43 protein-coding genes and 1 rRNA gene are annotated in these 43,842 nt (G+C 70.4%); 23 read left to right on the forward strand and 21 right to left on the reverse strand.

Annotation, left to right across the window (positions count from 1 at the left end; all coding sequences use genetic code 11):
- Positions 1–90 precede the first annotated feature (90 nt).
- The 8 genes from ABZ823_RS27825 to ABZ823_RS27860 form a co-directional block, all read right to left on the reverse strand.
- Positions 91–348, reverse strand: coding sequence for a DUF3099 domain-containing protein (locus ABZ823_RS27825; protein WP_361665605.1), 258 nt, complete (start codon positions 346–348; stop codon positions 91–93).
- A 122-nt stretch (positions 349–470) separates the two neighbouring features.
- The gene (locus ABZ823_RS27830; protein ID WP_043441578.1) at positions 471–758 is read right to left on the reverse strand and encodes a DUF1416 domain-containing protein; all 288 of its coding nucleotides are present in this window, start codon (positions 756–758) and stop codon (positions 471–473) included.
- Positions 759–791: 33 nt separating this feature from the next.
- Positions 792–1,637 carry a sulfurtransferase gene (locus tag ABZ823_RS27835; protein ID WP_361665606.1) on the reverse strand — a complete coding sequence of 282 codons (846 nt, stop codon included), beginning with the start codon at positions 1,635–1,637 and terminating at the stop codon, positions 792–794.
- A 141-nt stretch (positions 1,638–1,778) separates the two neighbouring features.
- On the reverse strand, positions 1,779–1,859 hold the full coding sequence (locus ABZ823_RS27840; protein ID WP_351335063.1) for an Ms5788A family Cys-rich leader peptide: 81 nt from the start codon (positions 1,857–1,859) through the stop codon (positions 1,779–1,781).
- Between the two features lie 207 nt (positions 1,860–2,066).
- The gene (locus ABZ823_RS27845; protein ID WP_361665607.1) at positions 2,067–2,804 is read right to left on the reverse strand and encodes a DUF2993 domain-containing protein; all 738 of its coding nucleotides are present in this window, start codon (positions 2,802–2,804) and stop codon (positions 2,067–2,069) included.
- Positions 2,805–2,945: 141 nt separating this feature from the next.
- Positions 2,946–4,064, reverse strand: coding sequence for a hypothetical protein (locus ABZ823_RS27850; protein ID WP_361665608.1), 1,119 nt, complete (start codon positions 4,062–4,064; stop codon positions 2,946–2,948).
- A 3-nt stretch (positions 4,065–4,067) separates the two neighbouring features.
- Positions 4,068–4,322 (reverse strand): MoaD/ThiS family protein, encoded by a 255-nt coding sequence (locus ABZ823_RS27855; protein WP_361665609.1) that lies wholly within the window; start codon positions 4,320–4,322, stop codon positions 4,068–4,070.
- A 37-nt stretch (positions 4,323–4,359) separates the two neighbouring features.
- The gene (locus ABZ823_RS27860; protein ID WP_361665610.1) at positions 4,360–5,226 is read right to left on the reverse strand and encodes an alpha/beta fold hydrolase; all 867 of its coding nucleotides are present in this window, start codon (positions 5,224–5,226) and stop codon (positions 4,360–4,362) included.
- A 295-nt stretch (positions 5,227–5,521) separates the two neighbouring features.
- Here ABZ823_RS27860 and ABZ823_RS27865 point away from each other — a divergent pair, with 295 nt between their 5' ends.
- Positions 5,522–6,301, forward strand: coding sequence for a response regulator transcription factor (locus tag ABZ823_RS27865; protein WP_361665611.1), 780 nt, complete (start codon positions 5,522–5,524; stop codon positions 6,299–6,301).
- Positions 6,302–6,351: 50 nt separating this feature from the next.
- Positions 6,352–7,377, forward strand: a complete 1,026-nt coding sequence (locus tag ABZ823_RS27870; RefSeq protein WP_361665612.1) for a LacI family DNA-binding transcriptional regulator — start codon at positions 6,352–6,354, stop codon at positions 7,375–7,377.
- Between the two features lie 271 nt (positions 7,378–7,648).
- Here the strand turns inward: ABZ823_RS27870 and ABZ823_RS27875 are convergent, their stop codons facing one another.
- On the reverse strand, positions 7,649–9,439 hold the full coding sequence (locus ABZ823_RS27875; RefSeq protein ID WP_361665613.1) for a trypsin-like serine protease: 1,791 nt from the start codon (positions 9,437–9,439) through the stop codon (positions 7,649–7,651).
- Positions 9,440–9,861: 422 nt separating this feature from the next.
- Between ABZ823_RS27875 and ABZ823_RS27880 the strand changes: the two genes are divergently transcribed.
- From ABZ823_RS27880 to mshD, 5 genes are all read left to right on the forward strand, one after another.
- The gene (locus ABZ823_RS27880; RefSeq protein ID WP_361665614.1) at positions 9,862–10,965 is read left to right on the forward strand and encodes a trypsin-like peptidase domain-containing protein; all 1,104 of its coding nucleotides are present in this window, start codon (positions 9,862–9,864) and stop codon (positions 10,963–10,965) included.
- A 37-nt stretch (positions 10,966–11,002) separates the two neighbouring features.
- The gene (locus ABZ823_RS27885) at positions 11,003–11,308 is read left to right on the forward strand and encodes a hypothetical protein (protein WP_361665615.1); all 306 of its coding nucleotides are present in this window, start codon (positions 11,003–11,005) and stop codon (positions 11,306–11,308) included.
- Between the two features lie 272 nt (positions 11,309–11,580).
- Positions 11,581–12,312 (forward strand): response regulator transcription factor, encoded by a 732-nt coding sequence (locus ABZ823_RS27890; RefSeq protein ID WP_361665616.1) that lies wholly within the window; start codon positions 11,581–11,583, stop codon positions 12,310–12,312.
- The gene (locus ABZ823_RS27895) at positions 12,309–13,757 is read left to right on the forward strand and encodes a HAMP domain-containing sensor histidine kinase (protein WP_361665617.1); all 1,449 of its coding nucleotides are present in this window, start codon (positions 12,309–12,311) and stop codon (positions 13,755–13,757) included. Before ABZ823_RS27890 ends, ABZ823_RS27895 begins: the two co-directional genes overlap by 4 nt.
- An 84-nt stretch (positions 13,758–13,841) precedes the next feature.
- A complete protein-coding gene (gene mshD / locus ABZ823_RS27900) occupies positions 13,842–14,780 on the forward strand; it encodes a mycothiol synthase (RefSeq protein WP_361665618.1) in 939 nt (312 codons plus the stop codon).
- Positions 14,781–14,918: 138 nt separating this feature from the next.
- Here mshD and ABZ823_RS27905 read toward each other — a convergent pair whose 3' ends face one another.
- Positions 14,919–15,572, reverse strand: coding sequence for a hypothetical protein (locus ABZ823_RS27905; RefSeq protein WP_361665619.1), 654 nt, complete (start codon positions 15,570–15,572; stop codon positions 14,919–14,921).
- On the reverse strand, positions 15,569–16,423 hold the full coding sequence (locus ABZ823_RS27910) for a sigma factor (RefSeq protein ID WP_361665620.1): 855 nt from the start codon (positions 16,421–16,423) through the stop codon (positions 15,569–15,571). Before ABZ823_RS27910 ends, ABZ823_RS27905 begins: the two co-directional genes overlap by 4 nt.
- 607 nt (positions 16,424–17,030) lie before the next feature.
- Here ABZ823_RS27910 and ABZ823_RS27915 point away from each other — a divergent pair.
- From ABZ823_RS27915 to pstB, 7 genes are all read left to right on the forward strand, one after another.
- Positions 17,031–19,310: an RNA degradosome polyphosphate kinase gene (locus tag ABZ823_RS27915; RefSeq protein ID WP_361665621.1), complete on the forward strand. Its 2,280-nt coding sequence runs from the start codon at positions 17,031–17,033 to the stop codon at positions 19,308–19,310.
- Positions 19,291–20,421: a CHAD domain-containing protein gene (locus ABZ823_RS27920; protein ID WP_361665622.1), complete on the forward strand. Its 1,131-nt coding sequence runs from the start codon at positions 19,291–19,293 to the stop codon at positions 20,419–20,421. The genes ABZ823_RS27915 and ABZ823_RS27920 overlap by 20 nt, the downstream gene beginning before the upstream one ends.
- Before the next feature lie 164 nt (positions 20,422–20,585).
- Positions 20,586–21,002 carry an NUDIX hydrolase gene (locus tag ABZ823_RS27925; RefSeq protein WP_361665623.1) on the forward strand — a complete coding sequence of 139 codons (417 nt, stop codon included), beginning with the start codon at positions 20,586–20,588 and terminating at the stop codon, positions 21,000–21,002.
- Between the two features lie 387 nt (positions 21,003–21,389).
- The gene (gene pstS / locus ABZ823_RS27930; RefSeq protein WP_361665624.1) at positions 21,390–22,526 is read left to right on the forward strand and encodes a phosphate ABC transporter substrate-binding protein PstS; all 1,137 of its coding nucleotides are present in this window, start codon (positions 21,390–21,392) and stop codon (positions 22,524–22,526) included.
- A gap of 100 nt (positions 22,527–22,626) precedes the next feature.
- Positions 22,627–23,634: a phosphate ABC transporter permease subunit PstC gene (pstC, locus tag ABZ823_RS27935; protein ID WP_361665625.1), complete on the forward strand. Its 1,008-nt coding sequence runs from the start codon at positions 22,627–22,629 to the stop codon at positions 23,632–23,634.
- Complete coding sequence (pstA, locus tag ABZ823_RS27940) at positions 23,631–24,695, forward strand: phosphate ABC transporter permease PstA (RefSeq protein WP_361665626.1); 1,065 nt, start codon at positions 23,631–23,633, stop codon at positions 24,693–24,695. Before pstC ends, pstA begins: the two co-directional genes overlap by 4 nt.
- Before the next feature lie 63 nt (positions 24,696–24,758).
- The gene (gene pstB, locus ABZ823_RS27945) at positions 24,759–25,535 is read left to right on the forward strand and encodes a phosphate ABC transporter ATP-binding protein PstB (protein WP_361665627.1); all 777 of its coding nucleotides are present in this window, start codon (positions 24,759–24,761) and stop codon (positions 25,533–25,535) included.
- Positions 25,536–25,636: 101 nt separating this feature from the next.
- On the opposite strand, the gene ABZ823_RS27950 is transcribed toward pstB, so the two are convergent.
- The 3 genes from ABZ823_RS27950 to ABZ823_RS27960 form a co-directional block, all read right to left on the reverse strand.
- Positions 25,637–25,837, reverse strand: a complete 201-nt coding sequence (locus ABZ823_RS27950; protein WP_361665628.1) for a DUF5988 family protein — start codon at positions 25,835–25,837, stop codon at positions 25,637–25,639.
- A gap of 170 nt (positions 25,838–26,007) precedes the next feature.
- A complete protein-coding gene (locus ABZ823_RS27955) occupies positions 26,008–27,006 on the reverse strand; it encodes an inorganic phosphate transporter (protein ID WP_361665629.1) in 999 nt (332 codons plus the stop codon).
- A gap of 7 nt (positions 27,007–27,013) precedes the next feature.
- Positions 27,014–27,634, reverse strand: a complete 621-nt coding sequence (locus ABZ823_RS27960; protein ID WP_360984730.1) for a DUF47 family protein — start codon at positions 27,632–27,634, stop codon at positions 27,014–27,016.
- Between the two features lie 279 nt (positions 27,635–27,913).
- Between ABZ823_RS27960 and ABZ823_RS27965 the strand changes: the two genes are divergently transcribed.
- Positions 27,914–28,270 (forward strand): metal-sensitive transcriptional regulator, encoded by a 357-nt coding sequence (locus ABZ823_RS27965; RefSeq protein ID WP_361665630.1) that lies wholly within the window; start codon positions 27,914–27,916, stop codon positions 28,268–28,270.
- A 50-nt stretch (positions 28,271–28,320) separates the two neighbouring features.
- Here the strand turns inward: ABZ823_RS27965 and ABZ823_RS27970 are convergent, their stop codons facing one another.
- The gene (locus tag ABZ823_RS27970) at positions 28,321–28,500 is read right to left on the reverse strand and encodes a hypothetical protein (RefSeq protein ID WP_361665631.1); all 180 of its coding nucleotides are present in this window, start codon (positions 28,498–28,500) and stop codon (positions 28,321–28,323) included.
- A 131-nt stretch (positions 28,501–28,631) separates the two neighbouring features.
- A complete protein-coding gene (locus tag ABZ823_RS27975) occupies positions 28,632–29,474 on the reverse strand; it encodes a hypothetical protein (RefSeq protein WP_361665632.1) in 843 nt (280 codons plus the stop codon).
- A gap of 160 nt (positions 29,475–29,634) precedes the next feature.
- Between ABZ823_RS27975 and ABZ823_RS27980 the strand changes: the two genes are divergently transcribed.
- Together ABZ823_RS27980 and ABZ823_RS27985 are read left to right on the forward strand one after the other, a co-directional pair.
- Positions 29,635–29,793: a hypothetical protein gene (locus ABZ823_RS27980; protein ID WP_361665633.1), complete on the forward strand. Its 159-nt coding sequence runs from the start codon at positions 29,635–29,637 to the stop codon at positions 29,791–29,793.
- Between the two features lie 150 nt (positions 29,794–29,943).
- On the forward strand, positions 29,944–31,503 hold the full coding sequence (locus ABZ823_RS27985) for an FAD-binding oxidoreductase (RefSeq protein WP_361665634.1): 1,560 nt from the start codon (positions 29,944–29,946) through the stop codon (positions 31,501–31,503).
- Between the two features lie 161 nt (positions 31,504–31,664).
- Here the strand turns inward: ABZ823_RS27985 and ABZ823_RS27990 are convergent, their stop codons facing one another.
- From ABZ823_RS27990 to ABZ823_RS28000, 3 genes are all read right to left on the reverse strand, one after another.
- A complete protein-coding gene (locus tag ABZ823_RS27990; RefSeq protein WP_361665635.1) occupies positions 31,665–32,363 on the reverse strand; it encodes a phosphatase PAP2 family protein in 699 nt (232 codons plus the stop codon).
- A 283-nt stretch (positions 32,364–32,646) separates the two neighbouring features.
- The gene (locus ABZ823_RS27995; protein ID WP_361665636.1) at positions 32,647–33,648 is read right to left on the reverse strand and encodes a bifunctional lytic transglycosylase/C40 family peptidase; all 1,002 of its coding nucleotides are present in this window, start codon (positions 33,646–33,648) and stop codon (positions 32,647–32,649) included.
- A 192-nt stretch (positions 33,649–33,840) separates the two neighbouring features.
- On the reverse strand, positions 33,841–34,596 hold the full coding sequence (locus ABZ823_RS28000) for a serine protease (protein ID WP_361665637.1): 756 nt from the start codon (positions 34,594–34,596) through the stop codon (positions 33,841–33,843).
- 817 nt (positions 34,597–35,413) lie between these two features.
- On the opposite strand from ABZ823_RS28000, the gene ABZ823_RS28005 reads away from it, so the two are divergent.
- The 6 genes from ABZ823_RS28005 to ABZ823_RS28030 all read left to right on the forward strand — a co-directional run bounded on the left by ABZ823_RS28005 (position 35,414) and on the right by ABZ823_RS28030 (position 42,736).
- Entirely contained in the window at positions 35,414–35,722 is a 309-nt protein-coding gene (locus ABZ823_RS28005) for a hypothetical protein (protein WP_071364221.1), read from the forward strand.
- 229 nt (positions 35,723–35,951) lie between these two features.
- Complete coding sequence (locus ABZ823_RS28010) at positions 35,952–36,782, forward strand: hypothetical protein (RefSeq protein ID WP_361665638.1); 831 nt, start codon at positions 35,952–35,954, stop codon at positions 36,780–36,782.
- A complete protein-coding gene (locus tag ABZ823_RS28015; protein ID WP_361665639.1) occupies positions 36,772–38,082 on the forward strand; it encodes a hypothetical protein in 1,311 nt (436 codons plus the stop codon). Before ABZ823_RS28010 ends, ABZ823_RS28015 begins: the two co-directional genes overlap by 11 nt.
- Positions 38,079–39,638 (forward strand): SCO6880 family protein, encoded by a 1,560-nt coding sequence (locus tag ABZ823_RS28020; RefSeq protein ID WP_361665640.1) that lies wholly within the window; start codon positions 38,079–38,081, stop codon positions 39,636–39,638. The genes ABZ823_RS28015 and ABZ823_RS28020 overlap by 4 nt, the downstream gene beginning before the upstream one ends.
- Positions 39,639–39,645: 7 nt before the next feature.
- Entirely contained in the window at positions 39,646–41,073 is a 1,428-nt protein-coding gene (locus ABZ823_RS28025; protein WP_361665641.1) for an ATP-binding protein, read from the forward strand.
- Between the two features lie 13 nt (positions 41,074–41,086).
- Complete coding sequence (locus ABZ823_RS28030) at positions 41,087–42,736, forward strand: type VI secretion protein (RefSeq protein WP_361665642.1); 1,650 nt, start codon at positions 41,087–41,089, stop codon at positions 42,734–42,736.
- Positions 42,737–42,740: 4 nt separating this feature from the next.
- Here the strand turns inward: ABZ823_RS28030 and ABZ823_RS28035 are convergent, their stop codons facing one another.
- Complete coding sequence (locus ABZ823_RS28035) at positions 42,741–43,286, reverse strand: GNAT family N-acetyltransferase (protein WP_361665643.1); 546 nt, start codon at positions 43,284–43,286, stop codon at positions 42,741–42,743.
- Between the two features lie 474 nt (positions 43,287–43,760).
- Positions 43,761–43,842, reverse strand: a 5S ribosomal RNA gene (rrf, locus tag ABZ823_RS28040); the annotation flags it as partial.

Consider the following 43,842-nt stretch of genomic DNA (forward strand, 5'->3'; position numbering starts at 1 on the left):
GGCTCGACCAACGCCCAATCGTCGTCACTCAGTTCACGCCTCGCCACACGAAAGTTGTACCAGCATGGTGATCACGACTCCGTACAGGCCCTAGTGCCGTTTCTTGCCGTCCAGCTCGTCCCACCACTCGTCGGACTTCGGGTCCCCGGACGGGTCGTCCCACCAGCGGTCCTCGGGGCCGCGCCGGTTCGCCACCATCGCGGCCACCGGGGGGATCACCATCGCGACCACGCACATCCCCACCGCCGCGGGGACCGACCACAGGCGCACCACTCCCCACGCCAGGACGAACAGCCCGATGCAGGTCCCCATCATGGCGAAGTAGAGATGACGCCGGCGTGCGTACATGTCTCCAGGTTATGCCGGGGCATACCGAAGGGCCGCACCCCGTCCGACAGTGTCCAACCCTCGGGGGATGCGGCCCTTCAGCCGTGCACGTACGGCCCCTCGGACCGTCGTGGAGTGTGCCGTCAGACGGCGATCGCGACCTCCGCGAGACCGCCCTTCTGGGCGACGACCGTACGGTCCGCGGTGGCGCCGGGCACCAGGGCGCGCAGGGTCCAGGTGCCTTCGGCCGCGTAGAAGCGGAACTGTCCGGTCGCCGAGGTCGGGACCTCGGCGGTGAACTCGCCGGTCGAGTCCAGCAGGCGCACGTAACCGACGACGGGCTCGCCGTCGCGGGTCACCTGGCCCTGGATCGTGGTCTCACCGGGCTTGATCGTCGAGGCGTCGGGGCCGCCGGCCTTCGCTCCACACATGGTTCTTCCTTCGGGTAGGTCCGGGGTCCGGGATTACTTGGCGGCGCCCAGCTCGATCGGGACACCGACGAGGGAGCCGTACTCGGTCCAGGAGCCGTCGTAGTTCTTGACGTTCTCCACGCCGAGCAGCTCGTGCAGGACGAACCAGGTCAGCGCGGAGCGCTCACCGATGCGGCAGTAGGCGATGGTGTCCTTGGCGAGGTCGACGTTCTCCTCGGTGTACAGCTCCTTGAGCTCCTCGTCCGACTTGAACGTGCCGTCGTCGTTGGCGTTCTTCGACCACGGGATGTTGCGGGCGCTGGGGACGTGGCCGGGACGCTGCGACTGCTCCTGCGGCAGGTGCGCCGGGGCGAGCAGCTTGCCTGAGAACTCGTCGGGCGAACGGACGTCGACCAGGTTCTCATTGCCGATCGCGGCGACCACATCGTCGCGGAAGGCGCGGATGGAGGTGTCCTGCGGCTTGGCCTTGTACTCGGTGGCCGGGCGCTCGGGCACCTCGGTGCCGTCGACCAGCTCGCGGGCGTCCAGCTCCCACTTCTTGCGACCGCCGTCGAGCAGCTTCACGTTCTCGTGGCCGTACAGCTTGAAGTACCAGTAGGCGTAGGAGGCGAACCAGTTGTTGTTGCCGCCGTAGAGGATCACCGTGTGGTCGTTGGCGATGCCCTTCTCCGACAGGAGCTTCTCGAAGCCGGCCTGGTCGATGAAGTCGCGGCGGACCGGGTCCTGAAGGTCCTTCGTCCAGTCGATGCGGATGGCGTTCTTGATGTGGTTCTTGTCGTACGCGGACGTGTCCTCGTCCACCTCGACGATCGCGAGGGTCGGGTCGTCCAGGTGCTCCTGCAGCCAGTCGGCGTCGACCAGGACGTCGCTGCGGCTCATGCGCTTTCTCCTCCGGGGCAGTTGCGGCGGGTGATGCTGGTGTGAAGGGCGCGAGTACGCGGTCGGGCGGGGGCGTACACGGCGCATGGGTGACCCCGGGTTCGAGCGCGGGGCCGGGCGATACGGGAAGGAGTTCCCGCTTCAGAAGGGGCGACAGAGCATGGCGGCGACGCGGCACAGGTCTACTGCCCGCCGCTTCGTGAGATCCGCCTGTCGCTGCATGGGGTCGATCGTAGGGAGGGATCGCCGGGCATGTCACCGGCATGTCGCATACTGAGATGCGATCGTCCGCATTTCGGGAAAGCGGGACCGCCGCGCCCGCCGCCGGGCGGCTTCCGGCCGCCCGCGCCCACCGTCACATCTGCCGTACGGACGAGCGTGTCTCGCTCTTCGGACACCTCCGCCCTCGGGGCCGGAACCGTCGTCGTCCTACCCCGCCAGCCTGACGTCCGAACCCTTCGCCGTGATCTCCACGCCGTCCTTCGTCGCCCGCACCTGGGCGAGGCGTATGTCGCCGGGCAGCCGGGCGATCCCCTGCCGGAGGTCGGTGACGGCACGGAACCGGTCCTCGAGAAGCTGGGCCCCGGCGAGCTGGGGCAGCCCGTCCGCGTGCACCTGGACGGAGTTGCCCCGGACGGCGAGCGAGCCGAGCACGGGGACGGGCTTCAGCTTCTCGCCGCCGGGCGCCGTGAACTGGAGCGTCACCTTGACCTTGCCGTTGCCGCCGTCCGACAGGCCGATCACCCGGGCCGTCACCCCCAGCCCCACGTCGGCGGGGTCCGCCTTGGCCTTCCTGAGCAGCTCGTCGTAGCCGATCAGTGCGGTGCCCGTGGCGTCGGCCGCGGTGGCGGAGCTGTAGTCGCCGGAGAACCTGACGCCCTTCATATCCGCGTGGAGGTCGTCGATGCGCACCTTCTCGCCGCCGTTGCCGGTGGCCGCCTCGTAGTCCTTGATGCCGATCTCCACGTCGTCCAGCTCGCCGCCGGCGACCTGGGTGAGGAAGGGGAAGCCGTTGATGGACACGTCCGGGGCGGTGGCCAGGTTCTCGGTGGTCTTCAGCTTGTCGGCCACCTTGCCCTCGGCGAAGTGGACCGCCACCCGGTCCACGATGGCGAAGAGCCCGCCCAGGATCACGGCGATGATCAGCAGTATTCGCAGTGCGCGCATGCTCGGTGTTCCCCCACCTCGGCTGTCGTCCACGACAGATCACTGACGACCGGGTGGCCGCCGAGCGCGACTGTAACCCCGCGCTCGGCGGCCACCGCCGGATTGTGGATCATCTGTGACACACGGCAGGGGGAGGGCCTGCTAGCCGAGGGCGTGCCCCAGCACCCAGACCACCGGTGCCGCCGCCGTCAGCGGCAGGGCGACGCCCGCCGTGAAGTGGACGAAGCGGGACGGGTAGTCGTAGGAGGCGGCCCGGTGGCCGACCAGGGCGCAGACGCCCGCGCCGAGGCCCAGGAAGGCACCGGACGAGCCGAGGCCCGTCGCCCCGCCCATCGCGATGCCGGCACCCGCCGCCGCCAGCAGCGCCACGACCACCGAGGCCGCGGTCGGCAGCGGCAGCGCACGCGCCAGGACCGCGGCGGCGACCGCGACGGCCCCCACCGTGACGGCCTCCGGCGCGGCCGCGAGGTGCCCGGCCGCGAGGATCGACAGCGCGGACGAGGCCACCGTCGCCATCAGGCCGTACATCCGGGTGTCGGCATCGGCGTGCGAGCGCAGTTGCAGGACGAGGGACAGCAGCACCCAGACGCCGAGGGTGCCCAGGATCGCTGCGGGTGCGTTCTCCCGGCCGGCCACGAGCAGCGCGACATCCGTGGTGACCGCGCCGAGGAACGCCAGGGCGATGCCCTGCCGGGCGGGCCACATGCCGTTCAGCCGGAACCACCCGGCGGCCGTCACGGCCTGGAGCACCACGAGCGGTACGACGAGGGCGTACGTCCCTAGGGCCGCGGCACCGGCGAGCAGGATCGCGAGTCCCGCGGTAAGCGCGGCGGGCTCGAGCCCGGGCTCGATGATCGGCGAACGGCCCTCGAGCCGGGCGCGCTGGTTGGCCGGGAGGGCCGAGAGGTCGACGGCGGCGGGTTGCGCGGCCGTCGCCGTGGCGGCGTGACCGCCGGTGGCGGGCATGGCGTAGCCGTGGGAGTCGTGGGGGGCCTCCTGCGGCAACGGCTGCCCGTAGGCCTGCCCCTGCCACTGCCCGCTCCACTGCGGCTGCTGCTGGGGTTGCTGCTGTTGCTGCTGTTGCTGTGGTTGCTGCTGTTGCTGCTGCGGATACTGCTGCTGCTGTTGGGGATGCGCGGCCAGGTTCGGGTCGTACCAACCCTGCTGATGTCCCGCCTGCTGGTACCCCTGCTGCTGGTGGCCCTGCTGTCGGTGGGGGTCGTAGCCCGGGTCGTACCCCTCATGGGGCTGGTTGCTCATCGCTCATCCTCCTGCGAACGGCGGGAGCACCTCGACCGTGCCGCCCTCGGCCAGCCGTACCGTCTCATGCGCGCGGGTCCCGACCGGGTCACCGTCGATGAGGAAGGCGCATCGCCGCAGCACACGGACGAGTTCCCCGGGGTGTCGCTCGCGGGCCGCGTCGAGCGCCTCCGCGAGCGTGGTCGCGTCGTACGGCTCCTCGGCGGTCCCGGCCGCGGCCTTGGCGGCGGCCCAGTAGCGCACCGTGCCCTTTGCCATCTGCTTCCTCAACTCCGTCGTGGTGAACACCGTCAGGCTAGCCCGCGCGCGAGACCGCCCACGCCCCGATCCGCGTCATCAGCTCGTCGTCGCTCGCGTGCTCGGCATGGCCCATGCCCGGCTCCAGCCACAGTTCGGCGTGCCCGGGCGCGGCGTTCGCCAGCATCCGCGGGTGGTCGAGGGGAAAGTAGCCGTCCAGGTCGCCGTGCACGATCAGCAGCGGGGTCGGCGCGATCAGCGGGACGGCCTGCACCGGCGAGAGGGGAACCGGGTCCCAGTCGCGGTGGTGGATACGGGTGCGCAGGCCGTAACGGCCCACCAGGCGGCCCTCGGGCCGGGTCACCAGCCAGTGCAGCCGCCGCATGGGGGCCGTACCCCGGTAGTACCAGCGGGCGGGGGCGCTGACGGCCACCACCACGTCGGTGGCCGCGTCCCGCTGGTGCCGCGCCGCATGCCGCAGCACCACCGACCCGCCCATCGAGAAGCCGACGGTGACCACCCGGGAGTGCCCCAGCTCGCGTGCCCAGCGCACCGCGGCCGCCAGGTCGTGCACCTCCCGGTCGCCGACCGTCGAGCGTCCCCCCGACGCCCCGTGCCCGCGGAAGGAGAAGGTGACCACCGCCCCGCGCCCGGCGAGGACGCGGGCGATCCGGCGGACGTGAGGCCGCTCCAGATCACCGGTGAAGCCGTGTGCGACGACGAACACAAGATCCCGCTGATGACCGGCCGATGCACGCCCGGTGGCGTGTACGGCGTCGTATCCGGCGGAGCCCGGATCGTAGGCGGCGTCGATCGCGACCCCGTCAACGGTGCGCAGGAACGTCCTCAAAGGCCCATGACGCGCCGTCTCAGAGTCCGGACGAACCGTGAATCGTGCCGTGTGACCTGCCCGACCAGTGCTCATGTGGGCTATTCTGCTGGGCAGAGGACTCGGGCAGCGTAGCCCCCGGGTCCTTTTGTGCTTTCGGAAGCGTTGTATACGACGTGGGAAACCGCAGGTGTACGGGCCGTCGAACACATAGCGGGTCCCGGGGGTGCGGGATTCGCCAGGTACGAAGCAGTGCCGCATACGTCCTCGAAGGGACCGAGGAGGAACCAGACGTTATGGGCGAGCGAATCCTGCACGAACGTATGACGACCAGGGCATGGGGGCCCTCCCTGCCCGGGCGAAGCCGAGAGCTTGACGAGGGAGGGGCGCGATGAGTTCCCTGCTGCTCCTGACCAACGCTCTTCAGCCGTCGACGGAGGTGCTTCCCGCTCTCGGCCTGCTCCTGCACAACGTGCGAGTGGCTCCGGCGGAAGGCCCCGCCCTGGTCGACACCCCGGGCGCCGACGTCATCCTGATCGACGGACGCCGGGACCTTCCCCAGGTGCGCAGCCTGTGCCAGCTGCTGCGGTCCACCGGCCCCGGCTGCCCCCTGATCCTCGTCGTCACCGAGGGCGGCCTCGCCGCCGTCACCGCGGACTGGGGCATCGACGACGTCCTGCTGGACACCGCGGGACCGGCCGAGGTGGAGGCGCGGCTGCGCCTCGCCATGGGCCGCCAGCAGATCGTCAACGACGACTCCCCCATGGAGATCCGCAACGGCGACCTGTCCGTCGACGAGGCGACCTACAGCGCCAAGCTCAAGGGCCGCGTCCTCGACCTCACCTTCAAGGAGTTCGAGCTCCTGAAGTACCTCGCGCAGCACCCGGGCCGCGTCTTCACCCGCGCCCAGCTGCTCCAGGAGGTCTGGGGCTACGACTACTTCGGCGGTACGCGCACGGTCGACGTCCATGTACGACGGCTGCGCGCCAAGCTCGGCCCGGAGCACGAGTCGCTGATCGGCACCGTCCGGAACGTCGGCTACCGGTTCGTGACCCCGGAGAAGGTGGACCGCGCGGCCGAGGAGGCGAAGGCCAAGGCGAGCCGGCCGAAGCCGGCGGAGGCGGGCGAGACGGCGGCCGTGTCCGCGGCCGAGGTCACGGCTGAGGCATAGAACCGCTTACGGCCTGCCCAGGGGCCGGTCCATCCGCGTAGACTCCGCGCGTGGCCAAGGTGACTCGGGACGATGTGGCGCGGCTGGCGGGGACTTCCACGGCGGTCGTGAGCTACGTCATCAACAACGGACCCCGGCCGGTCGCCCCGGCCACGCGCGAGCGTGTCCTCGCCGCGATCAAGGAGCTGGGGTACCGGCCCGACCGGGTCGCCCAGGCCATGGCGTCGCGCCGCACGGACCTCATAGGCATGATCGTCCCGGATGCGCGCCAGCCCTTCTTCGGCGAGATGACGCACGCTGTCGAGCAGGCCGCCGCCGAGCGCGGAAAGATGGTGCTCGTCGGCAACACCGACTACGTGGCCGAGCGCGAGGTCCACTATCTGCGCGCCTTCCTCGGTATGCGCGTCTCCGGGCTGATCCTGGTCAGCCACGCGCTCAACGACCACGCCGCCGCCGAGATCGACGCGTGGGACGCCCGGGTGGTGCTGCTGCACGAGCGGCCCGAGGCGATCGACGACGTCGCGGTCGTCACCGACGACCTCGGCGGCGCCCAGCTCGCCGTACGCCACCTGCTGGAGCATGGCTACCCCTACGTCGCCTGTATGGGCGGCACCGCGGAGACGCCGGCGGTCGGCGACCCGGTCTCCGACCACGTCGAGGGATGGCGGCGAGCGATGCAGGAGGCCGGGCTCCCGACGGAGGGCCGGCTGTTCGAGGCGCCGTACAACCGTTACGACGCGTACCGGGTGGGCCTGGAGCTGCTGTCCGGGCCGAACCGTCCGCCGGCCATCTTCTGCTCCACCGACGACCAGGCGATCGGCGTGCTGCGCGCGGCGCGCGAGCTGCGCATCGACGTGCCGGGCGAGCTGGCCGTGGCCGGCTTCGACGACGTCAAGGAGGCGGCGCTCACGGATCCGCCGCTGACGACGGTGGCCTCGGACCGGTCGGCGATGGCCCAGGCGGCCGTGGACCTCGTCCTCGACGACGGCCTGCGCGTGGCCGGCTCGCGGCGTGAGCGGGTCAAGCAGTTCCCGTCGCGGCTGGTGGTGCGGCGGTCCTGCGGGTGCGAGGGCTGAGCTGCCCGGCTTCCGTTCCGGCAGAGGGGCGGTCCTGGCGGCGAGAGGGGCTGCCCCAGTGCTGGACGCCCAGAGGGCCGGATTCCGAGAAGGCCGGACCCCGAGAAGGCCGGACCCCGAGAGGGCCAGCTTTCCGCCGTCGGATTCCGCGAGAGGGCGGGTTTCCGCCGCCGGTCGTGTGAGACGGCCGGTGATGCCGTCGGGTGCCGAAAAGGCGACGGCCCGCCGGTGAACCGGCGGGCCGTCGCCCGGGCTGTGCTGCCGAGGATGCTCAGAACAGCAGGTTGTACTGGTTGAAACCGGTGCCGAGGCTGATCCTCGACCCGAACAGGGACGAGGACGCCTTGTTGGTGCCGGGGTAGAGCCACAGCGTGCCGCCGGAGTCGCGGGTGATGACATCGGCGATGCCGTCGCCCGTCACATCGCCGTTGGTCACGTACGAGGTGAAGTTCCAGCCCGTGCGCGCCTTGATCCGAGCGGACCACGGGGTCTTCTCCTGCTGGGTGCCCCGGTACAGCCACAGGGTGCCGTCGCCGGAGCGGACCAGCAGGTCGGCCTTGCCGTCGCCGGACAGGTCGCCCCGGCCGAAGATCTTCACACCCTTCCAGGCGCGGTCGACGACCTTGACCCGGCCGTAGAACTGGCCGTTGCCCTTGCCCGGGTACAGGTACACCGAGCCGTCCGAGTCCACCGCGACCAGGTCGGGGCGGGCGTCACCGGTCATGTCGCCCGGGACGGCGTACGACTTGTAGCCGCCCCACACCGAGCTGATCTGCATCCAGGTGAACTGCTGGGCGGCCTGGTCGAAGTAGCTGCGGTACAGCTTGCCGTCGACCTTGTCGCGGACGATCAGGTCCTGGTAGATGTCGCGGTCCAGGTTGGCCTGGAGGGCCCAGCTGGCGCCCTCCCAGCCGCTGCTGCCGAAGACGCGCGAGGCCAGCGAGGTGCCCTTGCTGTCCTGCTCGAACAGGCCGCCGGACGGAGTGCGGGCCAGCAGGTCGGCGCGGCCGTCGTAGGACAGGTCCGTGTCGTCGATGCGCGGCTGCGCGGCCCAGGTGTACGAGGAGACCTTGGTGAAGACCGGGTAGGCGCCCTTGGCGGTGCAGCCCGCGACGCCCCACGACACCACACCGACGATCTTGCCGCCGACCACGAGCGGGCCGCCGGAGTCGCCGTTGCACGTGCTCTTGGTGCCCTCGTCGCTGCCGGTGGCCGGAGTGCCGGCGCAGATCATCGAGCCCTCGGCGAAGTAGTCCGCGCCGATGACCGACTTCATCGCACTGTCGCAGGTCGCGTCGGCGACCATCGGCAGGCTCACCTTGCGCAGGGTGGCCGACAGGTCGGCGCCGTCGGCACCGGAGGTCAGACCCCATCCGTAGACGGTGGCGTTGGGGGTGGTGCTGGGCTGGTAGAGCGCGCTGTCGTTCGACGCGGCCAGGCGCATCCACTGCTGCTGCAGCGGCTCGTCGAGGGTGAGGACAGCGATGTCGTTCTGAATGGTGTCGGGGTTGTAGCGCGGGTGGTTCCACTGACGCAGGACACCCACCACGGTTCCGCCGTTGAGGTCGGCGGAACCGGACCGCACAACACCGTTCGCGGCCCAGTTCAGGCCCGCGACGCAGTGCGCGGCGGTGAGGACCTTGTTCGGGGCGACCAGGGTGCCGCCGCAGAAGTAGCCCTCGTCGGTGTTGGGGTCGTAGTAGCCGAGCTGGACCATCCAGGGCGCGGAGGCGATCGTCGTCTCCGTGCCGCCGATGATGAACGAGGACGGCTTGCCCGTGCCGGCGGCGGGTGCCTTGGCGGCCGCCCGCTGCGCCTGCTGCTTGTTCACGGCCGCCTGCTTCCTGGCGGCGTTGATCAGTCGCTCGTGCAGTTCCTCGGAAGAGGCGGCCGGCTTCGGGACGCCGGTCCGCTGCTGGGTGACTCCGGGCTTGGGGAGTCCGTCGGCGGCGGCCGCCGACTGGGCCGCCAGGGCGCCGACGCCGGTCAGGGCCAGCGCGAGGGCGGCCGCGGGAAGCGCCACGGTGGGGCGTCTCCAGCGGCCGCGCAGGGCACGTATCACTCAGGGCTCCTGGGTGTGTCGTAGACAAGGGCCCGAGGGAGGCGTACGACGCACCGGCCCGACGCAGCGCGGCGCAAAAGCCGCGCAGTGCAGTCGGGTGAAACCGCGGAGCCCCCCTCCGGTTGCCGTGATCGTAGCCTCGGGCGCCCTTCCGTCACACGGGCTACACAAACCTCAGACAAACGTTCGTTCCCCGCACCCTGTCCCCTCACCTCCCGGACACCTGAAGTTTCCCTGACCTCCATGGCGCCAGGGGTCCCCGGCCTCCTGGGGCCTTCCCGAGCCCCAGCCCTCCAGGGCCTCTGCGGGGCGCGTTCGTCTGGGCCTCTTCGGGGCGCCTTTATATCGGGCATACGAGGTTCTGTCGGGCTTCTCAGCGGCGACTCAGCTGGCTCTCATGATCGCGGGACACTCTCTCTTACATGACCGAGAGCTTCCGCCGCAGCGGCGAGTACGAGTCCCCCCAGGATGACGGGCACCAGTCCGCGTACCCCTGGCAGCAGCACGTCTCTCCCCCTGTGAACCCGGAGTGGCCGCCTCCGCCGGCCTACGAGCCTGCCCGACCGGCCGCACAGCCGTCGGCGACGGCCGCCCCGGGTCATGACGCAGGCGACGGCGGCGGAAGCGCTCCCCTCGACGCCGCCCCCGCGGCGCCCGCCCCGAAGCGGCGCGCCAAGGGGCCGCTCGCCCTCCTCGCCGCCGTGGCGATCGTCGCCGCGGCCATAGGCGGCGGCACGGCGTACGGCATCCAGGAACTCACCGGCAAGAACACGGTCCCCTCCAGCTCGACCAGCACCACCGTCGTGCCCTCCAGCAAGAAGGGCACGGTCGCGGGGGTGGCCGCAGCGGTCAGCCCGAGCATCGTGGAGATCAGCGCCACCTCCAACTCCGGCCAGTCGACCGGCTCGGGCGTGATCATCACGAGCGCCGGCGAGATCATCACCAACAACCACGTCATCTCCGGCGCCTCCTCGATCAAGGTGACCACGAGCGGCGGCAGGTCCTACACCGCCCGGGTCGTCGGCACCGACAGCAAGAAGGACATCGCCCTCATCAAGGTGGAGGGCGCCTCCGGCCTGAGGGCCGCCACGCTCGGCAACTCCGACGGCGTCCAGGTCGGCGACCAGGTCGTGGCGATCGGCTCCCCCGAGGGCCTGACCGGCACGGTCACCAGCGGCATCGTCTCGTCCCTCAACCGCGACGTCACCGTCTCGACCGACGAGGGCCAGGGCCAGGGGAACGGCCGGTGGCCGTTCGAGTTCGGCGGCCGCCAGTTCAACGGCGACACCGGGTCCTCCACCACCACGTACAAGGCGATCCAGACGGACGCGTCCCTCAACCCGGGCAACTCCGGCGGCGCCCTCATCGACATGAACGGCAACATCATCGGCATCAACTCGGCGATGTACTCGGCCGGTTCGGACTCGACCTCGTCGAGCACCGGCAGTGTGGGCCTCGGCTTCGCCATCCCGATCAACACCGTCAAGTCCGACCTGGCGACCCTCCGCTCCGGTTCCCGGAGCTGAGCGGGCGCCCGGTAGGGCGGCTGGTAAGGAGCACGACATGATCAAGCAGGTTCTGCACGAGACGACCGCTCCCATCGGCCCCGCCAGGGTCTCCCTGGCCCTGGCCGTGGCGCACGGACTCCACCGCCCGGCGGCCCCCGCCCCCGAGGCGTACGAACTCCGCACCGTCGTGACCACCGCGGCGCCCGCGCCGAGGACGTACGAGCTGCGCGCCCCGGTCACCCGGGCCCCCGAGGTCCGGGAGGTCGCGGTCCCCCAGCTGATGGGCCTGCGGCGCACCAACGTCGCGCGCCCGCACCGCCGCAAGGTGCCGCTGAACCGGCTCACGGTGGCGCTGAGCTGACCCGCACGCCGTACCTCCCCGGCACCGGCATCCGTCCACCCCGCACGCCGCCCACCCCCACCCCACCCGTCCACCCCACGCGGCCGTACCCGTCGGCGCCGGTACCCCGCCTGGTCCGCAGGCCCGCACGGCGCCGGCGCCGGCCCTGCCCTCCGTACGGCGTACGCCCCCGGCGCCGGCACCGGTCCAGTCCTTTCCGTCCACGCCGGGAAACATGCGAGGCTGAAGACGTTCAGCCACCGTCCCGTCGCACTCCTAGGAACCCCATATCCATGAGCCCCGCCGAAGGCGACCGTGAACCCCAGCGCATTCTGATCGTCGACGACGAGCCGGCGGTCCGCGAAGCACTCCGGCGCAGCCTCGCCTTCGAGGGCTACGACACCGAGGTCGCCGTGGACGGCGCGGACGCGCTGGAGAAGGCGACGGCGTACCAGCCCGACCTGGTCGTCCTGGACATCCAGATGCCGCGGATGGACGGCCTCACCGCCGCCCGCCGGATGCGCGGCGCGGGCACCACCACCCCCATCCTCATGCTCACGGCCCGGGACACGGTCGGCGACCGTGTCACCGGTCTCGACGCCGGGGCCGACGACTACCTGGTCAAGCCCTTCGAACTGGACGAGCTCTTCGCCCGCATCCGCGCCCTGCTCCGCCGCAGCTCCTACGTGGCCACGGCGGTCGGCGCCCCGGAGGACGAGGCACTGACCTTCGCCGACCTCCGCATGGACCTGGCGACGCGCGAGGTCACACGGGGCGGGCGGGCGGTGGAACTGACCCGCACCGAATTCACGCTCCTGGAGATGTTCATGGCACATCCGCGCCAGGTGCTGACCCGGGAGCAGATCCTCAAGGCGGTCTGGGGCTTCGACTTCGAGCCGTCGTCGAACTCCCTCGATGTGTACGTGATGTATCTGCGCCGCAAGACGGAGGCGGGAGGCGAGCCCCGTCTGGTGCACACGGTGCGCGGTGTGGGCTACGTCCTGCGGCAGGGCGGCGCCGAGTGATCAAGCGTTTCCGCTCCCTGCCGCTGCGCTCCCGCCTCGCCCTGCTGGTGGCGGCGGCGGTGGCGTTCGGGGTGGCGGCGGTGTCGGTGAGCTGCTGGTTCATCGTCCAGGGCAAGCTCTACGAGCAGGTGGACCACGACCTGAAGAGCTCCAGCGCGCCGGTCCGGCCGGGCGGTCTGGAACGCGTCCTGGCCGACTGCACGACCACGCCCTCCCCACAGGACGACCGCGGCCCCGAGCTCAGCACCTACTTCACACAGGTGGTCAATGTAGACGGTCAGATCTGCGTCTACCCGAACTCGGTCGGCATGGTCAAACCCACGCGCAACGACATCGAGATCGCCCGGAACCCGACCCACGGCGTCCTGCACAACAGCGTCGACAGCAAGGGCGACCCGGTACGGGTGCTGACCACGCCCCTGCTCAGCGCGGGCCCCGACGGACCGACGCTGTATCCGGGCTACGCCCTGACCTTGGCGTACCCCCTGAAGGACACCGACAAGACGCTCAACGACCTTGCCGTGATCCTCCTCATCGTCTCCGGCCTCGGTGTCGTGGGCGCCGGTGCCGTCGGCCTGGCCGTGGCCCGCGCGGGCCTGCGTCCCGTCGACAAGCTGACGGAGGCGGTCGAGCACATCGCGCGCACCGAGGACCTGACCATCCGGATCCCGGTGGACGAGGCCAGCGAGGACGAGATCGCCCGTCTGTCCCGCTCCTTCAACTCGATGACCTCGGCCCTCGCCAACTCCCGCGAACTACAGCAGCAGCTGATCGCGGACGCGGGCCACGAGCTGCGCACGCCGCTCACCTCCCTGCGGACGAACATCGAACTCCTCAGCCGCAGCGAGGAGACGGGCCGCCCGCTCCCCGCGGAGGACCGCAAGGCGCTGCTCGCCTCGGTGAAGGCCCAGATGACGGAACTGGCCTCGCTGATCGGCGATCTTCAGGAGCTGTCCCGTCCCGAGAAGGGTCTGCACGCCGGCAAGGCCCAGGTGGTGGAGTTGCAGGACACCGTCGAGAACGCCCTGCGCCGCGCCCGGCTGCGCGGCCCCGAGCTGACGATCACGGCGGATCTCAAGCCCTGGTACGTCCGCGCGGAGCCGTCCGCGCTGGAGCGGGCGGTCGTGAACATCCTGGACAACGCCGTGAAGTTCAGCCCCGAGGGCGGCACGATCGAGGTCGCCCTCACGGACGGCGTACTGTCCGTCCGCGACCACGGCCCCGGCATCGCGGCCGAGGAACTCCCGCACGTCTTCGACCGCTTCTGGCGCTCCCCCTCGGCCCGCGCGCTACCCGGCTCCGGCCTGGGCCTGTCCATCGTGGCCCGCTCGGTCCAGCAGGCCGGTGGCGAGGTGTCCCTGCGGCCGGCGGCCGGCGGTGGCACGGTGGCGACGGTACGGCTGCCGGGGGCGCCGACGCCACCGCAGCCCAGTCCGGACGAGTAGGCGGCCTCGGGGCCGAGGGGGCCGGTTCCGCCGTCCCTGGATGCCTCCTCCCCTGCCCCCGGCCCGCCCCTTACCCTCGTATCCATGACCAGCGACGACGCCGCCCGCCCGGCACTGACCCGCTCCATCGAGACCGTCACCGCGCTCTCACCCGCACAGGCCGAGGCCGTGCTAGAGCTGCTCACCGACGCCGCCCGGGTCGACGGGCAACAGGCGGTGTCCGAACAGGGGCGGTTGCAACTGCGTGGTGGCGAGCGCGAGGGCGTCTCCCATCTGCTGCTGATGGCCGGCGAGACGCTCGTCGGGTACGCCCAGCTGGAGGACACCGACCCGGTGGAGGCCCCTGCCGCCGAACTGGTGGTGCACCCCTCGCACCGCGGACACGGGCACGGCCGGGCGCTGGGCGCCGCCCTCCTGGCCGCCTCCGGCAAGCGGCTTCGGGTGTGGGCGCACGGCGGCCACTCGGCGGCCCGGCACCTCGCCCAGGTCCTCGGCCTCACCCTCTTCCGCGAACTGCGCCAGCTGCGGCGCCCGTTGGACCAGATGGAACTGCCCGAGCCGAAGCTGCCCGACGGTGTCACCGTCCGCACCTTCGTGCCCGGCCAGGACGACGCGGCCTGGCTCGCCCTCAACGCGGAGGCCTTCGCCCACCACCCCGAGCAGGGCTCTCTCACCCAGCGCGATCTCGACGACCGCAAGGCCGAGCCGTGGTTCGACCCGCAGGGCTTCTTCCTCGCGGAGCGCGAGGGTGAGCACGGCCCCGAAGTGATCGGCTTCCACTGGACCAAGATCCACGCGGAGGAACAGCTCGGCGAGGTGTACGTCCTCGGTGTCCGCCCCGGCGCCCAGGGCGGCGGCCTCGGCCGCGCCCTCACCACGATCGGCCTGCGGTACCTCACTGCCCAGGGCATGCCGACCGCGATGCTCTACGTCGACGCGGACAACACGGCCGCCCTCGCGGTGTACGAGCGGCTGGGCTTCGCCACTTACGAGACGGATCTGATGTACCGGACGGAGACCTGAGGGCCTCTGGGGTGCTGAGGGACTCTGGAGTGCTGAGGGACTCTGGAGTGCTGAGGGACTCTGGAGTGCTGAGGGCCTTGAGGGAACTGAGGGTCTGAGGGGTCTGAGGGGGATCTGAAGGGGGTCTGAGGGGCTTGCTCAGTGATGGGGCCGGAGCGCCGGCCACCGGTGTCGCCGCAGTGGTTCCGGCAGCAGCCCCGCTCCCGTCGGCAGGGTGAGCGCGAGCATGGCCGCCCACCGCTGATGGGCCGCCGCCCAGCCGGGGGAGTCCGCCGCGACGAACAGGGCCCAGCGCTCGGGGAGCAGCAGCGCCAGCGCCGTCCCGACCGCCAGTGTCAGTGCCACGGCCGAGCCCGGCTGCGGCTCGTCGAACTGGACGGCGACGACCAGTGCGGTGACCGCCGCGAACGGCACCACGGACAGCGCATGCGCCACCGTACGCCGCCAGGGCTCCATGGCCAGGACGTCGAACTGCCCGTCCGTGCCGTGGCGCCGGGACCGCAGGACGGCGACGTTCACACACACGAGGACGGCGACGGACAGGAAGAGAAGGAGGGACTGGGAGTCTCGGTCGACGCTGTGCAGCACCGGATACTCGTCCATACCGTCCCCGGGGAACAGCAGCTTCCACAGCGCGGAACCGATGTACAGCAGGAAGAAGACGAACACCGGGATCTGCAGCATGAGTTCGCGCGCCTCGAAACGGGCGAGCGCGAGGACGGCGGCGGCCGGGTGGCGGCCGGCTCGCACGGGAGAGGTGACCGCGGGGGCCTTGTCGAGGACCGTGCTCATACGGACGCCACCTCCGCGGGCTCACCGTCGAGGACCAGCAAGTAGCTGTCCTCCAGGGTCGGTTCGAGAAGGTCGGCGCCCTTCGGCGGGTCGCCGACATTGCGGAACGTGCCCATACCCGTACGCCATCCGGCGCGGGCGCCCGGGTCGCGTTCCGTACTGCTCCACACCCGGCCCGCGGCCCGTGCGGTCAACTCGGCCGGGGTGCCCTCGAAGCGGACCCGGCCCCGGGCCATCACGATCACGCGGTGGCAGAGCATCGCCACGTCCTCGGTCTGGTGGGTGGACAGCAGCACCGTCCGGCCCTCGCCCGCCTCGGCGATCACCTCCCGGAAGCGCATGCGCTGTTCGGGGTCGAGACCGACGGTCGGTTCGTCGAGGAGCAGCAGGTCCGGGTTGCCGACGAGCGCCGCGGCCAGGGCGACGCGCTGGCGCATACCGCCGGACAACCGCTTGATGCGCCTGCCGCGCACATCCGAGAGATCGACGGCCTCGAGCACCCGCCGCACCTCGCGGTGGCGTCCGGCGTCGTGCCGGTGCCGCAGCCGCGCCAGTGTCTGGCGCAGCCGGCCCCTTGCGCCGTCGCCGCGCAGCGCGTCCACCAGCCGCCGGGCGCCGATGCGCCAGAGCCAGCCGGCCACGTCGCCCTCCTCGCGGTAGCGGGCGGTGCCGTGCCACACCGCCAGGAACGTCTCCTGCACGACGTCGTCCACGACTCCGGGGTCGGCGCAGCGGCCGCGCAGCCGTGCCGTGAGCCACGGCGCATACCGCCGGTACAGCTCCTCGAAGGCCCGACGGTCCCCGTCTGCCGCGGCACGCAGCAGCTCCCCGTCACTTCTCGTTTCCCTCACGCCCCTTCATCGGACGCGCCCCCGCGAACGGTTCACACGTCGGAAAAGAATTTCAGCGAGCCCCGGCCGGCCCCCGAGCAGCCTGCCCCTCACCGGGCAGCCGGTCCGTCGCCGCCCGCCGTCCCAGACCGTCGCCGCCCACCGTCCCCGGCCGCCCGCCGCCCGCTGTCCACCGTCCCCAGACCGTCGCCGCCCACCGTCCCAGGCCGCCCGCCATCCACCGTTCCCGAGGCGTCGCGCCCGTCCTCCCCGACCGTCCAGTTCCCGACCGTCCGCCGCCCCGGCCCGCCCGGCCCGCCCGTGCCGCGCCGCAACGGGAGGGGAAGATGGAGGGGACAGGACCGCGCATACGCCTCGTCCAGCCCCTCGTACGCCGCCACGCCCCCTGCAGACGTCCGCGAGCCTCCCCCCGCTATCCCGCACGTCATGTCGCCGTAACCATCGATTCAGACGGACTTGCGACGCTCAGCCAATGAACGCCGCCGTGCCTGAGCCCTCGCCGCCCCCGCGCAACGGGGCCGGTCCGGAGCGCGGGCGTCCGTCCGCCGGGCCGCCGCCCGCAGTCTCCGACGCGCCCGTCACCCGTTCGGCGCGAAAGAATGGGTTCATGAGCCAGCAAAACGCCCAGGCATCGGCCCACCCCTCCCCCGCCACCCCCCGTGAGGGGGAGCCCTCGGGTCGCGCGAACACGCACATCGAGCAGCCCTCCGTGGGTTCCCTCGCCGCGCACCGCCCGCACACGGTGGCCGCGACGGTCTCCGAACTCGAACCCGACATCGACGCCGACCTGGACACGTACGAGGAGAGCGAGGGTGCCCAGCTCCCGCAGGGCCGCTTCCTCGACCGGGAACGCAGCTGGCTGCAGTTCAACGAGCGCGTACTCGAGCTGGCCGAGGACCCGAACACGCCCCTCCTGGAACGCGCGAAGTTCCTGGCGATCTTCGCCAGCAACCTGGACGAGTTCTTCATGGTCCGGGTGGCGGGCCTGAAGCGCCGTATCGCCACCGGTGTCGCCACCCGGTCGGCATCCGGCCTCCAGCCCCGCGAGGTGCTGGAGATGATCTGGGCCCGCTCCCGCGAGCTCATGGCCCGGCACGCGGCCTGCTTCCACGAGGACGTCGCCCCCGCGCTCGCGGAGGAGGGCATCCACCTGGTCCGCTGGAACGAGCTGACGGACAAGGAGCAGGCGCGCCTGTTCACACTCTTCCGGCACCAGATCTTCCCGGTGCTCACCCCGCTGGCCGTCGACCCCGCGCACCCCTTCCCGTACATCTCGGGACTCTCGCTCAACCTCGCGGTCGTCGTGCGCAACCCGGTCTCCGGCCACCGCCACTTCGCGCGCGTCAAGGTGCCGCCGCTGCTCTCCCGCTTCCTCGAGGCCTCCCCGCAGCGCTATGTCCCCATCGAGGACGTCATCGCCGCGCATCTGGAGGAGCTGTTCCCGGGCATGGAGGTGCTGGAGCACCACGCCTTCCGGGTGACCCGCAACGAGGACCTGGAGGTCGAGGAGGACGACGCCGAGAACCTGCTCCAGGCCCTGGAGAAGGAGCTCATGCGGCGCCGTTTCGGGCCGCCGGTGCGCCTGGAGGTCGAGGAGTCCATCGACCGGTACGTGCTCGACCTGTTGATCCGCGAGCTGAAGATCTCCGAGGCCGAGGTGTATCCGCTGCCGGGTCCCCTGGACCTGACCGGCCTCTTCGGCATCGCCAACCTCGACCGGCCCGAGCTGAAGTACCCGAAGTTCGTCCCCGTCACCCCCCGTGACCTCGCCGAGGTGGAGTCGGCGTCCGCGCCCGACGTCTTCGCGGCGATGCGGGACCGGGACATCCTGCTGCACCACCCGTACGACAGCTTCTCCACCTCCGTGCAGGCGTTCCTCGAGCAGGCGGCCGCCGACCCGGACGTGCTCGCGATCAAGCAGACGCTGTACCGGACCTCGGAGACCTCGCCGATCGTCGACGCGCTCATCGACGCGGCCGAGTCCGGCAAGCAGGTCCTCGTCCTGGTCGAGATCAAGGCCCGCTTCGACGAACAGGCCAACATCAAGTGGGCCCGCAAGCTGGAGGAGGCGGGCTGCCACGTCGTCTACGGACTCGTCGGTCTGAAGACGCACTGCAAGCTGTCCCTGGTCGTACGGCAGGAAGGCGAAACGCTCCGCCGCTACAGCCATGTCGGTACGGGCAACTACCACCCCAAGACCGCACGCCTGTACGAGGACCTGGGGCTGCTCACCGCAGATCCACAGGTCGGCGCGGACCTGTCCGACCTCTTCAACAGGCTCTCGGGCTACTCACGCCGCGAGACCTACCGCCGGCTGCTGGTCGCCCCCAAGTCCCTGCGCGACGGTCTGATCACCCGGATCAACCAGGAGATCCAGCACCACCGGGCCGGTCGGCCCGCGTGCGTCCGCATCAAGGTCAACTCGATGGTGGACGAGGCGATCATCGACGCGCTCTACCGTGCGTCGCAGGCGGGCGTCCCGGTCGATGTGTGGGTGCGCGGTATCTGCGCGCTGCGCCCGGGCGTCGCCGGCCTGTCGGAGAACATACGGGTGCGGTCCATTCTCGGCCGCTTCCTCGAACACTCGCGCGTTTTCGTCTTCGGAAACGGCGGCGAGCCTGAGGTGTGGATCGGCAGCGCCGACATGATGCACCGCAACCTCGACCGTCGCATCGAAGCACTCGTCAGGGTCACCGACCCGGCGCACCGGGCGGCCCTCAGCCGGCTCATCGAGACCGGTATGTCCGACACCACGGCCTCCTGGCACCTGGGCCCGGACGGCGAATGGACCCGGCACGCGACCGACGTGGACGGCCACCCCCTGCGGAACATCCAGGAGATGCTCATAGACGCCCGGAGGCGCCGGCGTGGCACAGCAACACCTTGATCCCCCCACCGACCCCACGGCCGGGCCCTGCGGGGACGCCCTCGCGGGCTATCTGCGGGCCCAGGCGACGGAGTTCCTCCGCGCGCTGCGGCAGCACCGGGAGACGGGCGCCGGTGGAGGCCCCCCCGCTCACGGGGGTCCCGTCGCGCGAGCGAAGTCGAGAGTGGGGGAGGAGTCGAGGCCGGGGGAGAACGGCACGGACGACACCGGCGACGCGGCGCTTGCCCTGCGCCGCTCGGCCCGCCGTATCAGCGGTACGCTCCACACGTTCCGTCCCCTCCTGGACGCGGACTGGTCGGAGGCGATGCGTCCCGAACTCGCCTGGCTCTCGGGCACCCTGGCCCGCGAGCACGCGTACGCGGCCCGGCTCGAACGGCTGCTGCTCGCTGTGCACCGGCTGTCGGGTTCCTCGGTCTTCCCCGAGCAGCCGGGGGCCGTGGCGGAGTCCGGCACCGGCCCGCGCAGCCAGCCCGGCGTCCCGGAGCGCGGCAATCTGACCGTCGGCGCGGCGAAGGCGGGCGCCCTGCTGGAGCGCCAGCTGACGCTGGCCCGGACGCGGGCCCACTCCGCCGCCCTCCAGGCCCTCGGCTCCAGCCGGTTCCACGCGGTGGCGGACAGTGTCGCCGTCCTCGCCAGCGAGGTCCCGCTCACGCCCGCCGCGGCCACCGCCGACCTGCGCCCGATGGCCGCCGCCGCGGAGGAACGGCTGTGCGACGCGGTGGCCGCGCTGCCGCTGATCACCGCGGGCCATCCGTACAACGCGGAGGCCCTGATCCACGGCCTCTCCCCCGACCCGTCCTCGCACCCGCAGGACGGCCCCTGGCATCAGGTCCGGCTGCTGCTGCGCCTGCACCGCTACGCCCTGGAGGTGCTGCACGGGGAGAACGCGCCCGTCGACGTACGGCTGCTGGCGGCGGGCCAGGCCCTGAACCGGCACCGGGACGCCTCGGAGGCCGCCGCGGCCGCCGCGGCGGCGGCGCGCACCCCGCGTATCGCCCCGGCGACGGCGTACGCACTGGGCGTGCTGCACGCCGACCAGCGTCATGAGGTGGAGGCGGCCCGCTTCGCGTTCCAGCAGTCATGGCAGAGGCAGACGGTGGGTACTCCGTAGGCGCCCGGGCGACGGGCGTCCCGGACGCGCGGCGCCAGGCGGCGACAGACGCGACAGGGAGTCGTACGACGGCATGACAGGCACGGCACGGCATGGCGCGACGCACCGTGCCGTGCGGCACGACGGGACGCGTCGCACGGCAGACGAGAGGAGCCGGGGCACCGATGACCGACGACGACACCATCCGCGCGGCGGGCTGTGTCCTGTGGCGCCGCTCTCCCGTCGGCGGCGCCCTGGAGATCTGTCTGGTGCACCGGCCCAAGTACGACGACTGGTCCCACCCGAAGGGCAAGCTCAACCGGGGTGAGGACCCGCTCGCGGGTGCGCTGCGCGAGGTGGAGGAGGAGACGGGGTACGCCGCCGCGCCCGGCGCGCCCCTGCCCACCGCCCGCTACGAGGTGAGCGGCCGCCCCAAGGAAGTCCGTTACTGGGCGGCCGAGGCGGTGCAGGGCTCCTTCACGCCGAACCGCGAGGTCGACCGCATCCTTTGGCTTCCGCCCGCCGCGGCCCGGGCCCGCCTGTCCCAGCCGCGCGACAGGGAACTCGTCGATGCCTTCCTGGACGCGCTTAACCTGACATAACGGTCCAGGTCACCCGAAAAGGGGTGCCGGTCAGTCCATGGACTCCCGCGCCCGCCGGAGGTGCGGGGATCGCATGAGGAACGGGAGACAATCCGCCATTGGCCGAAAGCCGCAGGCCAAGGGACTCCAGGCCCGGGCCGGTCGCCGGAATGCCCCCGTGTCCGAGACGTAAGCGTTCCGTGACCTAACCACACCGACCGCAGGGGTTCACCTTCCGTTCACTCTCGACCATCGGCGGCTTCACCTGTTCTGCCTAATTTCGGCCGTACACGGTGCGAAGCGCGCATGAGGCGTGCAGGCGCACGTGGCAGTCACGACAAGCCCGGACGGGCTTACCACACTTCGCACGCCGCCACGGACGGCGGCTCCTGGAAGGAACTCCCGAAAGTGAAGCTTCAGCGCAAGAACCGGCTTCGCGCCCTTTCTCTCGGTGCTGTCGCCGTCTCCGGCGCCCTGGCCCTGACGGCGTGCGGCTCCGATGACACGGGTAAGAGCACCAACAGCGGCAGCTCGGCCTCGGCGTCCAGCACCTCCTCCATCAAGTGCGACAACGCCAAGGGCCAGCTTCAGGCCTCCGGCTCTTCCGCGCAGAAGAACGCGATCGACGCGTGGGTCAAGCAGTACACCCAGGCGTGCCACGACGTCCAGATCAACTACAACCCGACCGGTTCGGGCGCCGGCGTCACCGCCTTCCTCGGTGGCCAGACCGCGTTCGCCGGCTCGGACTCCGCTCTGAAGCCCGAGCAGACCGCCGAGTCCAAGAAGGTCTGCACCGGCGGCGGCCAGGCCATCGACCTGCCCATGGTCGGCGGCCCGATCGCGGTTGGTTACAACGTGCCGGGCGTGGACAGCCTGGTCCTCGACCCCGCCACGATCGCCAAGATCTTCAACGGCAAGATCACGATGTGGAACGACGCCGCGATCAGCAAGCTGAACCCGGGCGCCAAGCTGCCGGCCCTGAAGATCCAGGCGTTCCACCGCTCCGACGAGTCGGGCACCACGGACAACTTCACCAAGTACCTGATCGCCAGCGCCAAGAGCGACTGGCCCTACTCGGGCGGCAAGGCCTGGCAGGCCAAGGGCGGCCAGTCCGCGCAGGGCTCCGCCGGCCTCGCCCAGCAGGTCAAGCAGACCTCGGGTGCGATCTCGTACTTCGAGCTCTCCTACGCCGCCGACGGCATCAAGACGGTCGACCTGAAGACCGGCGCCTCCACCCCGGCCAAGGCCACCGTCGAGAACGCCACCAAGGCCATCGCGAGCGCCAAGGTCGCCGGCACCGGCAAGGACCTGGCCCTGAAGCTGAACTACCAGCCGACCGAGGCCGGCGCCTACCCGCTGACCCTGGTCACCTACGAGATCGCCTGCGACAAGGGCAACAAGGCCGACACCCTGGCGGCCGTGAAGTCCTTCCTCTCGTACACCGCGTCCGAGGACGGTCAGAACCAGCTGGCCGAGGCCAAGTACGCGCCGATCCCCGCCGAGATCATCTCCAAGGTTCGCGAGACCATCTCGAGCCTGAGCTGACCCGATGTGCGGCCCGCCCCCTCACGGGGCGGGCCGCACCGTCCGGTGCACCGCCGCCTGGAGCCGCCACCCACCACGGCTCCGCAGACCGGAGATCTTGATGGACACCACCACACAGAACACAGAAGCGCCTCCGCCCGCGCGCCAGCCCTCCGTGAGGGAACGTAAGCACGCGAGCCGTGGCGCCACCCGCCCCGGGGACCGGATTTTCCTTGGCCTGTCCCGCGGGTCCGGCATCTTCCTTTTGGTGATCATGGCCGCGATCGCGGTCTTCCTCACCTACCGGGCGAGCCTCGCGATCAGCAAGGACCAGGGCGACTTCCTGACCACCTTCGAGTGGAACACCAACCTGACCCCGCCGGTCTTCGGCATCGCGGTCCTGGCCTTCGGCACGGTCGTCTCCTCGATCATCGCCATGGCCATCGCGGTCCCGGTGGCGGTCGGCATCGCGCTGTTCCTCACGCACTACTCGCCGCGCAGGCTGGCCGGGCCCATCGCCTACGTGATCGACCTGCTCGCCGCCGTGCCCTCCATCGTCTACGGCCTGTGGGGCGCGCTCGTCCTCGTACCGCACATGGACGGCCTGTTCGGCTGGCTGGACGAGTACCTCGGCTGGACCGGCATCTTCTCCTGGCAGGGCGGCGCCCCGCGCTCCCTGCTCACCGTCGGCATCCTGCTCGCGATCATGATCCTGCCGATCATCACCAACGTGAGCCGCGAGGTCTTCCGGCAGGTCCCGCAGATGCACGAGGAGGCGGCCCTGGCCCTCGGCGCCACGCGCTGGGAGGTCATCCGCATGGCCGTGCTGCCGTTCGGCCGCTCCGGTGTGATCTCCGCGTCGATGCTCGGCCTCGGCCGTGCGCTCGGCGAGACGATGGCCGTCGCCACGGTCCTCTCCCCGACCTTCGACATCCAGACCAGCCTCCTGGACCCGGGCGGCGGCACCTTCGCCCAGAACATCGCCAGCAAGTTCGGCGAGGCCACCGACCAGGGCCGTGACGCCCTCATCGCCTCCGGTCTGGTCCTCTTCGTCATCACCCTGCTGGTCAACGGCGCGGCCCGCGTGATCATCGCCCGCCGCAAGGAGTACTCGGGGGCCAACGCATGAGCACCGCAGCCGTCAGCGACAAGCGTCGGAGCACCCTGCGCGGTGCGAGCCTGCCGAAGTGGTCGCCCTGGGCGATCGCCGCGGGCTCGGTCGCCGTGGGACTGGGCATCAGCCTGGCCGCCGGCCTCGACAGCAGCATCCAGTGGGCCCTGATCGCCGCGGTCCTGTTCGTCCTCGGCACCTACACCATCGCCGCACGCGTCGAGGGCCGCCGACAGGCCAAGGACCGGGTCGCGACCAGCCTCGTCTGGCTCTGCTTCCTACTTGCGGTCATTCCGCTGGCCTCCCTCATCTGGGAGACCCTCAAGCGCGGCGTGAAGGTCTTCGACCTCTACTTCCTCACCCACTCGATGGGCGTGGTGGCCGACACCGAGACCGGCGGCGGTATCTACCACGCGATCGTCGGCACCCTGGAGCAGGTCGGTCTCGCCACCGTCATCGCCGTGCCGGTCGGTGTGCTCACCGCCGTCTACCTCGTCGAGTACGGGCGCGGCCGGCTCGCCCGCGCCGTCACCTTCTTCGTCGACGTCATGACGGGTATCCCGTCGATCGTCGCCGGTCTGTTCGTCCTCAGCTTCTGGATCCTCATCCTCAAGATGGGCTACTCCGGCTTCGCCGGTTCCCTGGCCCTCGCGATCCTGATGATGCCCGTGGTGGTCCGCTCCACGGAGGAGATGCTCAAGCTCGTCCCGAACGAGCTGCGCGAGGCGTCCCTCGCGCTGGGTGTCCCCAAGTGGCGCACCATCCTCAAGGTGGTGCTGCCGACCTCGATCGGCGGTATCACGACGGGCGTGATGCTCGCCATCGCGCGCATCACCGGTGAGACCGCGCCGATCCTGCTGCTGGTGTGGGGTACCAACTTCATCAACAGCAACCCGTTCTCGGACCCGCAGGCCTCGCTGCCGCTGTACATCTACCAGCAGTACGCGAACAGCGCCGGCTCCGGCGCGGCCTACGACCGGGCCTGGGCGGCGGCACTCGCCCTCATCGCCTTCGTGATGATCCTCAACCTGCTGGCCCGCGGCATCGCCCGCTGGAAGGCCCCGAAGACCGGTCGCTAAGGCGACGATTTCCGGCTCCGCCGGTCGGGGCCCTCAGCGACTGATACTGGAAGTGAAGTAGTCATGGCCAAGCGAATCGACGTAAGCGGTCTTTCCGCCTACTACGGCTCCCACAAGGCGATCGAGGACATCTCGATGTCCATCGAGCCGCAATCGGTGACGGCGTTCATCGGTCCCTCCGGCTGCGGCAAGTCGACGTTCCTGCGCACGCTCAACCGCATGCACGAGGTGACGGCGGGCGGACGCGTCGAGGGCAAGGTGCTCCTCGACAACGAGGACCTGTACGGCGCCGGGGTCGACCCGGTCTCCGTCCGTCGCGAGGTGGGCATGGTCTTCCAGCGCCCGAACCCCTTCCCCACGATGTCGATCTTCGACAACGTGGCGGCGGGTCTGCGACTGAACGGCAGCTTCAAGAAGTCGGAACTGAACGACGTCGTGGAGAAGTCGCTCAGGGGCGCGAACCTCTGGAACGAGGTCAAGGACCGCCTGAACAAGCCGGGCTCCGGCCTGTCCGGCGGTCAGCAGCAGCGTCTGTGCATCGCCCGCGCGATCGCGGTGGAACCGAGGGTCCTGCTGATGGACGAGCCCTGCTCGGCCCTGGACCCGATCTCCACCCTCGCGATCGAGGACCTGATCGGCGAGCTGAAGGAGCGCTTCACGATCGTCATCGTGACGCACAACATGCAGCAGGCGGCGCGTGTCTCCGACCGCACGGCGTTCTTCAACCTGGCGGCCGTGGGCCAGCCGGGCAGGCTGATCGAGATCGACGAGACGGAGCGGATCTTCTCCAACCCGTCGGTCCAGGCGACGGAGGACTACATCTCGGGTCGCTTCGGCTGATCCGGAACCCGGTCCGAAGACCCCTCGCGGTGCTGCATGGCGGTGCCGCCGCGAGGTAGAAGCGGGCCCGCCCCTGGCTCCCGGGGGCGGGCCCGCTCGCCTTATTCGGCGACTTCCGTGCGTTCCCACCACTGGTAGACGGTGACCTGGCCCTCCTGGCTGCTCTCGTGTCGCGACGTCATCTTGTAGTGCTCGTATCCGCCGCGGTGCGGAATCTTCAGCTCTTTGCCGGGGGGAACGATCGGCACGAGCCTGCCTGCGAGATCGTCCGGCCCGCCTTCGAGAAGTGCCTTCGTAGTCATAGGTCCAGTGTTGCCGCGCCCCCGGGCGCCGCATCTCGAAAGCGGAACCCGGGACGGGGGCACAGACAAACCACCCCGTCTCGCGCCGGCCGCTTCGGTTGGGCCTCGCCGGGCGCGGGAGGGGGTGGAGAAAGGTTTCTGCGAGGCCCCGCAGGGCCTCGGCCCCATGGTTACAGGAACGCCAGGTTGATCAACCAGAAGGCGCACGCCGCGACGGCCGCCGCCGCCGGCATCGTTATGAACCAGCCCAGCACGATGTTCTTGGCGATGCCCCATCGCACGGCGTTCACCCGCTTCGTCGCGCCCACGCCCATGATCGCCGACGTTATGACGTGCGTCGTCGAGATCGGCGCCCTGAACAGATACGCCGTCGCGAACATGATCGAGGCGCCCGTGGTCTCCGCCGCGAAACCCTGCGGCGGGTCCAGTTCGATGATCTTGCGGCCGAGCGTGCGCATGATGCGCCACCCGCCCGCGTACGTCCCCAGCGACAGCATCGCCGCGGAGACGAGCTTCACCCACACCGGGATCGGGTCGCCGTAGTTCTCGACGTCGCCGATGACCAGCGCCATCACCACGACACCCATGGTCTTCTGCGCGTCCTGGAGGCCGTGGCCGAGCGCCATGCCGGCCGCCGAGACGGTCTGCGCTATGCGGAAGCCCCGCTTCGCCTTGTGCGGATTGGCCCGGCGGAAGATCCACATGATCGCCGTCATGACCAGGTAGCCGACGATCAGGCCCACCACCGGGGACAGGAACATGGGCGTGACGATCTTGTCCAGGACCCCGGACCAGTACACCCGCGTACCGCCCGCGAGAGCCGCGCCCACCAGCCCGCCGAAGAGGGCGTGCGACGAGGACGACGGCAGGCCGAAGTACCACGTGACCAGGTTCCAGACGATGGCGCCGAGCAGTGCCGCGAAGAGGACCCCCATCCCCTCGCCGCCGCTGGGCGTCTGGATCAGGCCCTCACTCACCGTCTTCGCCACCCCGCTGCCGAGGAAGGCACCGGCGAGGTTCATCACCGCCGCCATCGCCAGCGCGGCCCGGGGCGTCAGCGCACGCGTCGAGACGGAGGTGGCGATGGCGTTCGCCGAGTCGTGGAAGCCGTTGGTATACGCGAAGAACAGTGCGATCAGGATGGTCAGGATCAGAGCAAAGGTGTCCATGGACGCCTCAGGACTCCTTGACCGCGATGGTCTCCACGGTGTTGGCCACGTGTTCGAACGCGTCCGCCGCTTCCTCCAGCACATCCACGATCTGCTTGAGCTTCAGGACCTCGATCGCGTCGTACTTGCCGTTGAACAGGTGGGCGAGCAGTTTGCGGTGGATCTGGTCCGCCTGGTTCTCCAGGCGGTTCACCTCGATCCAGTACTCGGTGAGGTTCTCCAGCGTGCGCAGGTTCGGCATCGCCTCGGCCGTCAGCTCGGCCGCCCTGGCCAGCACCTCGATCTGCTGCTCGACGCCCTTCGGCAGTTCCTCGACGTTGTAGAGGACGACCAGGTCGACGGCCTCCTCCATGAAGTCCATGATGTCGTCGAGGGAGGACGCGAGGGAGTAGATGTCCTCACGGTCGAACGGTGTGATGAACGAGGAGTTCAGCTGGTGGAAGATCGCGTGCGTGGCGTCGTCACCGGCGTGTTCCGCTGCCCGCATACGCTCTGCGATCTCGGCCCGGGCGGAGGAGTCCGCCCCGAGCAGTTCCATGAGGAGTTTCGAGCCCGTGACGATGTTGTCCGCGGACGCGGCGAACATGTCATAGAAGCTCGTCTCCCTGGGGGTCAGACGAAAGCGCACGTGGGATCCTCAGATGCTTCGGTTTCGGTCAGGCTGATGCTAGGCGCATCATCCGGCCACGGCTAAGGGGCCGTCCTCCAGTGTCGCCCATCGGACTCTGTGATCAGCACGGGGGCGGTGCGGGCGTGGCCTAAGCGCTGGCCAAGGGCTCCATACCCAGCAAAATTCGTTACCATATACCCGCCAGGGGTATATGTCCGTGCCGGGAGTAAAGGATCCGCCACAGCGGGTCACCCTCCGGTTCCGGGATCCCCGGGCAGCTGTCGACAGGAGGACGCGATGACGACCACCGAGGCCGGCGCGGCGGTGCCCTCCGAGGGCGCCGGGGCCGTGGTGACCGACCACGACCGAGGCGTCCACGGCTATCACAAGCAGAAGGACGAGCACCTCAAGCGGCTGCGCCGCATCGAGGGCCAGATCCGGGGTCTGCAACGCATGGTCGACGAGGACGTGTACTGCATCGACATACTCACCCAGGTCTCCGCCTCGACGAAGGCCCTGCAGTCCTTCGCGCTCCAGCTCCTCGAGGAGCATCTGCGCCACTGTGTCGCGGACGCCGCGCTCAAGGGCGGCGCGGAGATCGACGCGAAGGTCGAGGAGGCCACGAAGGCGATCGGGCGGCTGCTGCGCACCTGACGCCGCGAGGGGACGGGCGGGGCGTCCGCCGCCGTGCGGCGGACGCCGGCTCACCTGCCGACCATGTCCCGTTCCTCGGCCACCTTCAGCACCTCGTCGATGCTCTCAAGACTGAGCCGGTCCTCGTGTGCGGCCGAGGCTGCGATGATCAGGTCACCGCACAGCTCGATCTCGGCGAGGGCCACGTGGTCCTGAACTGCCGTACCGCCGACCGGAGCCACGTGCGTCACCTCTTTCTGCCGTCACCGACTTCCTAGGGTAGGGAGCGATCCACGGGCCGCGCATGGCACGGACGGACCATTTCCGGCCCCTCAGCCGCGCCACTTCCGGCCTGCCCGCCCCCGGCGACGCCCGGCCCTCCTCACGGCTCCGCGATCTTCCCGGCGAAGATGTCCCGGGTCGCCGGAAGCCGTACGTCGACGGGAGCCCCGAAGCCGTACAGCAGCGTCGTCGACGCCACCGCGACCGTCGTCTTCTGCCGGCCGTTGACGAAACTGAACCGGTGGCGGACCTTCCGCAGGCGCCCCTGGTCGTCGAGATAGGCGTCGAACGGCACCTCGACCGTGGCGAACCCTTTCGCCGCCGCCCGGAACGGCTCCTTGTCCGCGGCCGGAGCGCTCCGCGCCGCGAGCCCGATGTCGGCCACCCCTCGGTAGTGCCGCACGGGCGTGCCCGCGACCTCGGCCCTTCCGACGTAGCTCGCGCTACGGGCCCCGTGCAGCAACTGGGCCGCCGCGTACGGGTCGGTGGCGCCGCCGGTGACGAGATTGCCGTCGGAGAGCGTGGCCGTGTCGACCCGCACCCACTTGTCGGCGGGCACCCCCGCGCCGCGGTTCTTCATGAACAGGGCACCCGGCGCGAGCAGTTCGGTGATGGGGCGGTGCTCCTCCGTACCCGCGGGATCCCGCGGCAGCAGGACCGTCAGCCGGCCGAGCCTGGCGCGGAAGTCGTAGACGCCCTCGCCGCGGATGGTCACCCGGGTCCCGCCGGTGGCCATCTCCATCGACGTCCGCGCCCTGGAGCTGCCCGCCCGCACCAGGGCCGCGGCCGCCCCGTGCAACGCCTGGACGGCGTCCGTGCCGGAGGGGTCGTCCTCGGCGGCGGCCCCTCCGCCCACGCATCCGGTGACCGAGGTGCCGCAGACCAGCAGTCCCAGCGTCGCCACGACCGCCGCACCGACCCGACCGTGCTGCCGCACCACCATCGTCCGCCTACCCCCAGCCGGTCCGTCCCGGTGTCCCTCCTGTCGTTCCGGTTAACGACGAGTAGGGAGACCCGTCACGCGCCTCGGCCGGTCACGCGCCTTGGCGTGCACCGCACTTGCGTCGGCCGGCAACACACTTGCCTTGGGTAACCTTGCCGGAGTGGAAGAGCAGGACATACCCACCGGTCCGGAAGAACACCGCGCGACGACGGTCGAACAGGGCCGGTTCTGCGTGGCCCTGTGCACCTGCGGCTGGCGGGGGCCGGCCCGCAGAGCGCGCAGTCTGGCGAGGTCGGACGCCGAGGGGCACGCCGGCTGAGGCAGCCGACCAGACCATTCCGGACACATCATCCACCATCGACCAGACCGGGTGTAACTGCCCCGCGCTGTAGCGATTCTGTGGCCTTCCCCGGCGCAACCCGCCGCGATGCCCGCCCGTCTCGTTCCACGGAACCCAAGGGAGGCCCACATGCAACGGCGTACGTTCATCGGCGGAACCACCGCCGTACTCGCGACGGCGGTCACCGCCGCGTGCACGGGCGGCACGAGCGGCTCAGCGGCGGCCGTGGACACGGCGAGCGCCGCGGGCACGTCGATGCGTGCGGCCGGCGCCGGCGCCCGCGCCGCCGACTGGACGGCCCTGGCCAAGGACCTCTCGGGCACCCTGGTCCGCCCCGGCGACCGCTCCTGGCCCACGGCCCACCAGCTCTACAACACCCGCTTCGACTCCCTCAAGCCCGCGGCGGTCGCGTACGTGGCGCACACCGACGACATCCGCACCGTCATGGCGTACGCCCGGGCCCACCGCGTCAAGGTCTCGATACGCAACGGCGGGCACTCCTACGCCGGTTGGTCCTCCGGCGACGGCCGGCTGATCGTTGACGTGTCGAAGCTCAACAACATCCGGGCGAGCGGCAACGAGGCGGTCGTCGGCGCGGGCTCCAAGCTGATCGACGTCTACCGCGCGCTCGCCGCGAAGGGCGTGACCATACCCGCCGGCTCCTGCCCCACCGTCGGTGTCTCCGGGCTCACCCTGGGCGGCGGCCATGGCGTGGTCTCCCGGGCGTACGGACTGACCTGCGACAGCCTCACCCAGGCGACGCTGATCACGGCGGACGGCAAGCAGCTGGTCGCGAACGCCACCGAGAACAAGGACCTCTTCTGGGCATTGCGCGGCGCGGGCAACGGCAACTTCGGCGTCGTCACCGAACTGCGGTTCAGGACGCATCCGGCACCCCAGGCGGTGTCGGCCTATCTGTCCTGGCCCTGGTCCAAAGCCGCCGCCGTCCTCGGCGCATGGCAGGAGTGGGGTCCCGGCCAACCCGACGAGATCTGGTCCTCCTGCCACCTGGAGAGCGCGGCAGGCGGCACGCCCACCGTCTCCGTCTCGGTGTTCTCGCTGGGCACCTACGGCGAACTGCAGAACGCGGTCGACCGCCTGGCCGCGAAGGTCGGCGCCCCGGCGCGCACCGTCTCGCTCCGGCGGCGGTCGTACGAGGCCGCGATGGAGGTGTACGCGGGCTGCTCGTCCTTCTCCTCCGACGCCCAGTGCCATCTGCCGGGTTCGACACCGGGCCGCTCCGCGCAGGGCGCCCTCGGCCGTGAGACGTACGCGGCGCGCTCGGACTTCTTCGACCGCTCGATCCCGGCGGCCGGCATCCAGACGATCCTGCGGCAGATGACGCAGGTCCGGGGCGGCGCGGGAAGCGTCGCCTTCACCGCCCTCGGCGGCGCGGTCAACCGGGTCTCCCCGACGGCCACGGCGTTCGTCCACCGCCGCTCCCGCATGCTGGCGCAGTACATCGCGAGCTGGCGCGCGGGCACCTCCGGCACGACTGCCCAGTCCTGGCTGGCGTCCGCGCACGCGTCCATGCGCGGTCACGCGTCCGGGGCCGCGTACCAGAACTACACGGACCCGGCCCTGACGAACTGGCGGAAGGCGTACTACGGGGACGCGGCCGCCCGTCTCACACAGCTCAAGCACCAGTACGACCCCAACGGGTTCTTCACGTTCCCGCAGGCGCTGTAGCGAACGCCCCGCGCGGGGCGGCCACACCGAGCACGGCCCCGCGCCCTGGGGCGCGCCCGTCGCGCCGCAGTAGCCACTCCGCAGCGCGCCCCGCGCCCTGGGGCGCGCCCGTCCCGCCGCAGTAGCCACTCCGCAGCCGCCGAACCGCACGGCCGCGGCCGTTACGCCGCCAGGTCGCTTTCCTCCGCCGTCTGCTCCGTGCGCGTCCCGGGAACCACGGCCTGCGCCGCGCGCTCCCCTCGCGCCCGCACCAGTCGTCCGGCGCGGGGCGAACGCTCCACCGCCTTCATGAGCGGGGTGAGCAGCGCCATGGCGAGCGGGGAGAGCAGCAGCGCGACAGCCGTGCCGAGAGCCAGGCCCCCGACGATGTCCGTCGGATAGTGCACCCCCATGTAGACCCGGCAGAAGCCTTCGAGCAGCGCGAGTCCCAGGCCGATGAGCCCGAACTTCCGGTTCGCGACGAACAGGGCGACGGCCGCCGCCATCGTGAGCGTTGCGTGGTCGCTGACGAAGGAGTAGTCCGTCTTGCCGGTGACGAGGACGTCGAGCCCCTGGTGGTCGACGAACGGCCGGGGGCGCTCCACGAAACCCCGGATCGGCACGTTCACCAGCACCGCGAGGCCGGCGGCGAGCGGGGCCCAGACCAGCGCGGCGACGGAGGACGCCGCATCGGCACCACCCCGTCTGCGCACGGTCCACCAGCACCACAGGACGAGCAGGGCCATGGCGAGCAGCAGCCCGTACTCGCCGACGAACGCCATGACGCGGTCGAACCAGTGCGGCGCGTCCTTGGCCAGGCCATTGATGTCATACAGCAGATCGACGTCGGGGTTCGACCCGGATTCGGCGAGTGCAGCCATCGTACGCGGCCCCTTCGTCCTCTGTCCCGTTGCGCGGACACGCCGGTGCGCGCGCCGCTCCACCACCCCCGTGGTCGTAGATCCGCTCCACGTCAAGCCGGCTGCCGTACGTCAACGCTCTACGTCAGAAGGAACGCACAACCCTCTTCTCCACGTTCCACATTCCACACAATGATCACGCAGACGTTATCGAAGAGAGACTCGTCTTCGCAGCTCAGGGAGGTGGCGGTGACGGAGAGTTTCGGCCGACCGGCACCCGTGCACCTGTCCTTCCCACCCCGGTTCACACCGTCGTGGGCAGCGCTTTCGCGCCATCTTCGGTGACACGCGTCGCCCCGAAGTAGTCAGGGGTGTCGATCGGGTCGAAACGGATCACCGCACCGGTCCTGGGAGCGTCGATCATGTAGCCGCCGCCGACGTAGATGCCGACGTGCCGGATGGCACGGGAGTCGGTCAGGTCGTCGGAGAAGAACACCAGATCTCCCGGGAGCAGTTCGTCCCGTTTCGGGTGAGGCCCGGCGTTGTACTGGTCGTTGGCGACACGCGGCAGCGCGACGCCCACGCTCTCGTACGCGGCCTTGGTCAGTCCGGAGCAGTCGAAGCGCCCGCCCTGGTCGGCGGTGCCGTCGCCGCCCCACAGATACGGGGTGCCGAGCTTCTTCTGCGCGAAGTAGATCGCGCCGGCCGCCTGCTTGGACGGGTCGACCCGCCGGACGGGCGCGGCGAAGCTCTTCGCCAGGGTCGTGATGGTCCTCACATAGTTCTGGGTCTCCCTGTACGGCGGCACGCCCCCGTACTTGATGACCGCGTACGCCCCCGCGTTGTAGGCGGCGAGCATGTTCTCCGTCGGGTCCCCGGGGGCGTCCTTCACATACGAGGCGAGCTTGCAGTCGTACGAGGCCGCCGAGGGGATCGCGTCGCGCGGGTCCCAGACGTCGGCCACCCCGTCGCTGTTGCCGTCGATGCCGTGGATGGCCCAGGTGCCGGGGATGAACTGCGCGATGCCCTCGGCCTTCGCGGGGCTCTTGGCGCGCGGGTTGAAGCCGCTCTCCTGGTACAGCTGGGCGGCGAGCAGCGCGGGGTTGATCGCGCCGCACAAGTTGCCCCACTTCTGTACGAGCGACGCATAGGCGGCGGGCACGGCGTTCTTGGCGAGCCCGACGGTCCCCCTCCCGAGGCCGTTCGCCAGGTTCCCGGCCACCACGTAGACCCCGAGGACGAGCACCATCACCAGGCTCAGCGCGGCACCGACGGCAACGGTTGCCCAGATCCACGCCTTACGCACCGTCAACCGCCCCTCGCCCAACGGGAGTCCGCCGAGCGTCAGTGTAGGGGCGCGGGGGCGCGGGGGAACCGGGAAGGAGCTGGTCCGGCCACCGTCGGCGAACAAGATCGGCCAACCGCCGGGGCGACCGGTGACGGGATGCCGTTCAACGGGCCCCTGCGGCCGTCCGGCGGGCGCGCCGGACGGCCGGGGTCACTCGCCCGCGGCGGTCCGGTACAGGTCCGCGGCCTCGTCCTTCAGGAGGACGCTGTAGGAGACGTCGGCGGTGGAGCCGCCCTGTTCGTGGCCACCGAGCACGCCGACGACCTCGCCGTCGGCGTCGACCCAGGGACTGCCGCTCGTGCCACTGCTGAATTCCGGGCACTCGATCCGCTGTTGCGTGGCGCTGTGGACGGTCGGCTTGTTGACGCACAGGATGGGCGTTTCACGGGAGTTGGGGTATCCCATGACGGTGACGGCGGTGGCTCCGGCCGCCCGCCCGGTGACGAACCGGTTGCCGCCGACGACGTCCTCGACGTCGACACCGCCGGCGGTCTCCACCGCGGCGAAGGCGATGTCGCTGTCCTCGTCCTGGTCATCGCTCCAGCCGTCGCCCACGTATGTCCTGGTGACCTTCCAGATCCCGTACGGGGCCCTGCCGTCCCGGTAGCCGGGCGCGAACCAGACGGTGCCGCCTCCCAGGCAGTGCGCGGCGGTCACGATCAGGTTGCGGGCCTTGCTGCGCACCACGGAGGCGGTGCAGAAGTGCCCGCCCTCCAGGGCGCCGCCGGGGCCGAAGAGCGCACCGACCCGGGAACCGGGCGTGCTGATCCCGGCCTCGGTGGTCACGCCCAGCGGTCCGGGACCGCCGTCGGCGGCCGACACGGAGGAGGTCGTGACGGCGAGCAGCACGAGAGCACCGACGAACGCGTGTCGGCGGTTACCAGAGGGGCGCGTGATGCGGTTCATCACCTTCCACTGTGGCCCACGAAGGTGAGAAAGGCCCCGCGGGCACCGTGAAATTAGCCTATGAGGTCCATTGCCGCAGGTGGCGTGCGCATCCGGCGCGGGGCGGCATCGCCCCTTCAGACGTATCACCGTCACCCACCTTCGTTCGCCCGCCTTCGTTCACTCGTCCACTTTCACTCACCAAGGGCCATGTCCTGCCCACGCCCACCGCGCCGGGAACGAACTCGGCCCAGCGCTCATCGCCCACATGAGCGATGTGCTCCAGTTCGAGACGTATCCGTCCGTCCCCATCGGCGGCCGGACGCGCATGGGCCGGCCGGTCCCAGGAGCCCCCTGCACGCCCCGTGAGGCGAGTACCAGGACGCACCCTCACCCGGCCTTCGACCGGTAGGGCGGCAAGCCGTCTCCGCCCCCTCAACAGACCGGCTCCGCACGGCAGGTGGGCGAGGAAGATAACCTTCCGCTCGTACGGGTGACCCCCGTACCGAAGGTTCCGGCCGAACGGGTCACCCCGGGAGCCGGCCCGAGTCGTCGCGGCAAAAAGGGGGTTAACGACAGAACCGCACGACAGGTTCCGCTTGCACCTCATTGCCCGTGGTGACCTGCCGTGATACACACAGTGACCGTGCACCCCTTGCGATACCGCCCCACGCCTCCATGAGGGGCCTGTCGGGGCCGGATGCAAGGGACACGTACGGAACCCGCCAATCAATGACGCCAAGTCGACATACGACGGCGTCATTGTCAGCGAGAATGACCGTGACCTCTGCGCGCGTGGCAGGGGCTACGGAACTACCCACCAGGGGCGGTGACTTACATGCATCTCGCGGCCGCAAAAGGCGACATCAACACGATCATCGGCGGTATCGCCCCAAACTGGGGCCCGTTCGGCAGCCTGGGCAACGAGGCTCGCGTGATGGTCGAGGTGGTGATGGCCGTTGCCATCCTGCTCTGCCTGGCGATCGCGATCTGGGGCGCGGCCAAGCAGCGCATCGGCGCGACGGCCCTGCGCGACACGTTCAGTGCCGAACAGGGCAAGGGCCTGATCATCGCGGGACTGACCGGCGTCTTCATCATCGGCTCGCTCGGCACGCTGTTCACGATCGTGTACGGCATGGCCGTGTAGGGCGGCCCGGACCGCCACGACCCGCCTGGCGCCCCGTCAGTCCCGTGCGGGCGCCCCGGCTTGCTCCTTCGACCCATCCGTCCGTCGCGCCCACCGGCTGAGGTTGCGTTTCCCTGATGTCGAGTCATCACACCGCGCACGCGCGGGAGCCAGCACGGCTACCGTCGTACTTCCACGCGTTTCCGCACAGGGCGCGGAACGACCACGAGTTCGAGGGGGCGTGCGCGGCGTGAGTCTCGGTGACGGTGCCTCCGGCGGAGGCGAGGGAGAGTACGGCGGCGTCGGGCAGACGCGGACGCGGCTGCCCCACCGGGCCGGTGACGTGTACGGGGGCGCCCGGCGGGGCCGGTCCCCCTCGCGCAGCCTGGCCACGGTCGTCGGGGTGGTCGTCCTGCTGATCGCCGCGATCGCCTTCGCGAACCGCGGGGGCGGCTCCTCGTCGGGCGGCAACAGCGACGACAAGACACGCTCGGCCCCCACGGCGGCAACCGGCACACGCCCGGTCCGCTCAAAGCCGGGCACGATCCCCTCGGGCTTCACCCGAGACGAACAGGGGGCCCAGTCGGCTGCGGCGAACTATGCGGTGGCCCTGGGCTCGGCCGACATGTTCAACAAGGACAGACGTGATGAGATCCTCAGGGCGATCATCACACCCGCACGGGTGGCCTACTTCGAGGGCACGCTGGACAAGGCATATACCCCACAGTTCAGCGAGAAGGTCGGCCTGAACGCGGACGGCTCCACACCGCAGGGCTACACGTTCGTCTCGCGCACCAGCCCCATCGGCAGCAATGCCACGCGCTTCGCGCCCGACAAGGCGACCGTGGACGTCTGGTGCAGCGGCCTTCTTGGCCTCGCCGGACAGAATTCCACGAACCCGGTCACCAGCAGTTGGTTCACCATCACCATGCAGCTCGAGTGGAACAACGGCGACTGGAAGATCGTGCAGCACTCTCAAAAGGACGGTCCTGCACCCGTCCCGGGCGATGAGCGTGCCTCCAGCGCCGAGGACATGGCCAAGGCTGTCGAGGAGTACGGAGGGTTCACCTATGCCCGCTAACCGCTACGTACTCAAGCTGTCTGGCGCGCTCCTGGCCGTTCAGGGCGCAACCGTATTGCTCGCCGCACGTGCTGTCGCGGCCCCCAGCCCCACGCCTACCAAGAGCAACGACCCCTGCGACCTCATCCACGGCCCCGCCAAGGACTACTGCGAAAAAGGCAACACCTCCGGCTCCGGCAGCCCCTCCAGCACCCTCCCCGACACCCTCGACCCCCTCTCCTCCCTCGCCAAGGGCTGTGCCGAAGCCGCCGCCTGGACGGTCAACAAGCTCAGTGAGGCCGTGAAGCAGACCGCCAGCGTCGACTTCACCAACTCGGCGTTCCTGCACCAGTACGAAATCGTCTTCGCGGCCTCGGCCATCCTGACCCTCCTGCTGTGGCTCCTGGCCGTGGCCAAGAGGGCGGTACGCGGCGTCCCGTTCGCCACCGCCGTGTCCGAAGCCGTCGGCTTCCTCTGGCTCACCGTGCTGGCCTCCGCCTTCACCCCGCTGATCCTCTACACGGTCGTCTCCGCGACCGACGGCGTCAGCGACGTCCTCGCCAAGACCACGGGCGACCAGACCCAGACCTTCTTCGGCGCGTTCTCCGGCGCACTCAGCAAGGGAACCGACATCGGCGGCGGCCCCATCATGCTGATCCTCGTCTCGCTCGTCTCGATCCTCGCCGCGGGCGTGCTGTATCTGGAGCTGTTCCTGAGAGCGGTCCTGCTGTACGTCGGCGCCCTGCTCGGCGTAGTCGTCTACTCGGGCCTCGTCGACAAGAACCTCTGGGGCCACGTCCGCCGCTGGGCAGGCATCATGATCGCGGTGATCATGGTCAAGCCCGTGATCGTCATCGTGCTGGGACTCGCCGGCGCCCTCGCCACGGACAACGGCCCGGACTCCCTCGCGGCCGTGGTCTCCGGGCTCGCCATCATCCTGCTCGCCATCTTCGCGAGTGCCATGATCTACCGATTCGTCCCCGGTTTCGGCGACGAGATCGCCGCCTCCCGCAACAACCGGGTGATGCAGGGCGCCGAGCGCAAGGCCGCGGCCGTCATCAGCTCCCCCGCCACCCTCGTCGCCCAGGGCATCAAGACCCACAGCAGCCGCGCCGACACCGGCGGCGGCCCGGGCGGCGGCCAGCCGCCGCGGCCCGCCAACCCCGTGACCGGCGGTGTGGCCGCGCACAGCACGCGCACCCCGGGCGGCGGACACGTCACCTCGTCCGCGCCCCCGCCACGTACCAGCCCGGCCGACACCCCACACGCCGGCAGCACCCGCAACAGCAGCACCAACCGCACAGGAGGTGAAGGGCGTTGACGACCCAGTCCCACGTGTCGCATCCGGTCACGCCCCGCCGGACCTATCTGATCGGCCGCGCCCGGCCGAACGCGATCGTCGGCCGCAACCGCGAATCCGGCGAGATCGTGCTGATCATCGCGGGCGCGTTCCTCGGCATGATGTGCGGGCTCCTCGTCCCGGTCCTGTCCCTGCGCATCGTCCTACTGATGGGCTTCCCGCTGCTCGCACTGGCCGCCGTGTACGTCCCGTACAAGCACCGCACGTTCTACAAGTGGTTCGAGATCAACCGGAGTTACAAGCGGACCCTGCGGCAGGGGACGACGTACCGCAGCGCCGTGATGGAGGCGGGCATCGGGCTCGACGGGCGTGAGGTCGAGGTGGGGCCGCCGCCCGGCATCGGGCGGATCACCTGGCTCGCCGCCCCCTTCGGACCCGACGAGATCGCGGTACTGCTGCACGCCGACCGGCGCACCGTCACCGCCGCCATCGAGATCGAGGGCCCGGGCGTCGGCCTGCGCGACAGCGAGGACCAGGAGGCCCTCGTCGACCGCTTCGGCACGCTCCTGAAGCACGTGGCGAACGGCGACGGCTTCGTCACCCGCCTCCAGATGCTGGCCCGCACCCTGCCCGCCGACCCGGACGCGCACGCCAAGGACGTCGCCCAGCGCGGCGACGACCGCGCCCCGGCCTGGCTGCGGGAGTCCTACGACCAGCTCCAGTCCATGGTGTCGACGAGCAGCGAGCAGCACCGCGCCTATCTCGTCGCCTGTATGCACTACACCCGCGAACTCGCCGCCGAGGCCCAGGCCATGGCCCGCGCGGCGCGGCCCCAGGGCGGAAAGAAGGTGGACCGCGACGCGGGCCTCGCCGTCGTCATGGCGCGCGAGCTGACCGACATCTGCTCACGGCTCCAGGAAGCCGACATCCGCGTACGGCAGCCGCTGGGGCAGGGCCGGCTCGCCTCCCTCATCCACTCCATGTACGACCCCGACCACCCCATCGACCACATCCAGGCGATGACCAAGCGCAACGCGTGGCCCGCCGAACTGGACGCCATGGAGCCCACCTATCTCCAGGCGAAGACCCGGGAGTCGTCGACGCGCGCGCCCTGGTGCCATGCCACCGCATGGGTCAAGGAGTGGCCGATGACCCCGGTCGGCGTGAACTTCCTGGCACCCCTGCTGGTCCACACCCCGGACGTCATCCGGACCGTCGCCGTCACCATGGACCTCGAACCCACCGAGGTCGCCATCGAGCGCATGCTGACCGAGAAGACGAACGACGTGGCCGAGGCCAGCCGGGCCGCCAAGATGAACCGCACCGTCGACCCCCGTGACCTCGCCGCCCACTCCCGCCTCGACCAGCGCGGCGAAGACCTCGCCAGCGGCGCCGCGGGCGTCAACCTGGTCGGCTACATCACCGTCTCCGCCCGCTCGCCGGAGGCCCTGGCCCGCGACAAGCGGACCATCCGTGCCTCAGCCGGCAAGTCGTATCTGAAGCTGGAGTGGTGCGACCGCGAGCACCACCGGGCCTTCGTCAACACGCTCCCCTTCGCCACCGGCATTCGGAGGTAAGGCCCTGATGCGGGATCCGCTGTCCGTCCTGACCGACGCCTTCACGTCCTTCCTCTTCGGCAAGGTCGAGACGACCCGGCTGCCCGTTCGCACGTCCACGGGCCAGGCCCAGGCCGTCTACCTGCCCACCGCCGCCCCCGGCCTGGGCGACTCCGGCGTGATCATCGGTCGCGAGGTCTACTCCGGAAAGGGCTACATCTACGACCCCTTCCAGCTGTACGGCCAGCAGCTCCCGGCGCCGCACTGGCTCGTCCTCGGCGAGTCCGGCAACGGCAAGTCGGCGCTCGAGAAGACGTATGTGCTGCGCCAGCTGCGCTTCCGCGACCGGCAGGTCGTGGTCCTGGACGCGCAGGGCGAGGACGGGGTCGGCGAGTGGAACCTCATCGCCCAGGAACTGGGCATCACCCCCATCCGCCTCGACCCGATGGCCGCCCTGGACCACGGCATCCGCCTCAACCCGCTCGACCCGGCGATCACGACGACCGGCCAGCTGGCACTGCTGCGCACGATCATCGAGGTCGCGTTGGGACACGGCCTGGACGAGCGGTCCGGCTTCGCGCTGAAGGTCGCACACGCCTACGTCAACGAGACGATCGTCGAGCGCCAGCCGGTCCTCACCGACATCGTCGAGCAGCTGCGGCACCCCGAACCGGACTCGGCGGAGGCGATGAACGTCGCCCTGGACGACGTACGGGCCTGGGGCCTGGACGTGGCACTGGTCCTTGACCGCCTGGTCGACGGTGACCTGCGGGGCATGTTCGACGGGCCGACGACGGTCGGCATCGACCTGGACGCCCCGCTGATCGTGTTCGACCTGTCCCACATCGACCGCAACTCGATCGCCATGCCGATCCTGATGGCGATCGTCGGTGTGTGGCTGGAGCACACCTGGATCCGCCCCGACCGGAAGAAGCGCATCTTCCTGGTCGAGGAGGCCTGGCACATCATCAACAGCCCGTTCGTCGCCCAGCTGTTCCAGCGGCTGCTGAAGTTCGGCCGACGGCTCGGTCTGTCCTTCGTGGCGGTGGTGCACCACCTCAGCGACGTGGTGGACGGAGCGGCGGCGAAGGAGGCGGCCGCGATCCTGAAGATGGCGTCGACCAGGACGATTTATGCCCAGAAGGCGGACGAGGCACGGGCGACCGGCCGGGTGCTCGGTCTGCCGAGGTGGGCCGTGGAGATCATCCCGACCCTGACGCCCGGCATCGCGGTCTGGGATGTCAACGGCAATGTGCAGGTGGTCAAACACCTGGTCACGGAGTCGGAGCGACCGCTCGTCTTCACCGACCGCGCGATGACGGAGTCGGCGAGCGACCGTCTGGCGGCCGACGACGCGCTGCGCGCCGCGGAGCTGGAGGCGGAGGAGCGAGCGGCGGCGTTCGTGGAACAGCGGATGGGCGACCTCGACGGCTCGTCCGAGTCCACAGTGGCTTGAGACTGGGGCCCCTATGAGACCAGGCAAGGAACAGCGGGAGCAGCGCAACGGCCAGGGAGGCGTCCCCGACGGCCTGCTGGTGGGCGTACTGGCCTTCCTGCTGGGTGTGACGCTGATGGTGTGGACGGCCACGGGCCTCGCGGGCTGGTTCTCGCGGGGTGCCTGGCCGCACGGCGTCCGGTTCAGCCGTACGCCGGTGGCCATGCGCCATCTGATCGCCCAGCCCCACGACATCTCGGGCGCATGGCCGGACGCACCGGCCGGTCAACTGCCCGGGTACGGGCTGTTCTGGGGCCTGTTCATAAGCGAACTGATGGTGCTGTTCGTTCTGACCGTGTTCGCGATCGGCACGGTGGCACGGTGGAAGGAGGTACGAGCGCGGAAGAAGGCGCGGGCCGCGACGGGCGGCCCGCCGTCCCCGGCCACCGACACGGACACACGCGCCCCGGCCGTCGACTCACCCGCACCGGCCAGCGGCCTGCCCGCCCCGGCGCTCGGCGCACCTGCCCCGGCCACCACTGCGAGGAGTACGGACGCCGGTGTGCCGTACTCCACCCTGGTTCCGGCCTCCAGCCCCGTTGGGCAGCACCACGCCGTGGAGCACCTCGCGGCAGATCCCCCGACGCCGCGGGCGATTCCCCTCAGGACCGCGGCGGAGCGAAGACCCCCCACCCCGCTGATCGGTGCCGCCCCCGAGCAGCCCGGCTCCCCCGTCACCGCGTTCACCGCCCCGGGGACATCCCCGTCCGTGGTCCTCGGGACCCCCGACATCCGTCATCCCGTAGCCGCCCAGGCCGTGCGCGACGCCGCGGGTCCCGCTCTGGTCGTCACCTCCAGCCCTGCCCTGTGGTCCGAGACCAAGGACGCCCGCGCCAAGCTCGGGCCCGTCCTCCTCTACGACCCCTCCCACCTGTGCGACACCCCGGCGCGGCTGCACTGGTCCCCGTCCTCCGGCTGTGAGGACAAGACGACCGCCGCGGCCCGCGCCACCGCGCTGCTCGCCCCCGTGCGCCCCACGGCCCGAATCGACCAGGCGGTCGCCGATGTGGCGGAGACGCTCCTGCGGAGCTATCTGCACGCCGCCGCCATAGACGGCCGCACCATCCGGCACATCCACCGCTGGGCTCAGGGCAGCCAGGTCCAGGAGGCGGTACGGGCGCTGCGCACGCACCAGAAGGCGTCTTCGGGCGCGGCCGGGGAGCTGGAGGCGGCCCTCACCTCCTACCCCGAACGCCGCGACATGGCCCAGGAGTTGACCGCACGCGCCCTGTCCTCCCTCTTCACGGTCAATATCCGAGAGGCATGCACATCCAATCGAAATGACAGCCTCGCCTTGGATTCCTTCATCAACGAAGGGGGAACGCTTTATGTGGTGGGTGAATCCATCGAGGACCCCAGACAACATCCCGGCGCGATGCCGCTTCTGACGGCTCTCGCCTCCAGCGTGGTCGAGCGCGGCCGGCGCATGGCCGAACGGTCATCCTCCGGTCGCCTCGACCCACCACTCACCCTCGTGCTGGACGACGTGGCGGCCGTGGCTCCCGTGCCCCAGCTCCCGGATCTGCTCTCCTCCGGAGCGGACCGCGGTCTGCCCACCCTGGCCCTGCTCCGCTCCCGTGAACAGGCCCGGGCACGCTGGCCGCGGTACGAACTGCCGGTGTAGCGCCCTAGTGCCGCTCGATCACCATCTCCAGCTCGGACTCCCCCGTGTCGTCCGACAGAGGGACGGTGAGCCCGCTCGGCACGAACCCCACCTTGCGGTAGAAGGCCCTGGCCCGGCCGTTTTCCTCGTGCACGATCAGCCGCACCCGCTCGACCCCGCGCCCCCACGCCCACTTCAGGCCGGTCTCGAACAGCGCCTCGGTCAGCCCGCTTCCGCGGTGCTCGGGCCGAACGAACACGCCGACGACATGCCCCTGCCTCCGCTCGACCGGGAAACCGGCCCAGTCCTTGGTGCCGGCCTCTTCGATCAGCACCGTCAGGCTGCCGACCCAGCGTCCGTCCTCGCCTTCCGCGACGATCTGCTGCACTCCCAGAGCCCCCTCGGCACCCATCGCCGCCCGCCCCTGCCAGTAGCTGTCCGGCCTGCCCGAGGCCTGCTCGAAGGTTTCCAGGAACGCGAGGCGTGCGACCGGATCCTGAAGCGCGGCGAGCCGCAGCTCCTTCACCGCGGGCCACTCGTCTGGGCGTATGGACCTGATCACATAAGACATACGGCCACCGTAACCACCGCACGCGGTGGGTGCGGCCCCATTTTCCACGAGCCGCTCCCGCTACGGCGAGCGGAACTCAGCCGGTCAGGGCCCCGGTCTCCCTGGATCAGCCGTCGTCGTCCTCCCGCTCTCCTGATCACCCGGCACGGGCCGTACAGATTGCGCTTCGGCTCCGGCATCGCGGACCGGTAGTTTGCGGGCCAGCCCTCCTCGCTGTACGGGTTGGAGTTGGCCGCCACGGTCCAGTTCCAGCCCTGCGCGCTCGCTTCCGCGTCGGCGTAGGAGTTTTCGAGCCCGATGGTCGACAGGGTGCCCTGCGCGCTGTGCTCAAGAGGACCACGGACCTCGGCGCTGACCCAGGCGCGTGACACAGCCCCGCCATCCGGATGACGTGCCCCTGACTGTCTGGTGAGCAACGCGAAAAAGCCCCAACTCGCGGGTTCATCCCGGAGTTGGGGCTTTTTCTCAAATTTTGTTCGGCGGCGTCCTACTCTCCCACAGGGTCCCCCCTGCAGTACCATCGGCGCTGTAAGGCTTAGCTTCCGGGTTCGGAATG

The sequence above is a fragment of the Streptomyces sp. NPDC047079 genome (assembly GCF_040643755.1).
Taxonomy (GTDB): domain Bacteria; phylum Actinomycetota; class Actinomycetes; order Streptomycetales; family Streptomycetaceae; genus Streptomyces.

Bases quoted from the DNA above. Each gene is read 5' to 3' on its own strand.
- ABZ823_RS27880 (WP_361665614.1), top strand. From the start codon at position 9,862: ATGACCGAGAGCTTCCGCCGCAGCGGCGAGTACGAGTCCCCCCAGGAT.
- pstB (WP_361665627.1), top strand. From the start codon at position 24,759: ATGGCCAAGCGAATCGACGTAAGCGGTCTTTCCGCCTACTACGGCTCC.
- ABZ823_RS27915 (WP_361665621.1), top strand. From the start codon at position 17,031: ATGAGCCAGCAAAACGCCCAGGCATCGGCCCACCCCTCCCCCGCCACC.
- ABZ823_RS28035 (WP_361665643.1), bottom strand. From the start codon at position 43,286: ATGTCTTATGTGATCAGGTCCATACGCCCAGACGAGTGGCCCGCGGTG.
- ABZ823_RS27825 (WP_361665605.1), bottom strand. From the start codon at position 348: ATGTACGCACGCCGGCGTCATCTCTACTTCGCCATGATGGGGACCTGC.
- ABZ823_RS27865 (WP_361665611.1), top strand. From the start codon at position 5,522: ATGAGTTCCCTGCTGCTCCTGACCAACGCTCTTCAGCCGTCGACGGAG.
- ABZ823_RS28005 (WP_071364221.1), top strand. From the start codon at position 35,414: ATGCATCTCGCGGCCGCAAAAGGCGACATCAACACGATCATCGGCGGT.
- ABZ823_RS27890 (WP_361665616.1), top strand. From the start codon at position 11,581: ATGAGCCCCGCCGAAGGCGACCGTGAACCCCAGCGCATTCTGATCGTC.
- ABZ823_RS27925 (WP_361665623.1), top strand. From the start codon at position 20,586: ATGACCGACGACGACACCATCCGCGCGGCGGGCTGTGTCCTGTGGCGC.
- ABZ823_RS27885 (WP_361665615.1), top strand. From the start codon at position 11,003: ATGATCAAGCAGGTTCTGCACGAGACGACCGCTCCCATCGGCCCCGCC.
- ABZ823_RS27835 (WP_361665606.1), bottom strand. From the start codon at position 1,637: ATGAGCCGCAGCGACGTCCTGGTCGACGCCGACTGGCTGCAGGAGCAC.
- ABZ823_RS27985 (WP_361665634.1), top strand. From the start codon at position 29,944: ATGCAACGGCGTACGTTCATCGGCGGAACCACCGCCGTACTCGCGACG.
- ABZ823_RS27950 (WP_361665628.1), bottom strand. From the start codon at position 25,837: ATGACTACGAAGGCACTTCTCGAAGGCGGGCCGGACGATCTCGCAGGC.
- ABZ823_RS27830 (WP_043441578.1), bottom strand. From the start codon at position 758: ATGTGTGGAGCGAAGGCCGGCGGCCCCGACGCCTCGACGATCAAGCCC.
- pstA (WP_361665626.1), top strand. From the start codon at position 23,631: ATGAGCACCGCAGCCGTCAGCGACAAGCGTCGGAGCACCCTGCGCGGT.
- ABZ823_RS27965 (WP_361665630.1), top strand. From the start codon at position 27,914: ATGACGACCACCGAGGCCGGCGCGGCGGTGCCCTCCGAGGGCGCCGGG.
- ABZ823_RS27850 (WP_361665608.1), bottom strand. From the start codon at position 4,064: ATGAGCAACCAGCCCCATGAGGGGTACGACCCGGGCTACGACCCCCAC.
- ABZ823_RS28015 (WP_361665639.1), top strand. From the start codon at position 36,772: ATGCCCGCTAACCGCTACGTACTCAAGCTGTCTGGCGCGCTCCTGGCC.
- pstC (WP_361665625.1), top strand. From the start codon at position 22,627: ATGGACACCACCACACAGAACACAGAAGCGCCTCCGCCCGCGCGCCAG.
- ABZ823_RS27990 (WP_361665635.1), bottom strand. From the start codon at position 32,363: ATGGCTGCACTCGCCGAATCCGGGTCGAACCCCGACGTCGATCTGCTG.
- ABZ823_RS27860 (WP_361665610.1), bottom strand. From the start codon at position 5,226: ATGAGCACTGGTCGGGCAGGTCACACGGCACGATTCACGGTTCGTCCG.
- ABZ823_RS28030 (WP_361665642.1), top strand. From the start codon at position 41,087: ATGAGACCAGGCAAGGAACAGCGGGAGCAGCGCAACGGCCAGGGAGGC.
- ABZ823_RS27975 (WP_361665632.1), bottom strand. From the start codon at position 29,474: ATGGTGGTGCGGCAGCACGGTCGGGTCGGTGCGGCGGTCGTGGCGACG.
- ABZ823_RS28000 (WP_361665637.1), bottom strand. From the start codon at position 34,596: ATGAACCGCATCACGCGCCCCTCTGGTAACCGCCGACACGCGTTCGTC.
- mshD (WP_361665618.1), top strand. From the start codon at position 13,842: ATGACCAGCGACGACGCCGCCCGCCCGGCACTGACCCGCTCCATCGAG.
- ABZ823_RS28025 (WP_361665641.1), top strand. From the start codon at position 39,646: ATGCGGGATCCGCTGTCCGTCCTGACCGACGCCTTCACGTCCTTCCTC.
- ABZ823_RS27855 (WP_361665609.1), bottom strand. From the start codon at position 4,322: ATGGCAAAGGGCACGGTGCGCTACTGGGCCGCCGCCAAGGCCGCGGCC.
- ABZ823_RS27905 (WP_361665619.1), bottom strand. From the start codon at position 15,572: ATGAGCACGGTCCTCGACAAGGCCCCCGCGGTCACCTCTCCCGTGCGA.
- ABZ823_RS27845 (WP_361665607.1), bottom strand. From the start codon at position 2,804: ATGCGCGCACTGCGAATACTGCTGATCATCGCCGTGATCCTGGGCGGG.
- ABZ823_RS27955 (WP_361665629.1), bottom strand. From the start codon at position 27,006: ATGGACACCTTTGCTCTGATCCTGACCATCCTGATCGCACTGTTCTTC.
- ABZ823_RS27840 (WP_351335063.1), bottom strand. From the start codon at position 1,859: ATGCAGCGACAGGCGGATCTCACGAAGCGGCGGGCAGTAGACCTGTGC.